54 protein-coding genes and 1 riboswitch (2 of these 55 cut by a window edge) are annotated in these 57671 nt (G+C 43.8%); of the genes, 8 read left to right on the forward strand and 46 right to left on the reverse strand.

Annotated features, from left to right (window positions below):
* The 5 genes from BLR82_RS08680 to BLR82_RS08700 all read right to left on the reverse strand — a co-directional run.
* A protein-coding gene (locus tag BLR82_RS08680) for a ComF family protein (RefSeq protein ID WP_074598613.1) crosses the window boundary here: on the reverse strand, positions 1-152 show its 5' end (the start). The gene continues 541 nt to the left of window position 1, outside the view; 152 of the gene's 693 nt are visible here — the first part of the coding sequence; the start codon lies at positions 150-152; its stop codon lies off the left edge, out of view.
* Positions 152-1432: an ATP-dependent helicase ComFA gene (locus tag BLR82_RS08685; protein WP_083334777.1), complete on the reverse strand. Its 1281-nt coding sequence runs from the start codon at positions 1430-1432 to the stop codon at positions 152-154. The genes BLR82_RS08680 and BLR82_RS08685 overlap by 1 nt, the downstream gene beginning before the upstream one ends.
* Positions 1433-1725: 293 nt before the next feature.
* Positions 1726-2568: a DegV family protein gene (locus tag BLR82_RS08690; RefSeq protein ID WP_074598615.1), complete on the reverse strand. Its 843-nt coding sequence runs from the start codon at positions 2566-2568 to the stop codon at positions 1726-1728.
* 187 nt (positions 2569-2755) lie between these two features.
* Positions 2756-3436, reverse strand: a complete 681-nt coding sequence (locus BLR82_RS08695; protein WP_053218567.1) for a response regulator — start codon at positions 3434-3436, stop codon at positions 2756-2758.
* A 295-nt stretch (positions 3437-3731) separates the two neighbouring features.
* A complete protein-coding gene (locus tag BLR82_RS08700; protein ID WP_074598616.1) occupies positions 3732-4877 on the reverse strand; it encodes a sensor histidine kinase in 1146 nt (381 codons plus the stop codon).
* 213 nt (positions 4878-5090) lie between these two features.
* On the opposite strand from BLR82_RS08700, the gene BLR82_RS08705 reads away from it, so the two are divergent.
* On the forward strand, positions 5091-5723 hold the full coding sequence (locus BLR82_RS08705; RefSeq protein WP_074598617.1) for a YigZ family protein: 633 nt from the start codon (positions 5091-5093) through the stop codon (positions 5721-5723).
* An 87-nt stretch (positions 5724-5810) separates the two neighbouring features.
* Here BLR82_RS08705 and nagB read toward each other — a convergent pair whose 3' ends face one another.
* On the reverse strand, positions 5811-6542 hold the full coding sequence (nagB, locus tag BLR82_RS08710) for a glucosamine-6-phosphate deaminase (protein ID WP_074598618.1): 732 nt from the start codon (positions 6540-6542) through the stop codon (positions 5811-5813).
* Entirely contained in the window at positions 6532-7725 is a 1194-nt protein-coding gene (gene nagA / locus BLR82_RS08715) for an N-acetylglucosamine-6-phosphate deacetylase (RefSeq protein WP_245693724.1), read from the reverse strand. The genes nagB and nagA overlap by 11 nt, the downstream gene beginning before the upstream one ends.
* A gap of 186 nt (positions 7726-7911) precedes the next feature.
* Between nagA and BLR82_RS08720 the strand changes: the two genes are divergently transcribed.
* Positions 7912-8634: a GntR family transcriptional regulator gene (locus tag BLR82_RS08720; protein ID WP_074598619.1), complete on the forward strand. Its 723-nt coding sequence runs from the start codon at positions 7912-7914 to the stop codon at positions 8632-8634.
* A 301-nt stretch (positions 8635-8935) separates the two neighbouring features.
* Here the strand turns inward: BLR82_RS08720 and nagE are convergent, their stop codons facing one another.
* The 6 genes from nagE to sinI all read right to left on the reverse strand — a co-directional run bounded on the left by nagE (position 8936) and on the right by sinI (position 13432).
* Positions 8936-10861, reverse strand: a complete 1926-nt coding sequence (gene nagE, locus BLR82_RS08725) for an N-acetylglucosamine-specific PTS transporter subunit IIBC (protein WP_074598620.1) — start codon at positions 10859-10861, stop codon at positions 8936-8938.
* A 167-nt stretch (positions 10862-11028) separates the two neighbouring features.
* Positions 11029-11619, reverse strand: coding sequence for an REP-associated tyrosine transposase (locus BLR82_RS08730; protein ID WP_074599066.1), 591 nt, complete (start codon positions 11617-11619; stop codon positions 11029-11031).
* A gap of 202 nt (positions 11620-11821) precedes the next feature.
* Positions 11822-11968 carry a hypothetical protein gene (locus BLR82_RS21025; RefSeq protein ID WP_175486781.1) on the reverse strand — a complete coding sequence of 49 codons (147 nt, stop codon included), beginning with the start codon at positions 11966-11968 and terminating at the stop codon, positions 11822-11824.
* 238 nt (positions 11969-12206) lie between these two features.
* Entirely contained in the window at positions 12207-12497 is a 291-nt protein-coding gene (locus BLR82_RS21300; protein WP_245693726.1) for a VanZ family protein, read from the reverse strand.
* A 388-nt stretch (positions 12498-12885) separates the two neighbouring features.
* A complete protein-coding gene (locus tag BLR82_RS08740) occupies positions 12886-13218 on the reverse strand; it encodes a helix-turn-helix domain-containing protein (RefSeq protein WP_026570991.1) in 333 nt (110 codons plus the stop codon).
* A gap of 79 nt (positions 13219-13297) precedes the next feature.
* Entirely contained in the window at positions 13298-13432 is a 135-nt protein-coding gene (sinI, locus tag BLR82_RS20580) for a DNA-binding anti-repressor SinI (RefSeq protein WP_083334779.1), read from the reverse strand.
* A 23-nt stretch (positions 13433-13455) separates the two neighbouring features.
* Positions 13456-13542, reverse strand: a riboswitch (cyclic di-GMP riboswitch).
* Between the two features lie 363 nt (positions 13543-13905).
* Between sinI and BLR82_RS08750 the strand changes: the two genes are divergently transcribed.
* The 3 genes from BLR82_RS08750 to BLR82_RS08760 all read left to right on the forward strand — a co-directional run bounded on the left by BLR82_RS08750 (position 13906) and on the right by BLR82_RS08760 (position 18034).
* Positions 13906-14517, forward strand: a complete 612-nt coding sequence (locus BLR82_RS08750) for a class D sortase (RefSeq protein ID WP_342721388.1) — start codon at positions 13906-13908, stop codon at positions 14515-14517.
* Between the two features lie 466 nt (positions 14518-14983).
* Positions 14984-15985 (forward strand): LCP family glycopolymer transferase, encoded by a 1002-nt coding sequence (locus BLR82_RS08755; protein ID WP_245693729.1) that lies wholly within the window; start codon positions 14984-14986, stop codon positions 15983-15985.
* A gap of 27 nt (positions 15986-16012) precedes the next feature.
* Entirely contained in the window at positions 16013-18034 is a 2022-nt protein-coding gene (locus BLR82_RS08760; protein ID WP_175486782.1) for a penicillin-binding transpeptidase domain-containing protein, read from the forward strand.
* A 411-nt stretch (positions 18035-18445) separates the two neighbouring features.
* On the opposite strand, the gene hxlB is transcribed toward BLR82_RS08760, so the two are convergent.
* The 7 genes from hxlB to BLR82_RS08795 all read right to left on the reverse strand — a co-directional run bounded on the left by hxlB (position 18446) and on the right by BLR82_RS08795 (position 24882).
* Positions 18446-19009: a 6-phospho-3-hexuloisomerase gene (gene hxlB, locus BLR82_RS08765; RefSeq protein ID WP_074598622.1), complete on the reverse strand. Its 564-nt coding sequence runs from the start codon at positions 19007-19009 to the stop codon at positions 18446-18448.
* A complete protein-coding gene (gene hxlA, locus BLR82_RS08770; RefSeq protein WP_074598623.1) occupies positions 19006-19626 on the reverse strand; it encodes a 3-hexulose-6-phosphate synthase in 621 nt (206 codons plus the stop codon). Before hxlA ends, hxlB begins: the two co-directional genes overlap by 4 nt.
* Before the next feature lie 21 nt (positions 19627-19647).
* Positions 19648-20601 carry a sugar kinase gene (locus BLR82_RS08775; protein ID WP_074598624.1) on the reverse strand — a complete coding sequence of 318 codons (954 nt, stop codon included), beginning with the start codon at positions 20599-20601 and terminating at the stop codon, positions 19648-19650.
* A gap of 79 nt (positions 20602-20680) precedes the next feature.
* The gene (locus tag BLR82_RS08780) at positions 20681-21961 is read right to left on the reverse strand and encodes a TRAP transporter large permease (protein WP_074598625.1); all 1281 of its coding nucleotides are present in this window, start codon (positions 21959-21961) and stop codon (positions 20681-20683) included.
* Entirely contained in the window at positions 21958-22452 is a 495-nt protein-coding gene (locus BLR82_RS08785) for a TRAP transporter small permease (RefSeq protein WP_074598626.1), read from the reverse strand. The genes BLR82_RS08780 and BLR82_RS08785 overlap by 4 nt, the downstream gene beginning before the upstream one ends.
* A 368-nt stretch (positions 22453-22820) precedes the next feature.
* Positions 22821-23831 carry a TRAP transporter substrate-binding protein gene (locus tag BLR82_RS08790; RefSeq protein WP_074598627.1) on the reverse strand — a complete coding sequence of 337 codons (1011 nt, stop codon included), beginning with the start codon at positions 23829-23831 and terminating at the stop codon, positions 22821-22823.
* Between the two features lies 1 nt (position 23832).
* Positions 23833-24882 carry a substrate-binding domain-containing protein gene (locus BLR82_RS08795; protein ID WP_281242176.1) on the reverse strand — a complete coding sequence of 350 codons (1050 nt, stop codon included), beginning with the start codon at positions 24880-24882 and terminating at the stop codon, positions 23833-23835.
* Between the two features lie 379 nt (positions 24883-25261).
* Here BLR82_RS08795 and BLR82_RS08800 point away from each other — a divergent pair, with 379 nt between their 5' ends.
* Positions 25262-25747, forward strand: a complete 486-nt coding sequence (locus tag BLR82_RS08800) for a hypothetical protein (RefSeq protein ID WP_074598628.1) — start codon at positions 25262-25264, stop codon at positions 25745-25747.
* A gap of 237 nt (positions 25748-25984) precedes the next feature.
* On the opposite strand, the gene BLR82_RS08805 is transcribed toward BLR82_RS08800, so the two are convergent.
* The 16 genes from BLR82_RS08805 to BLR82_RS08880 form a co-directional block, all read right to left on the reverse strand.
* Positions 25985-26959, reverse strand: coding sequence for an ABC transporter ATP-binding protein (locus tag BLR82_RS08805; protein WP_074598629.1), 975 nt, complete (start codon positions 26957-26959; stop codon positions 25985-25987).
* Positions 26952-27938 carry an ABC transporter ATP-binding protein gene (locus BLR82_RS08810; protein ID WP_245693734.1) on the reverse strand — a complete coding sequence of 329 codons (987 nt, stop codon included), beginning with the start codon at positions 27936-27938 and terminating at the stop codon, positions 26952-26954. Before BLR82_RS08810 ends, BLR82_RS08805 begins: the two co-directional genes overlap by 8 nt.
* On the reverse strand, positions 27935-29143 hold the full coding sequence (locus BLR82_RS08815; RefSeq protein WP_074598630.1) for an anhydro-N-acetylmuramic acid kinase: 1209 nt from the start codon (positions 29141-29143) through the stop codon (positions 27935-27937). Before BLR82_RS08815 ends, BLR82_RS08810 begins: the two co-directional genes overlap by 4 nt.
* Positions 29143-30060 carry an N-acetylmuramic acid 6-phosphate etherase gene (murQ, locus tag BLR82_RS08820; RefSeq protein ID WP_074598631.1) on the reverse strand — a complete coding sequence of 306 codons (918 nt, stop codon included), beginning with the start codon at positions 30058-30060 and terminating at the stop codon, positions 29143-29145. Before murQ ends, BLR82_RS08815 begins: the two co-directional genes overlap by 1 nt.
* A 19-nt stretch (positions 30061-30079) precedes the next feature.
* Positions 30080-30907: an ABC transporter permease gene (locus BLR82_RS08825; protein ID WP_074598632.1), complete on the reverse strand. Its 828-nt coding sequence runs from the start codon at positions 30905-30907 to the stop codon at positions 30080-30082.
* 33 nt (positions 30908-30940) lie between these two features.
* On the reverse strand, positions 30941-31885 hold the full coding sequence (locus BLR82_RS08830) for an ABC transporter permease (RefSeq protein WP_074598633.1): 945 nt from the start codon (positions 31883-31885) through the stop codon (positions 30941-30943).
* Positions 31886-31939: 54 nt separating this feature from the next.
* Positions 31940-33499 carry an ABC transporter substrate-binding protein gene (locus tag BLR82_RS08835; protein WP_245693736.1) on the reverse strand — a complete coding sequence of 520 codons (1560 nt, stop codon included), beginning with the start codon at positions 33497-33499 and terminating at the stop codon, positions 31940-31942.
* Positions 33500-34573, reverse strand: a complete 1074-nt coding sequence (locus BLR82_RS08840; RefSeq protein ID WP_074598634.1) for a serine hydrolase domain-containing protein — start codon at positions 34571-34573, stop codon at positions 33500-33502. It lies immediately after the preceding gene.
* A gap of 21 nt (positions 34574-34594) precedes the next feature.
* The gene (locus BLR82_RS08845) at positions 34595-35440 is read right to left on the reverse strand and encodes a MurR/RpiR family transcriptional regulator (RefSeq protein ID WP_074598635.1); all 846 of its coding nucleotides are present in this window, start codon (positions 35438-35440) and stop codon (positions 34595-34597) included.
* A gap of 183 nt (positions 35441-35623) precedes the next feature.
* A complete protein-coding gene (locus tag BLR82_RS08850; protein ID WP_074598636.1) occupies positions 35624-36616 on the reverse strand; it encodes a Gfo/Idh/MocA family protein in 993 nt (330 codons plus the stop codon).
* A 56-nt stretch (positions 36617-36672) separates the two neighbouring features.
* Entirely contained in the window at positions 36673-37443 is a 771-nt protein-coding gene (locus BLR82_RS08855; RefSeq protein WP_425440896.1) for a carbohydrate ABC transporter permease, read from the reverse strand.
* Positions 37444-37493: 50 nt separating this feature from the next.
* Positions 37494-38492 carry a carbohydrate ABC transporter permease gene (locus BLR82_RS08860; protein ID WP_074598638.1) on the reverse strand — a complete coding sequence of 333 codons (999 nt, stop codon included), beginning with the start codon at positions 38490-38492 and terminating at the stop codon, positions 37494-37496.
* A 168-nt stretch (positions 38493-38660) separates the two neighbouring features.
* A complete protein-coding gene (locus tag BLR82_RS08865) occupies positions 38661-39953 on the reverse strand; it encodes an ABC transporter substrate-binding protein (protein ID WP_074599078.1) in 1293 nt (430 codons plus the stop codon).
* A gap of 149 nt (positions 39954-40102) precedes the next feature.
* The gene (locus BLR82_RS08870) at positions 40103-41530 is read right to left on the reverse strand and encodes a response regulator (RefSeq protein ID WP_074598639.1); all 1428 of its coding nucleotides are present in this window, start codon (positions 41528-41530) and stop codon (positions 40103-40105) included.
* A complete protein-coding gene (locus BLR82_RS08875) occupies positions 41505-42986 on the reverse strand; it encodes a sensor histidine kinase (RefSeq protein ID WP_074598640.1) in 1482 nt (493 codons plus the stop codon). The genes BLR82_RS08870 and BLR82_RS08875 overlap by 26 nt, the downstream gene beginning before the upstream one ends.
* Positions 42983-43981: a sugar-binding protein gene (locus BLR82_RS08880; RefSeq protein ID WP_074598641.1), complete on the reverse strand. Its 999-nt coding sequence runs from the start codon at positions 43979-43981 to the stop codon at positions 42983-42985. The genes BLR82_RS08875 and BLR82_RS08880 overlap by 4 nt, the downstream gene beginning before the upstream one ends.
* Positions 43982-44560: 579 nt before the next feature.
* On the opposite strand from BLR82_RS08880, the gene BLR82_RS08885 reads away from it, so the two are divergent.
* Positions 44561-46186 (forward strand): SLC13 family permease, encoded by a 1626-nt coding sequence (locus BLR82_RS08885; protein ID WP_139186924.1) that lies wholly within the window; start codon positions 44561-44563, stop codon positions 46184-46186.
* A 399-nt stretch (positions 46187-46585) separates the two neighbouring features.
* Here BLR82_RS08885 and BLR82_RS08890 read toward each other — a convergent pair whose 3' ends face one another.
* From BLR82_RS08890 to nikB, 10 genes are all read right to left on the reverse strand, one after another.
* Entirely contained in the window at positions 46586-47467 is an 882-nt protein-coding gene (locus BLR82_RS08890; protein WP_074598642.1) for an aldo/keto reductase, read from the reverse strand.
* A gap of 103 nt (positions 47468-47570) precedes the next feature.
* The gene (locus BLR82_RS08895; protein ID WP_074598643.1) at positions 47571-48362 is read right to left on the reverse strand and encodes an SDR family oxidoreductase; all 792 of its coding nucleotides are present in this window, start codon (positions 48360-48362) and stop codon (positions 47571-47573) included.
* Between the two features lie 335 nt (positions 48363-48697).
* Positions 48698-49228, reverse strand: coding sequence for a chromate transporter (locus tag BLR82_RS08900; RefSeq protein WP_074598644.1), 531 nt, complete (start codon positions 49226-49228; stop codon positions 48698-48700).
* Entirely contained in the window at positions 49229-49816 is a 588-nt protein-coding gene (locus tag BLR82_RS08905) for a chromate transporter (RefSeq protein WP_074598645.1), read from the reverse strand.
* A 33-nt stretch (positions 49817-49849) separates the two neighbouring features.
* Complete coding sequence (locus BLR82_RS08910) at positions 49850-51463, reverse strand: gamma-glutamyltransferase family protein (RefSeq protein ID WP_074598646.1); 1614 nt, start codon at positions 51461-51463, stop codon at positions 49850-49852.
* Between the two features lie 114 nt (positions 51464-51577).
* Positions 51578-52549 carry an ABC transporter ATP-binding protein gene (locus BLR82_RS08915; RefSeq protein WP_175486783.1) on the reverse strand — a complete coding sequence of 324 codons (972 nt, stop codon included), beginning with the start codon at positions 52547-52549 and terminating at the stop codon, positions 51578-51580.
* On the reverse strand, positions 52524-53519 hold the full coding sequence (locus tag BLR82_RS08920; protein WP_074598648.1) for an ABC transporter ATP-binding protein: 996 nt from the start codon (positions 53517-53519) through the stop codon (positions 52524-52526). Before BLR82_RS08920 ends, BLR82_RS08915 begins: the two co-directional genes overlap by 26 nt.
* Positions 53520-53527: 8 nt before the next feature.
* Complete coding sequence (locus tag BLR82_RS08925; RefSeq protein WP_074598649.1) at positions 53528-55066, reverse strand: glutathione ABC transporter substrate-binding protein; 1539 nt, start codon at positions 55064-55066, stop codon at positions 53528-53530.
* Between the two features lie 21 nt (positions 55067-55087).
* Positions 55088-55984: an ABC transporter permease gene (locus BLR82_RS08930; RefSeq protein WP_074598650.1), complete on the reverse strand. Its 897-nt coding sequence runs from the start codon at positions 55982-55984 to the stop codon at positions 55088-55090.
* A gap of 17 nt (positions 55985-56001) precedes the next feature.
* Positions 56002-56943, reverse strand: coding sequence for a nickel ABC transporter permease (nikB, locus tag BLR82_RS08935; protein ID WP_074598651.1), 942 nt, complete (start codon positions 56941-56943; stop codon positions 56002-56004).
* Positions 56944-57249: 306 nt separating this feature from the next.
* Between nikB and BLR82_RS08940 the strand changes: the two genes are divergently transcribed.
* Positions 57250-57671, forward strand: partial view of an Lrp/AsnC family transcriptional regulator gene (locus BLR82_RS08940; RefSeq protein ID WP_074599081.1) — the 5' portion only. It continues 34 nt past the right edge of the window; only the first 422 of its 456 coding nucleotides appear in the window; its start codon is at positions 57250-57252; the stop codon falls past the right edge of the window.

The raw sequence follows: 57671 nt of genomic DNA on the forward strand, positions 1-57671 counted from the left end.
ACTTGGCGACCGCACTTATTACACAGATATCCGTCCAGCTTCTCCAACGCTGCTTCACACTCCCTGCATAAATAAGTCACTCTGTCAGGCAGCAGCAAGCTCCCCCAATGAACTTCCGTAACCATCTCTTTGTCACACCATAAGCAATGCATCAGATTTTCACCGCCCGGTTGTTCATCGCGTTAATCGAACGGACAGCAGCAACCATTGCCTTCGTTTTCCCAGCATGAAAAAACAGTACTTCTCCCTCTGGATCATCCGGGCTTCTCCCCGCCCGTCCGGCGATTTGCACCAGTGCTGCCTCATCAAACACAGCATGCCCGGCGTCCAGTACGACGACGTCGACCGATGGAAAGGTGACACCGCGTTCCAATATGGTCGTAGTGATCAGTACCTGCAGCTCTTGATTGCGGAATTGTTGCACTTTGGCTTCCCTTTCTTCATCGGCAGCATGAACGGAAGCAATTACCGTATCGCCGAGCTTATCTCTCAACAACGGACCGATTGCTTTCTCCATGTTGCCTGCAAGTTCGACATATGGCACAAATAGTAACAGCTGCCGTTCCGGATGGTGACGCCGCTTCAGCCAGTTAAAGAAAGCAACTGGCGGCATATTGTTTTGCAAGGATTTTTTCATGTGACTGGAAAGGATCAGGCGGGGGACCGGAAGTGGGCGACCATGGAAGCGAATTGGTACAAAAACAGAATCCAATTGACCATGTTCAAGGCGACGACGTTGTTTTTTTCTCGGAGTGGCGGTCAAATAGATACGGGCCGATGCTGATTTTGCTGCTCTGGATGCAGCGAACGGCAATGAAGGATCTTCATGATATGGAAACGCGTCGATTTCATCGATAACCATGACATCGAATGCGCGAGCAAACCGCAGCAATTGGTGGGTGGTGGCCAACACTAGCTGACCGTCAGCCGCTTTCTTTTCACTTCCGCCATACAAACCGGAAATCGATGTGTCCGGAAACGCATGACGAAACCGTGGCAAAAGCTCCCGGACTACATCGGCGCGCGGTGTTGCCAGACAAACACGCTTGCCCGCTTCCAATGATCTGCCAATTCCGGCAAAAAGCATTTCTGTTTTACCTGCTCCACATACCGCCCAAGTCAAAAGTTCGCCAACACCCGCTTCCATCACTTCCCTTATACGATTGGAAGCTTGCTGTTGGGCAGCTGTCAGCTCTCCGTCCCACCCGCAGGCTTTTCCCCGAACCGGCCATGTTGGATGCGGACCTGTCCAAACGTATAACGGCTGGCATTCCAGTACCCTTCCCATTTCCACACAGTTACGGCAATAGACATGGGTTTGATTACAACGGGCACAAGGAATATCAGCAAACTTCCGGCGAAGCTTGTTGCCGCAACGGCGACAGCGCCAGCCCCACCAATAGGACTCAATCGCTTCGACAGCTCGAAACATGCCTATCTCGTTTAATTCGTTCCAAACAGCATCCTTGATTTGAATTTCTTCACGAAGCAGTAATTTTCCCGAAAAATGATTGGCAAGGGAAGGTAACTCTTTTGCGTATAATTTCTTTGCAGGTGTTTCAGAGGAAATACTAGTAGAGGGAATCCAGTCAAAAGAAGGATAAAAATACGACCGGATCGAGGAAAGTGTAGAAATGAAAACCAGCTCCTTTTCATAATAAATCCATGTCCCGCCGCTAAAGACGGGACATAGCTATATAATAGTTAAAAATGATAGCAAGAAGCTTATTTAAAATACCAGCAAAGTCCGATGGCGCCTTCACCAAGATGGGTACCGATGACGGGACCAAAATAACTAACGACCACTTCGGCGTTCGGATATTTAGCTTCGAAATCCTGTTTCATCTGCTGCGCCTCTTCCTCACGCAGTGAATGAATCACGGCCGCCCGGATCGGCTTTCCCGATTCGGCATCAGCGGCGAATAAATCTTCAATACGCTTCAGAGCACGCTTGCGAGTGCGGATCTTTTCAAACGGAACGATTTTTTTATCTTCAAAATAAAGCAGCGGCTTTACCTGAAGCATACTGCCCAGTAAAGCCTGTGCGCCATTCAAGCGTCCGCCTCTGTGCAGGTTGCTCAAGTCGTCGACCATAAAATAGGCAATCATCGACTGTTTCATCTCATCGAGCCTGCCAAGAATTTCTTCGACGGTTGCATCGTTTGCGGCCATTTCTGCTGCCTCCAGCGCATAAAAACCTTGTACCATACAGCTCATTTCGGAATCGTATGGATAGACTTCGATGTCATCAACCATTTTCCCGGCAGAACCGACTGCCTCGAACGTACCGCTAATTCCGCTTGATAAGTGCACAGAAATGACAGCATCATAATCCTTCGCCAATTCCTCCAGCTTTTCGGTAATCAACCCGATTGACGGCTGGGAAGTTTTCGGAAGCTCTGTAGCAGCCTTCACCTTCGGATAAAACTCCTCTGCCGTGATATCGACTTCCTCCTGATAAGACTCTTTCTCAAAAATGACATTGAGCGGCACCATATGTATATGTTTTTCGCGCCGGACCTCTTCCGGTAAGTAAGCCGTACTATCTGTCATTACAGCAATTTTCATAAAATCTACCTTTCATGGACAAAATTTCATTCATGCTTGCCTTCCATTTTACTAGCAGGTGCTCTCATAATCTAGCACAAAAATAGGCCGTGCGCTATTTTTAATAGAATCACTTCCATTTCGAAAAAAGGCAGATCTCGTAATCTACAAAAGCCGGGGATAGCCCCGGCTTTTCTTCGCTGTTTGTTTATAAGACTTCTACCCAGCCATTCCGAATGGCCGAAACGACTGCCTGTGTACGATCGTTTACATTCATTTTTTGCAAGATGTTGCTGACATGGTTTTTGACTGTTTTTTCACTGATATACAATGCTTCCGCAACACCGCGGTTGCTCTTGCCGTCAGCCAACAACTGGAGTACTTCACACTCTCTTCTTGTCAGCAAATGCAATGGTTTGCGATAATCGATCTGCTTTTCCACCGGCTTGTTGGCACTTTCCTCTGCCAGTCTGCGATACTCCTGGACAAGGTTGTGGGTTACTTTCGGATGGAGATATGAACCGCCCTCACTGACGACCTTGATCGCTTCGATTAACGCATCAGAATCCATTTCCTTCAGCAAATACCCTTGTGCGCCGGTTTTCAAGGCATGTGTGACATAGTTCTCGTCATCATGAATCGATAAAATAATGACGCTGATATCCGGGTGTTTCTCGATCAAATCCGACGTTGCCTGGACACCGTTGAGGTTTGGCATATTGATGTCCATCAATACGACATCTGGATTGTACTCTTCCACCAGCTTCACAGCAGTGGAACCGTCATCTCCTTCAGCGACAACATTGAATGAAGGCTCAAAATCCAGAATTCTCTTCACACCTTCACGGAATAACTTGTGGTCATCGACTAGTAATATATTGGTTGTCATACTCTGCTCCTCCTAATTGCATGAAGTGAAACTTCCTTCAGCGGGGAATGCATGCCCGCCAATGGCCAGAATAAATCAACATGTAACAGAGACAGTAGCACCCCCGCCGCCATGCGCGTTGATTTTTCTTCTTGTTGTATTAGTTGCTATGATTTCTACCACCAGTTACTAAACCTTTCTGCTGTCGCAGTATATCTCTTTCTCTTATTATACATGATATAGCTGGATTTGTATTAATTTGAGCCAGTTTATCTAAGATTTTATGGTCAACAAATTACGACAATTGTCGATCCAGCTATTCCTCCGGCTGATTCAACGGCACGTTGATGATAACGGAAGTGCCTTCGTTGATTTTGGAATAAATATCTATTTCCCCGTCTAACATTTCAACACGTTCCTTCATGCCGATGATACCGAATGACTTTTCCCTTCTGTTCCCCATTTCAAACCCTTTTCCATTATCCTTAATGACTAAACCGACTTTGTCTTTCATGATTTCCATTTTCACTTGAATTAAGTTCGCCTCGGAATGCTTGACGGCATTTTGCACAGATTCCTGCATTAACCGGAACAATGCCACCTCATATTTGGTATCCAGTCGTCGCTGCTCGCCGAGCGGAGTGAATTGGATTTTTATCCGATTATATTCTTCGGTATTCGTCAAATACTTTTTAATGGTTGGAACAAGTCCTAGATCATCAAGTGCCATCGGCCGCAAATCATAAATAATCCGCCGTACCTCCGACAAAGACGTATGGACCATTTTCCGCATGCTTTTCATTTCCTGGACAGCCTCTTCGACACTCCGCTCCCGGAACGTTCGGTCCACCAATTCAGAGCGTAAAAGGATGTTTGCCAGCATCTGGGCAGGACCATCATGCATTTCCCGGGACAAACGTCTGCGTTCCTCTTCTTGCGCTTCGATGATTTTCAACCCGAATTCCTGTTTTTGGTGGGCATCCTGGAGGACTTCGGAAACTTGCTTAAAATCATCATTTAAGTAATTAAGCACAACCGAGATTTTCCCGACCAGGCCTTCCGCCCGCTTGATTGTCTGTTCCAGGGAACGGAGACGGCGCTCGATTTCATCCCGTTTTTCACGGAGGTTTTTCTCTTTTTCCCGTTTCATTGTCAGCTTGGATTGTAACGTATGGGTTTGATCATAAACTTCTCTAATTTCTTTTTCTGTAAAATTATCAAAATGTTTACTAACTTCAGATAGTCTAATTCTGGAGAAACGAACTTTTTGCTCAAGATCGTCGCCTTCTTCGATAACATGGATGACTTTACGCTTCGTTTCAGCTAATTCGTTTTGCAGTTGCTCATATTCTTTACGTGACTCTTCGCCTATGTAAAAAACTTCATCCTTACTGTTTTCCACGGTATCAATCATCTCAGTTATAATGTGATCCAATGCTTTCTCATCTGCTTTCTTTGTCATCTTTCTCCACCTATCTCCTCATAGTACATTCGAAGGATAAATCAGGCTTATGGGGGTAATTTTCCCTGTACTGCTAAAATTTTTTATAAAAAGTTCCTTCAAATATTTCCAAACTGCCCAAAAAAGCCCAGCACACGCGATCTGTGGTTTCTCAATTATTTGCGGTGCTTGTTCTTACTTTATATAATGAAGATTTAGGAGGTTAAATGCAAGATGCTAAATAGCTATTTTACCGTGAAATCCGAGGGGTCCGATGAAGTCGTCATTCAAAAATCGCGCTTTATCGGCCATGTAAAACGAGTCGAGACCGAAGAAAAAGCACAAGCCTTCGTCAGTGAAATCAAAAAAAGACACCATGATGCTACCCATAACTGTTCTGCCTACATGATTGGAGAACAAAATCTTATTCAGAAAGCAAATGATGACGGGGAACCGAGCGGTACTGCCGGTGTTCCGATTCTCGAGGTTTTGAAAAAGAAAGACCTGAAAGATACCGCAGTTGTGGTCACCCGTTATTTCGGAGGAATCAAGCTCGGTGCAGGCGGATTGATCCGCGCATATTCAAGTACCACCTCTCAGGCATTGGAAACAACCGGCATCGTGAAACGCCAACTGATGCAAAATTTCCTCGTCACAGCTGACTATGCTTTGCTGGGCAAACTAGAAAACCAGCTGCGCAATTCGCAATATTTGTTGAAAGACATTGCTTACCAGGAAAACGTAGAATTCTCGGTCTATGTCGAAAGTGGACAAGAAGAAGGTTTTACCGAGTGGATGGTGGACTTGACCAGTGACCAGGCTGAAATTAAAACCGGGGGGAGCTCCTACTTGGAAATCGATGTTTGATCCATTTTTTCGACAAAATTTATTTCCCGGGAAATTTTTCAGTGGAAAGAGGAAAGGCAATCCCTCTGTGAAAATTCACCGGATTGCCTACACACTTACTTTGGATAATGCCGCTTTGTCGGCGATGACTTGGACATTGGGATGAGTTTGCAAAATCGATGCCGGAAAGTCTTCTGATACTTCCCCATGGAGAAGTTGGTCCAATGCCCGGGCCTTTTTCTCCCCTGATACAAGCAATACAATTTGTTTGCTCTTCATAATGGTTGCAATACCCATCGTGATTGCTTGCTCGGGTACATCTTGCTCACTTTCAAAAAAACGGGCGTTGGCTTTTCTGGTTGAAGGTGCCAGATCGACGATATGGGTTTTGGTCGAAAACGGGGTTCCCGGTTCATTAAACCCGATATGGCCGTTCGTCCCAATCCCTAATAATTGCAGGTCGATTTCGTGATGATCCATCAACAGCTGCTCATATTGCTCACATTCGCGCTGCAAGTCTTCCGCCTTTCCGTTGGGCACGAAAGTCTTTTGCTTATCGATGTCAATATGGTCGAAAAACTTTTTGTCCATGAAATACCGATAGCTGTTCGGATCGCTCCCCAACATTCCTACATATTCATCAAGATTGAAGGATGTCGTATGGCGAAAGGAGACCTTTTCGCTTTGATGTGCCTCGATCAAGCGTTTATAAACGCCCTCGGGTGTCGAACCTGTAGCCAGGCCGAGCACCGGCTTTTCCAAGCTGTTCACTGTTTCCATGATTAATTGGGCACCAGCCTCGCTCATCGCCTGGTAATCCTCTACTTGTTTAATTTCCACTGTTGTTTGCCTCCTTGTATGCCAATACTCCACGACAAAACGAATATTTCACCGACACGTCGTCTTCCACGAGCAAAACATCCGCATCTTTTCCTGGAGCCAAGCTGCCTTTCCGCTCATACATATTGATTTGTTTTGCCGGATTGATTGCCGTCATCGTGATAATATCCTGCAATGTCGCATCGGTAGTTTCCAGCATGTTTTTTGCACCCTGATTCATTTTTAATATCGATCCGGCAAGGGTCCCGTCACTTAACGTCGCCCTATCCTCTGTTACTGTCGCCTCCTGTCCACCGAGGTCGTAGGTTCCTGGTTTCAAACACTTTGCCCGGAGTGCGTCGGTAATCAACAGGAGTCGTTCACTGCCTATGTTTTGATAGATGAAATCGATCATTTCCGGTGAAACATGGATTTTATCGGCAATCAGCTCGCTTTTCAATTCTTCGAGGGTAAGAGCCGCTCCAACCACCCCGATATCCCGATGATGAATCGGCGACATCGCGTTGCATAAATGGGTGACCTGCTTGACACCGTGCTCGACTGCTTTGCGCATATCGGCAATCGTTGCTGCGGTATGCCCAGCTGACACGTTAATACCTTGACCGGCTAGATACCTGGTTAAAGCTCCGTCCTCGTCCTTTTCTGGAGCCATCGTGATTGTCTTGATCATGTTACCGGATATACGCTGCCATTTTTCAAATTGTTCAACCTCCGGAGTGAGAATATGCTCCTTCGGCTGGGCACCGGCTTTGCTTTCCTCGATAAACGGTCCTTCTAAATGGATACCGATGATTTCAGCTTGTGCCGGCTTATTTTGATAGGATGCCACGTTTGTCAGGGCACGGTGGATGTTATTCGTCGATTGGGTAATCGTCGTAGCCAGAAAGCTGGTGGTTCCTTCTTTCGGAAGGGCAGAAGCCATCGTCTCCAGTGCCTCCGGGGTTGCATCCATGACGTCTGCACCATTGGCACCATGAATATGGCCGTCGATAAATCCCGGAATGGCGTTGAGACCGTTTCCGTCTATGCTGGTTGCTACAGGAGTTTTTTTGTCCTCCAGTTGGTTCATATGTCCGATTTCCTTTATTTTTCCATACTCAGCCACTAAATATCCGTTATCTATGACTTCTTTTTCCGCGAAAACCTTGACATTTTTTATGAGTAACGTGTCTTCGTTCGCCACTGTCGCTCGCCTCTTTCCTGTTAATTGCAAAAAAAGCATCATAATGAAGTTACTTTTAAGGTATCATAATGAGATATAGTTGTCTATACATTAAGATAAGTATATACTTAGCCGGAATATTTTGATAAAATTTTTTTAGTTACGTAAGTTTTTTCTAATCAAGCCAGCTGATGAAAGGAGATGGATATGGTCGATAAAAATTCGCCGTTACCTATATATTATCAATTGGAAGAAGAAATTAAACAGCTTATTAAAACCGAACAGCTTAAGCCGGGGGAACTACTCCCTTCTGAGCGGGAATATGCTGAGAAACACCATATCAGCCGCATGACTGTCAGGCAGGCCATCAACAATCTGGCCGCAGAAGGATTGTTGTTTCGACAAAAAGGCAAAGGCACCTTCGTTGCCGAGCAAAAATTTGAGCAAAATTTACAAGGGCTGACCAGCTTTAGTGAAGACATGCGTGCTCGCGGGCTTAAACCCTCCAGTAAACTGGTCAGTTTTGAGAGGATCGAAGCGGATGAAAAACTGGCTGCCAATCTGGCGGTGCAAGTAGGAGCACCGATTTTTAAAATCGAGCGGATTCGGATGGCCGACCAAGCACCACTAGCTGTCGAAACCATTTACACCTCCGAGAAAATCGTTGGAAACATGACAAGAGAAGACTTCGCTCCGTCTTTCTATGACTATATCGAAAACACCTTAGGATTCACCATCAAGCATGCCAACCAGGAAATCGAATCGGCGCTTGCCAATGAAAAGGAAATCAAACACTTACAGCTTGACCCGGGCGATCCCGTCTTATTGATCGAACGGCTCACCTACCTAAGCAATGACGAACCATTTGAATACGTAAAATCCGCCTACCGTGCAGACAAATACAAATTCAAACTCCACATGCCCCGCTGATATCAAGCGGTGGAAAGCCGCGGGCACCAACAGGGGTCAGGCCCCGATTGCTCACTTTAAAACTTAAATGACTGATAGAAACCGTGGTGGGGTCAGTCCCCACCACGGTCTTTTCTTATATACTACAATTAAAAAAACTTGTAACCATGGGTTTCATACAAAACGGGGGACTGACCCCGAATGCTGTTGAATCGCTTAATTTAGGATTTTACGCTGTTTTGGGGTCAGTCCCCGGAACCCTGTGGCCTCACGAAAAGCCCCGGCTGTTTGAACAACAGCCGGGGCTTTTACGGTTTCACCTTTATTTTATTTCAACAATATTGGCTTGGTTGGCTTTAATGCTTCCGCTTTGCACCAATTTCACTTGATTATTTTCTCCAAGATTTGTGAAGATGATAGGTGAAATGGCAGAAGATGCGTTTTCTTTAATATAGGCAAGATCAACCTGCAGGAGTTTGTCTCCCTTTTTCACTTGCTGACCTTCCTCTACAAAGACTTCAAACCCATTTCCTCCAAGCTGCACGGTATCCAGCCCTACATGGACTAGGACCTCGTGTCCGCTCTCAGCTTTAATTCCGACAGCATGCTTGGTCGGAAAAACATTAATAATTTTACCGTCGACTGGAGCAACAAACAACCCTTCGTCCGGCTCGATTGCAAATCCATCCCCCATCATTTTTTGAGAAAACACTTCATCGGGCACTTGCGTAAGATCGATCACTTTTCCAGTAGCCGGAGCAACAAAATCAGCCCCGCCAAGTTCTTCTAAAGCTCCCTGATTATCCTCGGCCTGATCATTTACTGGCTCTTCTCCCGGAGCTTCCATGTTATTGGTATCCATCCGCTTCCGCATCGCTTCAGCCAGGAAATCAACAGTAGTGCCGACCACGACATGTAAATTACGTTTGTTCAATTTCATGACACCATTGGCACCTTGACGTTTCAATGCCTTCTCGTCGACTTCCTCCATGTTGTTCATTTCCAAACGGAGCCTGGTCGCACAATAGTCCAGGTTTTTAATATTTTCCGGACCACCCAGTGCTTGTAAGTAATGATAAGCTTTAGCATCATAATTCTTACCGCCTTTTGAAACGATGCCGCTCTCGTCGGCGTGTTCTTCGTCCTCGTCCTCACGGCCAGGTGTTTTCAAATCTAGTTTGATAATTAACACGTAAAACACCACAAAATAAATCGCTGCGAAGACCAACCCTTGGATAAACAGAACGATCGGATTTTGTGCTATACCGAAATTCAGAACATAATCGATGAAACCTGCCGAAAAGCCAAAGCCATGTCGGACATCCAGCCATAAGGCAACCATCATTGATATACCCGTCAATACGGCATGTACTACATACAATAATGGAGACAAGAACATGAACGAAAATTCAATCGGTTCCGTGACCCCTGTCAGGAATGCAGTGAATCCGATACTAAATAACATCCCGCCAACTGCTGCACGGCGTGTCTTTTTAGCCGCCGCATACATTGCAAGACATGCAGCTGGCAGACCGAACATCATGATTGGGAAGAATCCGGCAAGGAAAGTACCTGCTGATGGATCCCCTTTCAGGAATCGGTTGATTTCTCCTCGAACCGGTTCAGAAGCTCCGTCCGGTACGAACGAACCAAAGTCAAACCATACGAGGGTATTGATCACATGGTGCAAGCCGACTGGAATCAAGAGTCGGTTGAAAAAGCCATATGATCCGACGCCAAGTGCTCCTGCACCAAGCATCCATTCACCCAAACCGTTGATCACTGCTTGGATTGGCGGCCAGATAATTCCGAAGATACCGGATAAAATCACCATGACAATTGCTGTAATTATCGGAACAAACCTTTTTCCGCCAAAAAACGCCAGCCAGTCTGGCAGCTGGATATTCGAATATCGGTTGTATAACAGACCTGCTACAATTCCGGCAATAATACCACCAAATACACCCATATCCAAATCCTCGCCAAATGCTCCAACACCGCCTGTTAGTACCAGGAAGGCGACAGCGCCCGACAAAGCGGCCGCGCCGCTTCCATCCCGAGCAAACCCCATTGCGACACCAATCGCGAAAATCAGTGCAAGGTTATCTAATATCCCGCTTCCTGCCTGGCTGATAAACTGGATATCCAACATATCGTCGGCACCCAGTCTAACCAGCAAAGCAGCTGCTGGAAGCATAGCGATTGGGAACATTAATGATTTTCCAATCCGCTGTAAAAACGCTAACATTTGTTTCACTCCTCTTGCTGTTTTTGAAAACGCTGTAGAAAGTATAACATCCTTAATATATAGATGTCTATACCAATTTTCTCTAAGGGGGCACAGGCCCCTTCCATAGCAATTTTCGACTAAACTTATTATAAAGGGACTGTCCCCAAATAAAAAACAAAAAGTTATCACTCCTCTGGGATGGGGCCTGGAAGTACCGGAGCCAAGGCGGTTACTTCCGTTTTTCGATCGTTGACATACTCATGGTAATGTAACCTTCTTGGTTCAAAGAAATAAGACAACAGCTTATTCGGTTCTATTATTCTTTTGTGCATTTCCGGAAACATATATTCATGATAACTGCTCCATTGGTATTCTTCCGGAATGATACAAATATTGGCAGCGCAAGGATTCAGGTGAATGTATCGGGAAACATGCAGGAAATATTGTATAGAGGTAATGTAGTGGGCGTGAAATCTTCCTTGAAAAACGTGTCCAATCAAATCATATTTTTTGTTGAAATAAATGGCGTATTTCATATGGAGGATCTTCATAAAGTTGCTTGGGGGTTGATCGATGACTTCCACGAGAAGATGAATATGGTTTGGCATAAGACAGTAGGCATGCAAAATGAATGGATGTTTCCGTTTTACGGATTTAAGCGTCTCCAAATAGCGCTGAAAATCTTCCTCCTCTTTAAACAGCGCTTGCTTTCTGTTCCCTCGGGCTGTGATGTGGTAAATACCGCCCGGAATCCAGGCCCTCAATAATCTGGACATACGCATTGCCCCTTTCATTTTATTTAACAAAAATACCATTCGACAAAGTTTCCCAAAATCCTTTTTTGAAATTGGAAGTCTATTACCGGAATTTTTTGGGGTCTTTTTGGGGTCAGTCCCTCATCTTGGTAGAGTGGTAGCGTAATAAAGTTAAGGGCAAAGAAAAAAGCGTTGAAAAGAATTCAACGCTTCCATTTTAACATTAGGCATTTTCTGATTTCACGACTTGATTGTGGTTCAATTCCCTGATTAAATGCTCGATGAATTCATGGGAATCATTTATTTGAGCGTTCTCTGTTTTATCAATTAATTTAGACAATACATTCTTATATAATTCTTGTTCTTTCATTTCTTCACCTCATTTTTCTATCAAACTTTCATTTGTATCGAAATCACAGAATCATCTGACAACTTTTCTTTTTTATCATAATGGTTTAACTATACCATTTTTACAGACAAAAAGGCGATATTTTTTCAAAATTTGACATCTTTTTCAGACATTTTTTTACCTAGGCGGATTAAATAGATAAGCAAGATTGCTAGGAGTGCCCCACTTGTGTCCAACACGACGTCGCCGCGTACGGCGTTTAGATTTGAGTGAACTCCTGATGCAATTCATCCATTCCAGCATATGCAACTGTAAGAAAAAGGGAGATAATTACTCGTTTAATCAATTGCAAATCAGACGTTTTCTTTAAGGCGGTATAAAAACATAGTAGCAACACAAAGAACACCACCATGTGTGCTCCCTTTCTTATGAAGAATTCTATAAACCCATATACCCCCAAAGCTTGAATGCTAATCTCGGAATGGTGATAGCTAAACACTACCCCATCTAGAACGGGGAGCAAAAAATCCAAATCCACGTAATTAGACAATAATGGCTTTATATCCTGAGCTTGATATGGCTGGGAAGAGAAAAAAAATAATTCCCATCCAGCAAATCGGTAACAACCAGTAATTCCATTTTTTCATATGCCTTATGCTCTCCCCTTAGGAAACCCATCCATTAATATAATATTCCTTTACTGCTCTATCAGGATGGGGGTCAGTCCCTACAAATTCTATTAAAACTTTTATAGGAAGTTTCCTTAAGGTCCTTCAAACTAAGTGTCACAGCCTTGCGTCCGTCGTTAACCAGCTCTTTAGTGATTTAGTGCTATAATAGATTGGGGGACTGACCCCTTTAATTGATTCTTTAATGTGAAAATGCAAAAAACACCCGGAGGGGTGCATCCCTCCGGGTGTCCGTTTTTCGCTTCCTATTTATTTTTCCTGGTTGATTCTCCACCGGTTAAATTCGAGAAATTCTCTGAATTGTTCTTTAGAAACTCCTGAATCCATGGCATCTTGAACGAGTTCCAACCAATCTTCGTCCAACTGCTTCTTCATTTCTTCGCTGTCTTCTTTCATCAGCAACTCGTTGATGGACACACCCAGCACAGCACCTACTTTTTCCATGAACTGTATGGAGGGATTGGTTTGCAAGTTTCTTTCAATGGAGCTCAAATACGACTTTGCCACACCAGCTTGCTCTGCCAATTCAGATAAAGACATTTTTTTCTCTTGGCGTAATTGTTTGATTTTATCCCCGATCAAGGCCATTCACCTTCTTTCAAACAGATTATATCACAAGAAAGGCAAATGGTTCTATATAAAGCACAAAAAACAACCACAGTTATTTGCTGTTCATGGAGGAGTGTTGTGTTAAAAAGAGCTTGACGTCTTCTACTTCCAGTCCGATTTGCTTTGCTTCTTCCATAAGATTTATCCAATCTTTATCCAGAACTTTTTCGTTCAACGTTTTCAACATACAATTTACCCTCCAATATTCTGTCAGGCAGCACAGCCATCCTTGCACCGAGGCGCTTTAGATCTGTTGCTTTGCGTCCTTATTTTTCAATAAGTTTGCCTTTTACTGAAGAAGCAATGTTATATTGAAAATATACTATACTTTCCATGGCTTTCCTACGGGGTATTTTTGTCTAATTCCTACTAGTTTTGTAAAGGAGCATAAACGGCAAATAATAAATTACTCCCATTAAAACGACAAACTTCCACTCTATTCAAAGTTATTTCTTTTTCCTGCCGTTTTTCTGAAAATATAATCCGGGTAAAAGGCCCTAAATAGATATGCACCTTTTGAAAAGAATAGCGAATTGCAATGGTTATTGTCTGTTGTTTTGTCTAAGGAAAACTGTTAAATTTAAGCTGCAAGTGTGCAAATTTTCAAATTTTAAAGTTCAACTGAATTCAAAGGAATTTAATAGAGTATGGGAAAGAGGGATGAACCAGGTGAAAAAAATAGCGTTTCTGGCAATGATTGCTGGAGTAGTTTTATTAAGCTATGGACTTGTACAGGTAATTTACACAGAACAAGCCCAGCAAAGCAGCCTTGCTGAGGCCCATTCTTTATTGAACGGGGGGAAAACAGCCAATCCAAAGGAGAACGGTCGAACACAGAAGCAAGGAACAGACGATGTTGAAAACTACCTTCCAGAACAGGGCGAAACGGTCGGGATTCTAACGATTCCTAAAATTGACGCTGAGCTGCCGATTGTGGAGGGAACCGATCCGGATGATTTAGAAAAAGGGGTAGGTCATTACAAAGGAACAGCATATCCTACCGAAAATGACCAAATCGTCCTTTCCGGACACAGAGATACTGTCTTCCGCAGGATGGGCGAAGTTGAAATCGGCGACATATTTATCGTCAAACTTCCTTACGGGGAGTTCCGCTATCAAATGAAAAGTGCCAGGGTGGTCGATGCTGATGACCGAACAGTAATCAAGCCCACTGCGCCCCAAGAAGTGTTAACACTGACAACCTGTTATCCCTTTTCCTATTTAGGTAATGCCCCACAGCGCTATATCATCACCGCGATTCCCGTCAAATAACCACTTACCAGCCAGAAAAGTGTCCGTAACTAGCAGCCCCGTTCAGGACCAGGTCTGCTAGTTACGGGGTCAGTCCCCCGCAGCATGGCAACTCAAAGATATAGACGTATTTTCCCTGTCAAGGGGCCTGACCCCCCTATCGAGGTTTTCCCCCTTACATTTCACTCTAATTCCCGTCACAGCGGCAATTATTGTGTAAGAGGGACTGTCCCCCTTCTAGTTATTCTTTCCGTTTCAAGCACTTGACGACCACCCAGGGCCTGACCCCCTGCCCCCGCAAAGCTCTCTTAAAGCGACATTCCTTTCTCCTGTACCTGCTATGGGGCCTGACCCCCTATCGCACTTCCCGGCGGCTCTTCCCTTCTTCTCTGTTTTTTTGGTTTCTGTTTTAGACGTTAGCTGGGGTAATGGGGTATAATGGTTTTTGGAATCTTTTAACTAAACAATGAAAAAGTGGGGTTTTTTCGTGGCACGGCAGGCGCACAAGAAAAAGCGCGGGAAACGATGGCGCTGGCTGGTCTGGTTAGGCGGGGTACTACTGGTTGTAATGATTGCGGCGGCAGGATATGGGATTTATTTATACGATAAGCTGCAGGACACAGTAAAAGAAATTCATGAACCATTGAATGACGAACAGCAATCGGAGGAAACCGAGTCAAATGGACAGACAGCGAACGATCAAAATGCCGAAAGACAGTCAAGTTATTCCGACGGTACTGACATCGATGACAAACAGAAGACATTGAATTTCCTGTTATTAGGTGTTGATGAACGTTCCAATGACCAAGGCCGTTCCGATACGATGATTCTGGTATCCGCCAATCCGAATACAAATTCGATGCTTATGATGAGCATTCCCCGGGATATGTACACTGACATCCCCGGTAAGGGAATGGATAAAATCAATCATGCATATGCTTTTGGCGGTACTAGTCTAGCTGTCAAAACGGTCAAACAAACTTTCGATGTCCCCATTGATTTTTATATTAAGGTAAACATGGAAGGATTCCGGGACGGTATCGATGCGCTCAACGGCGTCACCGTTGAAAACAGCTTTGCCTTCACGCAGGATGGCAAGACTTTTCCCGAAGGAGAAATCAATCTGAATGGAGAAGAAGCCTTGGCCTATACAAGAATGCGAAAAAAGGATCCACAGGGAGATCTGGGAAGGAATGAAAGACAGCGTCAGGTTATTCAAGCTGCCTTGGATCAAGCCGCTAACTTTTCCAATTTCACAAAAATCGGCCGTATTCTCGATATTGTCGGAGGAAATGTGCGAACTAATATGAAATTGGAAAATATGCGCAATGTGTATTCCCATTACCGACAGACCCGAAAAACGATTCATTCGTTGCAAATCGACGGCTCCGGAAAAATACTGGAGGATGGAATTTGGTATTACATGGTCACAAAGGAAGAATTGGCGCGGCTACACACAGAATTGGAGGCACACATGGAAGCCCGCTAACGATATAAGGAAGGAAGGGTTCACTACGTGAGAAAAATTTATAGTTTGCTAGCTATGGTAACATTGTTTTCGATACTGTCAGCCTGTTCTAACGATGAAGTTACACCCGAAGAACGAATGGATGAATTCGTCGGACACTGGAATGAACAGGATTTTGATGCTATGTATGATATGGCTTCTTCCGAATCAAAAGAGGCTTATCCAACCGAGGAATTTGTTGATCGCTACGAAAAAATCTATAACGATTTAAATGTGGAAAACTTAAATGTCAGCTATGATAAGCCCGAAGATGGTGAAGAAAACAACGAAGAGGATGGAACAGCTTCTTTTCCACTTTCAGTAGAGATGGATACCGTCGGTGGACCGATTTCTTTTGATTATCAAGCAACATGGAAAAAGATTGAAGATGAAGACGGAGAGACTGATTGGGTTGTTAATTGGGACCCGGGCTACATTTTTCCGCAGTTGAAAGACGGCGGGGAAATCTCCTTCCAAACTGAAGCTCCCGAACGAGGGGAGATTTTTGACCGGAATCAGAACGGGCTTGCTGTAAATGAAGAAATCTACGAGATCGGCGTTGTTCCCGGAGAGTTCGGTGAAAATGCAGAAGGAACTAAAGAAGAAATCGCCGAGCTTTTAGCAATGGATGTCGATTCTATCAATGCAGCATTGGACGCCGAATGGGTACAAGACGATTCATTTGTTCCATTAAAAAAGGTTCCAAAAACGAACGAAGAGCAATTGGATGCTTTGTTTGAACTAGGGCCGGTGTTAAGCCAAACGACCACCGGCAGGGTTTATCCATACGGGGAGGCTGCTTCCCACCTCGTCGGATATATCGGTTCGGTAACTGCAGAGGAAATCGAAGAAGCCGAGCCTGGTGCGTATTCCAATGGGGATATTATCGGAAAACGCGGGCTGGAATTGTTGTTTGAAGACCGACTTAAAGGAGAACCTGGAGTGACAATTGCCATTACCAAAGAAGGAGAAGAAGATCAGGTTCTGACACAAACCGACGTGAAGGATGGAGAGGATATCACAGTCACCATTGATGCAGATATCCAGCAATCGATTTACGATTCCTATAAAGGGCAAACAGGAACAGCCGCTGCTGTACAGCCAAAAACCGGTGAAACGCTTGCTCTTGTGAGTGCTCCCGGATTTGATCCAAACGAACTCGCCTATGGAATCAGCCAATCCAGACTAGAAGCATTGCAGGAGGATGAGCAAAAACCGCTGCAAAACCGATTCAGCGCTACCTATGCCCCTGGTTCTTCGATCAAACCGATTACAGCAGCAATCGGACTGGAGACCGGCGCGATTGATCCAAATGAAGCAATCGAAATCAATGGCCTTACCTGGCAAAAAGATGAATCATGGGGTGACTACCGTGTAACACGGGTCTCGGAAGGCAGTCCTGTCGATTTAACGGATGCACTCGTTCGATCGGATAATATTTACTTCGCCCAGCAAGCACTGGAAATCGGCTCCGAAAAATTGATTGACGGCCTTAACCAATTTGGCGTGGGCGAGGACTTCCCTTACACCTATCCAATCGAAGCTTCGACCGTATCCAAAAATGGCGAAATCGATAGTGAGGCAATGTTAGCCGACACAAGTTATGGTCAAGGCCAGTTGGAAATGAGTGCCCTGCATCTGGCGGTGGCCTACACTACCCTGCTAAACGACGGAAATATGATTCAGCCAACCTTAGAGGAAAGTGAAGAAGACGGCCAGTTTTTGAAAGAAGGGATTGTAAGCGGAGAGAACATTGAGACTATCCGCGATGCCTTGCGCAAAGTCGTATCTGCTTCCAATGGTACAGCACACAGTGCAGCCTCGTTAGACATTAACTTGTCCGGTAAAACAGGGACAGCAGAATTGAAAAAAAGCCTGGACGATGAAAATGCTGAAGAAAACGGTTGGTTCGTCACCTATCCTGAAGATGAAGACCTTTTAATCTCCATGATGATGGAAAACGTGAAGGATCAGGGTGGCAGCCATATCGTTGTCGACCGGGCAGTTGAAGCAATACAGGAAATAAAATAACACCCAGCAATGCTTCTATAAGGCGAGCTGTTGGGTATTTGGAGAAAAAAAGAGGGATGCCAAATCGCGAGCAAAGCAGGCATCCCTCTTTTTTTTGTCTAAACAAGGCTGATACATATCACTTTAATCCGGACAAGCACTTGCTTCTTGAAGGAATTGTTATTTGTCCATTGACCTTTTTATTTTTTCCATCAATGATCTTTGCTTCGGGGAAAACACTACGTAATCCATACAAGTTGCTGTTGTATATGCTGTCCTCTCCTGCACAGGCTATCTACTTCTAAAAGGCAGGATACCAACTATACCATGAAGAAAGCTCTCTCTGACCATGCTATCAGTTCCCCGGCATAGCCAGAGGTTCTAACCCATTAACAAAAGGGACCATCTGGGCGATAGTCCCTTTTCACTTCCCTATTCCAAATTTGTATGCTGCTGTTTTAATTCCTCGTGACTAGTGCTCTTAAAGGCTTCCATAGCATAAATAATCGAAGCGTCCAGCACTAAATGCAAGGTTTGGTCAAATTGATTGCCGAGCGGCTGGATTGTATCAGGCTCGTGTGCCAACCGTTTTTTGGTTGCTGTCGGCAGGTAAACAGCATGGTCTGCCAGCTGGCCCAAAGGAGATTCCGGGTTAGCAGTAACGGCCGCAACCCTGGCACCGACTTCTCGTGCTTTATCAGCTTTTGTGTACGTGCCACCGGTCGAACCGGAACCAGAAAGCGCCACATATAGATCTCCTGCCGCTATGCTTGGCGTGATGGTTTCTCCGACCACATATACAGGAAAGCCGGCATGCATCAACCGCATGGCAAAAGCTTTTCCCATCAAACCGGTGCGGCCTTCACCGTCGACGAAAATCCGTTTGGCGTTGTTTAACTCTTCGGCAAGACCTTGGACGGTTCCGCTATCTACTTGGTTAAGTACACCAGTAATTTCTTTCCCGACTGTATCAATAATTTCAGACATATTTTTCATTTGATCATTCCTTTAATCGTTTTGGCAGCCTCTTTCCGGTTCTTTGCTTTGGTGATTGCACTTCCGACAATAATCACGTCCGGCCGGTGCTCCAGGAATGCCGGCAGGCTGTCTTGATTTATACCGCCTGCTACAGCTGTTTGGACATCGTTTAATCCTTCGACCAGGCGGAAATGCTCCGCATCAAGCCCGCCGCTTTTCTGTTCGTCTTTGCCGATGTGAAGGGATAGCAAATCCGCTCCGCTTTCAACTAGTTCTTCTATTTTTTCCCGATTCCGAATTCCAAGCAAATCTACCATGATCTGTTTGTCGGCCTGGTTGGCAACTTCGATACAATCCTTTATTGTTTGCAAGGGAGCAAAACCCATTACCGTGGTAATATCAGCTCCTGCGTCCAGTGCCAGTGCGGTTTCATGCTTGCCCGCATCACAAATCTTCATATCTGCCACCAATGTTTTTTCCGGGTAGGCTTGTTTCATCTCTTTAATGATTCCAACCCCGAATTCCTTAATGACTCCTGTGCCGATTTCAATAAAATCAACGGAATCCTTCACAGATTCAATCACCGTAAAACAATCATCCCATGGCAGTCGATCCAAGGCTACTTGTAACTTCATGCTCCATTCCTCCTTCGACCTCTATCGTTCAATTCGTTGTTTCTCCCCAATCATTTCCAGTACTTCATCTAAATCGGGCAGCCCCTCATTGTCGCCTGCTACAGAGACAACCAGTGCCCCCACTGCATTAGCAAACGTCAATATCCGTTCGGGAGTCCAATTTTGCTTCCAAGCATAAATAAATCCAGCATCAAATCCGTCTCCAGCTCCGACTGTGTCGACGACTTTTCCAACTGGAAACCCAGGGACTTGCAAGCGTTGGCCGTGTATATATCCGACACTGCCCTCTGCTCCCTTTTTGATAACGATTGCTTCTATATCATACGGCTGCATCTGAGCGACCAAGGACTCCTCCTGTTCTTCCATTTCAAATAGAAAACTTAGCTCCTCGATCCCGGCCAGCAGGATATCGACGTCTGGGAGAAAAGATTTGAGAACTTCCCTGGCTTTTGCTTCACTCCAAAGCTTCAACCTGATATTCGGGTCAAAAGATACCTTCAATCCATGCTTCTTTGCAAGCAAAACCGCTCTTCTGACCAATTCAACATTGCGTTCAGATATTGCGGGAAAAACCCCGGTGATATGAAGAACTTTTGCCCGTTTAATGTAATCCTCATCAATGTCTTCCAATGTCATTGTTTCGGTCGGTGATTTTTCCCGATAATAAAAGGTTTTTCCGTCCCCTGATTCGCGGATTTCTTTAAAATTGACGGAGGTCGGATATCCATCTACGAGACGGGCTTCCGTGACATCGACGCCTTCCCCGCGCATAAAGTTAAGCACGAATTTTCCAAACTCGTCTTTTCCTACACGGCTGATCCAGCCACTGCGCAATCCAAGCCGGGCACAGCCGACAGCAAAATTCAGTTCCGCTCCTCCCACTTTGCGTTCAAACTCGTTCACGAACCGCATTGGACCGGTATTTTTGGGATTGAAAGTGATCATTCCATCTCCGATTGTTATTACGTCCAGCATTTGAAACACTTCCTTCTTGTAAAATAGAAAAGCAGCCGAACATGACGCCCGGTGCGTTTGGCTGCTTTTCGGTCTCTATTTAGATGTCAAACATTGTCGGCAGCCACATGAAGACGCCCGGTACAAATGCGACAAGCAAAATTACTACTAATATGATGCCGATATACGGCAGCACAGCACGGAATGATTTGCCGATTTGCAGTTTGGCAATCTGACTTGCCAGCAAAAGACAAAGACCGTACGGCGGTGTTACTAGTCCGATCGCCAGGCACATCATGATTACGACACCGATGTGAATTGGATCTACTCCAAGGTTCAAAGCAGTCGGTAAAACGATCGGTACAAACAAGATAATAGCCGGAACCGTATCGAGAATCATTCCGATCAACAAGAACAGCAAGATTACGGCAATGATGAACATCCACTTATACGGCATGTATTGGGTGAAGAAATTGCCGATGACTACCGGCAGATTGTAGTAGCTGATCAAACGTCCTAATGCACTGGCAGCCGCCAAAGCAAACAACGTAAGCGAGCTTAGTTTCAATGTGTCATACAAAATAGGCATCAAATCTTTTATTTTGATGGTGCGATAAAAGAAGAAGGAAAGAATAAACGCATAGATACAAGCGATTACTGCTGCTTCGGTCGGTGTAACGATACCTCCGACGATTCCGCCTAAAATAATGATCGGTGTTAGAAGCGGTGGCAGGCTTTTCAAGCCTTCTTTGAGAATCTCAGCAACCTTCATCCGTTGGTGACTTGGATATCCGTGTTTTTTCGCGACAAAATTCACATAGATCATCTGCGCAATACCAATGGCAAGCCCCGGGATGATCCCGGCCATAAACATTTTCCCTACCGACACATTGGCGATGCTTCCGTAGATTACCATTGGAATACTAGGCGGGATAATCATCCCCATGGTCGAGGAAGCAGCCGTTACTGCGACGGATGTTTCTTTACTGTATTTTTCCCGAAGCATGTTCGGTATCAAAATTTTTCCGACACCAGCCGTATCGGCTGTCGATGCTCCGGAAATACCTCCGAAAAACATGGAAACAACGATGTTCGCCTGGGCCAATCCGCCTTTAATATGTCCGACAAGGGAAACGGCGAATTTGATCAACATATCGGAGATTTTTCCTTGGTTCATGATGTTGGCAGCAAGAATGAATAATGGTACGGCCAGCAAGATAAAGGAATCAAGTCCGGAGAACATCCGTTGCACAACCGTTGTCATCGGAATCGTATCAAGCATGGCAATGCCTGCGTAAGCAGTTACTGCAATGACAAATGCGATCGGCAAACCGATAATCAACAAAACAGCGAACAACAGAACGAGTAATAGACCTGTCATGCTTGATACCCTCCTTTATCCTTACGGAATTTGATGATTTCCTCGACAAGGCTTTCCAAAGCGTAAACCATGAAAGTTATTCCGGTAATTGGCAGAACCAACCACATGTAACCTTGTTTTAGCTGCGGCATGCTGTTAACCGTCCAACCCCAAAACTGCTGACTGATTTCATAGCCATCGGTAACCATGATATAGCCGAACCAGACCAGGATGAGTTGAATCACGATTTGCAGAACCAGCAATGGCAATCCTGTCAGCTTATCCAGCAAAATCGTCAGCTTGAAGTGTTCCTTTTCACGTAAGGTGACAGCCGCTCCAAAGAACACCATCCAAATGAAGGAGTACGTCGCAATCGTCGATGCCCAGAATACGGTGATTCCCGGAATATAACGGGATGCAACCTGCAGAATGACACACACGATAAAAACTATAAAAAAGATAGCCGCAAGTACTAATTGAGCCTTCGCTAAACCATTAATTAATTTCTTCACCCATAACACCCCTCAATCTAAAAACCAACCCGCCATGCACCACCAGGATACCCCGGGGTCAGACCCCCTAGCCGAAGTACGCCCCCGTCCACCTTGTTATGGGGTCAGTCCCCACAAGAGTGAAAGTCCCGTCATAATAGCATACTGCTAAAATTCAAGGTATAAATTCAGTGGAATGGGGTCAGTCCCCAGAATTTTTTTGAGGGGCAAATCCCTGTCGAATTCTGGTTCTGGGGCCTGGCCCCTCCTCCCTGCAGGAAGGGTGTCCCCCAAAAAACCTTCCTTTGGAGCGGCGGGTGTTTGGTTTTTTATTTATGCTGTTTTACGTTTATCCCCTTTGTTTGTTGATCACTGCGTCAGTTGGTGCCTTACTTCAATTCTTGAACTTTTTGATACAAGTCTTCCATTCCCAGTTTTTTGACTGCATCTTGTCTGATCTGTTCTGTAGCGTCAATGAACGGTTGCTTATCTACCTCATTGACTTTTACTCCTTGTTCTTCCATTGCTTTCAAGGACTCTTCAGCTAATTTATCATCAGCTTCAAGTGCTGCTTTTGTCGCCTCTTCTGCTGCTTTGTCAAAAGCGGCTTTTTGTTCATCATTTAATTGGTCGTAAACTCTGTCAGCTGTAAAGAAAAGGCGGGTAGTGAAATCATGCTCTGTTTCCGAAATATAATTAGCCAGTTCATAATGGCTTGCCTGATAGATATTCGTAAAATCATTTTCCGCTGCGTCGATTACTTTGTTTTGCAATGCCTGATACATTTCATTCCAAGCTACGTTAGCCGGTTGGGCACCAAATGCTTTCCATGTATCTTGAACAACCGGAGAGTTTTGAACACGCACTTTTACGCCTTTTAAATCCTCAGGCTTTTCGACCGGTTTGAAACCATAGTAATTGCGGACTCCTGCGGACCAGTAACCAAGCATCTTGAAAGAAGTGTTTTCTTCGATTCTATTGAAAATAGTTTCCCCTACTTCGCCGTTGACAACTTTTTTCCAATGGTCACGACTCTCAAACAAATAAGGAAGGGCGAAAAAATCGACATCCTGTACTGCTTGTGTCATGAACCCTGGTGAAGCAACAACCAAATCAACGGAACCGGATTCCAAGTTTTGCACCAATTCATCTTCGTTACCACCCAAGTCGCCGTCAGTGTGAACTTCCACTGTTACATCGCCATCTGTTTCTGACTCGATTACTTCCTTGAATTTTTCAAAGCCAGCGGCAAAGGCGCTATCTGAATTCAATTGCGTAGCAGCAATCAAGTTAACGCTTCCATTTTCAGCGGCATTGCTATCTTCCGTTTCGGCTCCTCCACAGGCTGTCATTACGGATAAGATTAGTGCAGAAAATATAATTCCTAATCGCTTTTTCATCTTATAAAACCCCTTTGTTTAGTAGTTTTGTTTCACTAGATTCTCTTATATTGATGGTCGCCTCGAACTCATATTTTTTATCTTCCACTGGTTTGTGGTCAATCATATCCATTAGCAGACTAGCTGCTTTTTGGCCCATTTCATAGAATGGTTGATTAATCGTGGTAATTGGTGGTTCATGCAATTCCGCCAGGTGCACTTCATCAAATACCATCAACGCTAATTCATCCGGCACCTGGATGTGCTCTTGCTTGATAAATTTCACCAACTCTACCAGAACAAGGTCACTAGCTGCCAAAATAGCTGTTGGCGGTTGTTCCAGTTCCAACATCTGCCGACAAACATCCTGGACATCCTTCATTTTTACGTGATGGAGGTAGGTATCCTCTATAGGCAGTTCCGCCTTCCTCAACGCTTGCTTATACCCTTCCACCCTTTCGATCCGCGTGCTCACTTTTAACGGTGCGGTGATTAGTGAAATTCGTCTGTGGCCTGCTTCAATCCAATGGTTGATCGCCTGTTCGGTAATCTTTTGGTTGTCTACTACGACGGTCGGTATTTCTAACCCTTCGATGTAGCGATCGAGAAAAACCACCGGAATATTACGATCTTTCAAGCTCTGATAAAGCTCCCGATTATGATTGGTCGGCACGACAATCAAACCGTCTATCTGTTTGGCAAGCAGCATCTCCACATATTTTTGTTCTTTCTCAGGATTATCATCGGCGTTGCAAATAATCGTATGGTATTCATAGTTGTAACAATAATCTTCTATTGATCTACTGACCACGGTGGAATATCGATGCAAAATATTTGAAATAATCACCCCGATGGTAAGCGTTTTCTTTTGCTTCAAACTTCTGGCCACTGTGTTCGGATGGAAACCGAGTTCTTCAATGGCTTCGGCCACTTTCTTCTTTGTTTTTTCCCCCATATAGTGATATCGCTTGTTAACATACTGGGAAACCGTGCTTGGAGACACGCCAGCTTTCCGTGCGACATCCTTAATCGTAACTGTTTTTATAGTCTTGTCCCCCTCTCCTTCACTCAACCTTTAGGAAAAAGGTAGAGTAAAAGATTAGCAACCGTTTAGTAAAACGGTTTAGTAAATCGATTTAGTTAGAGTATAATGTAAACGCATTCAGAATGCAACCCATAAATTTAACGGATCGCTAAATTTGTCGAAAATTATCGCAGGCTAATAAACGGTTCGCCAACCTTTCGTTCAACAGCCACTTAACTTTTTATATTTTTCTTTTCGCAATATTATTTCCACGAAAAAATTTTTTCCCTGGCATAGGATACAAGGAATATCAGATTAAACGGCAATCGAAAATGTAATTTTATGTTAAAATGAATGGGAGCCTTGTTGCAGGAACGCCGGCACACGCATGTTAAGGTAACTTTTATGGATGCAGGGAGGAAAAGAAGTGAGAATAACAATTGAGACCCTACGGTTTATTTTCATCGTTTATCTACTCTCGATGGTTTGTGGTGTAATTGCCAATCTTACTTTTTCACGTATCGGTTTGTATCCGGAAAATTATAGTTGGACTGTTGTGGTTGGTGTATTGATCCTACTATTTTTGCTTTATAAAAAAATGGGATGGGGAAAAGATTTTAATAAAACCATTCTCTGGACTTCTGTCGCTTTTGTTGTTCTGTTAGCATTGTTAATACCAGATAATTCTCCTACCTATCTACACACAACTAACTATTCCTATTCGTATGGTTTTCCATTCCCGTTTTTAACTTTACACGTAGAAAATGGGTCCGCTTTCTTTATTCCTAATCTTATTTCTGGAGGCGTTATTGGTTGGACTGCTGGAATAGGCTTGTTTGGGAACTTTTTGCTGTACTATTTTTTGTATATTTCCTTATTAAAGTTTTCAAAAATCAATCTTAAGCGTTTGTAAAGGAGATAGGTTGAAAATTCCAGATAAAGAAAAAGGCATTATCATAAGCATGTGCCGGAAAGGCAATTGCTTTGATAATGCGAGCGTTTAGTCCTGCATTCCTTCACTAAAGAGCAATGTCATTTGCTTAGAAAAGTACGATTCATAATCCGGTTGCATACCGAAGAGTATTTGAGTTTCTTCTTCCTCTAACCCTTAGATGTTTTCTCTACGCTAAAATCACCTTGGATACAATGCTTATTCATAAAGATGACAAGCAACCCAATGGTTTTGTTCTTTTTCAATAAATGCCGGCTTTTCCATTGCGCATTTCTCGTATGCCTTTGGGCATCTCAAATGGAACGGGCAACCAGAAGGAGGGTTAGCAGGGTCTGGAACATCGCCCTTTAAGATGATTCTTTCCTTTTTAACTGATGGATCGTGGGACGGTATAGCAGAAAGAAGAGACTGCGTGTAGGGGTGCAGCGGGTTGCTATACAAATCTTCAGTATTTGAGAGTTCCATCATTTGCCCTAGATACATAACACCTACCCGGTCACTTATATGTTTTACCACATTTAAATCATGTGAGATAAATATATAGGTTAGTTTCAAGTCTTTTTGCAATTCGATTAAAAGATTTAAAATTTGAGCCTGGATGGAAACATCAAGCGCCGACACAGCTTCATCTAGAATAACTAGCTGTGGATTAAGTATCAGAGCACGGGCAATACTGATCCGTTGGCGTTGACCCCCGCTAAATTCATGTGGATGCCTGTTTATTTGTTCTTTCGATAGTCCAACTCTTTCAGCAATTTCTACTACTTTTTGTTCTGCTTCCTTCTTATTTGTGGTCCCATGTGTCAGTAACGGTTCCAACAGCAGTTTTTTCACAGTCATTCTAGGGTTCAGTGAACTGTAAGGATCCTGAAAAATAAGCTGTAAATCCTTCCTCATTTTTCTGAATTCTCTTTTTGAGTAATCTAACAGATTTACCCCTTTAAAGAAAACTTCCCCCTCACTCGGTTCTATGATTCTTAAAATAGAACGACCTGTAGTAGATTTCCCGCAACCACTTTCTCCTACTAAAGCAAAAGTTTCTTGTTCCTGGACTTCAAAACTTATATCATTCACAGCTTTCACATGGTTTTTCGTCCTTTTTAAGATTCCTTCTTTTACGGGAAAATACTTTTTAAGATTTTTCACTTCTAGAACTGCTTGTTGATCAGCCATTGACCACTTCCTCCTCTCCATAAAGCCAGCACTTACTTTTATGATCTGCATCAATCGAAAACAAAGGTGGCGCTTGACTACGACAAATCTCCATAGCATGAGGACATCTTGAAGCAAAACGGCATCCTCCTGTCAATTGCTTGGGAGTCGGGACATTGCCTGGTATGGAATATAATTTATTCGACTTATCCCCTAGTGACTTTACCGATTCAAGTAATCCAACAGTATAGGGATGAGTGGGATTTTTAAATAGGGTTGTTACAGCAGCTTCCTCCACTACTTCCCCTGAATACATCACTGCAACTCGCTCGCATGTTTCAGCTATGACTCCCAAATCGTGGGTGATCATTAATATCGAGGTATCATAGTTATCGGTAAGTTCGTTCATCAAATCAAGAATTTGCGCTTGAATGGTTACATCGAGAGCAGTTGTTGGTTCGTCCGCAATAAGAAGCCTGGGATTACAAATTAAAGCGATGGCAATCATAATTCTTTGCCTCATTCCGCCCGACAATTGATGTGGATATTCTTTTATCAATTGCTGCGGCCTAGGAATCCCTACTTTTTCCAACATCTCTACAGCCAACTGCCTCATTTGTTTTTTGCTATAACTTCCGTGAAATTTTAGCACTTCCATTATTTGATGTTCTATGGGATAAAGAGGATCCAAAGCGGTCATCGGTTCCTGGAATATCATAGAAATTTCATTTCCTCTGATTTTCAAGAACTCTTTTTTGGAGAGGTTTGTTAAGTCTGTGTCTCCATTAAATAGTATTTCCCCCCCACTAATTGCTAGAGCATCCGGAAGTAGATTCATAATGGAAAGGGAAGTTAAACTCTTGCCGCTGCCTGATTCACCAACGATTCCATATTTTTGCTTTTTTTCAATAGTAAGATTGATGTTATTTATGACATTGAATTTTTCACTGTCTGCATACAAATCTATAGAAAGGTCTTTTATTTCTAACAACGGACTCAATGCAGATTCCCCCTTAAAGCGCTCAACTGTTGAAATGCTTGCGGCTGAGTATGCGAGATTTTACCCATTATAACTGGATTTTCGGCTCCGGTTGCAGACGGAATCTGGTTCGACTTGCCAATAAGACAGTGATAACCAAGGATTGCAAAAGCTATTGCTTCCTTCAAGTTACTGGAAAGTTGAAAATCTTCATGCTTGTAAACTGTTTTATTCGGAAGATATCGTCGTAACTGTTCCATTAAAAATGGATTATAGCTTCCTCCCCCTCCAATCACTACATCATCGATAGAATTGCTCGGGGATTCAATAAAACGCGAATAGCTGTCAGCTATGGTTTTTGCGGTCCAGGCGGTAACAGTGGCTACAATATCCTCAGAAGGCAACCCCGAGGAATTACTCATGACAGAATCCACGAAAGAATTCCCAAACAGCTCACGACCAGTAGTTTTAGGAGGTCTCAACTTAAGATATGGATGCTCCATAAGCTTATTCAATAATTTTTGATTCACATTTCCCTTGGAAGCTATTTCTCCATCTTTATCATATACTTGCTTACTTTCCGTTATTCTATAAACTATTTCATCGATCACCATATTTCCCGGCCCTGTGTCAAAAGACATTACCTGATCTTTCTGTGCGTTTCTCGGTATGTAAGTGACATTGCCTATCCCTCCAATATTTTGAATTGCCCTGGAACGATAAGGATTGTTAAAAAGAATATAATCAACAAAAGATACCAACGGTGCTCCCTGTCCACCTGCAGACATATCAGCTGTCCGGAAGTCTCCGACAGCCGTTATTCCCGTTATCTCTGATAACATTGATAAATCTCCTATTTGCAATGTTCCTGGTACATCCATCCGTTTTTCTCCGCCCAATGGCTTGTGAAAAATGGTCTGACCATGTGAACTGACAAAGAGGACCTCTTCTTTGCCTATACTTGCTTTATCCAATAGTTTGTTGACCAACATCCCCAATTCTCTTCCCAAGAACATATTCATAGAACAGATTTTTTCCAGTGAAGCTGTCTCAGGAAAACACAATTCTTTTAATGCATGCCTTACGTCTGATTCGTATTCATGGGTTAATGAATCTATTACCTTCACTTTGGTGTTAACCGAACTACCTTCTATTTCAATCAATACAGCGTCTATTCCGTCAAGGGAAGTACCTGACATTAAGCCAATCCCTAACTGTTTATCCACTACTCTACCTCCTGTCTGGCTGAATGGATCGCTTTTGCTACAAACCCGTCGTTTTCATCCAGATACTTTCGGGAATCAGTTCTACTTACATTTGCTTTTAGCATAACCAGGGCTTCTTTAATACTCCATTCCGATTCAAGCAGGGTAGCATGTGCGACCGACTCACTTACTGATGACAATTCACTCAAAATACGGCATGCCCTTCTTCTAAGTTTTTCATTTGATGCTTGAAGATCCACCATGTAGTTTCGATAGACCTTTCCAAGTTTCACCATTGTCGTTGTGCTTAACATATTCAGCACCATTTTTTGTGCTGTTCCTGCTTTCATTCTAGTAGATCCTGTCACTACCTCTGGTCCAGTGACTGTTTCAATTGCAACAGCTGCGTAACTGGAAATAACGGAATCAGGGTTACATGAAATACTGACAGTACTTGCATCCATTAGTCCTGCATACTTTAAAGCTCCAATTACATAAGGTGTTGTGCCGCTTGCCGCGATTCCGACCACAACGTCTTCAGAGCATAGTTCCTCATCCGACAAATCTTCAGCAGCTTGATTTTCATTATCCTCAACTCCTTCAAGGGAATGAACAAGCGCATAATATCCTCCTGCAATCAATCCCTTCACTAAGTTAGGCGGAGTATTATAGGTTGGAGGACATTCAGAAGCATCCAATACTCCTAATCTTCCGCTTGTCCCTGCCCCGACATAAAATAAGCGTCCACCGTTTTTAATACTTGCGACTATTAATTCCACTGCTTTATGGATATTAGGTATTTGTTGTTTTACAGCCGAAGCAACGGAGCTATCCTCTTCATTAATGAGCGTTAATATTTCCTCTGTATTCATTTCATCTATATTTTGGCTAGAATAATTTGTCTCCTCGGTAACAAGGTGTCTTTTTTTTACGTCCATACGCAACGCTCCTCATGTACTATTTCATTTTGGGATCAAGAATATCTCTTAAACTATCTCCAAAAAGATTAAAGCAAAAGATTGTGAATACAATAGCGCCAGCCGGGAATAGGATAGTCCAAGGGGCAAATTCCATATATGTCCTGCTCGCATCCAGCATTACTCCCCATGAAGGATTCGGGGGCTGAATACCCAAACCTAAAAAACTCAAGGCTGCTTCTGTGAGAATTGCTCCAGACAAGGCAAGGGTAATTTGCACAATAAAAGGAGCAAGTATATTTGGGGTTATGTGTTTAAATATTATATTTAGAGGAGAGACTCCGATTGCCACTGCACTGGTGATATACTCATTCTCTTTAACAGCGATAACTGCCGCCCTGACTGTCCGGGTAAATACTGGCGTGAAAACAATACCTATAGCTATCATGGTGTTCGTTAAGCTGGGACCTAAAACGGCAACTATTGCCAATGCAAGCAGAATATCCGGGAAAGCAAAAAAGACATCCATAACTCTCATGATTACCTGGTCAACCTTTCCTTGAAAGTACCCACTAATCAAACCGAATATCAAGCCGCATCCCGCCCCGATTCCTACCGCTATAATTCCCACCTTTAAAGATACTTGTGTTCCATAAATAATCCGTGAAAAAATATCACGTCCAAATTCATCGGTTCCAAATATAAACTGTTTACTCGGTCCTTCCATTGTATGGTCTGTAAACATCTGTTCCGGACTATAGGGTGCGATAACAGGTGATAGCAGACCGATTAATATGACAATGAAGATGCCGAGAAAACCTATTAAACCAACCTTATCTTTTCTCAATCTTCCAAAAAAACTTTTCATCTCATCACTCTTTCCCCTGAGTCTTCCAATTAATTATTTGTACGTTATTCTCGGATCCAGATAAGAATAAAGGAGATCAACTAACAAATTGATCAATACAAAAACAAATGCGATAAATAGAACTGCTCCCTGAACTACTGTGAAATCTCTTTGGGTAATAGCGGTAAGAACAAGCTGCCCCAACCCGGGAAGGGAAAAGATTTGTTCGATAATAACTGTCCCACCCAATAGCGTACCGATTTGCATACCGATAATAGTAAGAATAGGAATCATCGCATTTCGCAAAGCGTGTTGGAAGATGACTACTCTTTCCCTTGCCCCTTTTGCTCTGATAGTCCGGATAAAATCCTGGCGGAGAATTTCCAGGATGGAAGAACGGGTCATGCGCATTACAGCTCCCGCCATTGCAGTCCCCAATACAATCGAAGGGAGAATCATGATCTGCAAATTAGTGGCAGGATCTTCAAAAAACCCGACATAGCCTACTGGCGGACTATAGGAAAAGAACAAAGCCAGGATCAGAATTAAAACAGTGGCTAATGCAAAGTTAGGAACAGACACACCCAACAAGGATATTAACCTGACCCCAAAATCTGTTTTGGTGTTTCTCTTTATAGCAGCGATTATTCCTAAAGGGATAGCGATTATCCAGGAAAGGACTGCCGAGATAAGGGTTAACTCAAATGTTAATTTGAAACGAGTAAGGATATCAGGCAGAACTTCTTTACCCGTTCTCATCGATTCACCAAAATCTCCTGTTAGAACGCCTGCCATCCATTCAAAATACTGCTGATAAATAGGCAGATTTAATCCGAAATCTTCTCGCAATTGTTTAAGTGATTCCGGAGTAGCATCAGTACCGAGAATAGTCATGGCCACGTCTCCTGGGACAATTCTCATAATCACAAAGATAAATATGGAAACACCAAACAATACTGGAACAAGCATTAATAAACGTCTCACTATATATGCATACATCTACTCACCCTCAATGCCAAGAGAATAGGAAGGGCTGCCAAGCAGCCCTAAAAATCATTTTTTATATACCTCTACAATTTCTTCCCCATTATGTGGATAAGGGGTAAATCCCTCTACACTGTCTCTGACTGCTACATAATTCATCGGAGAAACCAGAAACAGGTTAGGTGATAGATTAATTATCTGTTCCTGAGCCTGTGCATAAATTTCCTTGCGTTCTGTTTTATCCAAAGTCTTCCTACCTTTTTCCACCAAATCATCGTAATCCTCATTGGAAAAATTCCAAACATTGGCAGAACCTTCGGTATTAAAAAAGTAGTTTAACGAACGATCCGGATCCGTCCCAGATCCATTCCGACCAACCAGAACATCTGCAGAAGTGTTTGACCATGTATCAATATACTCTCCCCATTCAATTTGGTTGATCTCTGCTTGGACACCTATTTCTTTCCATTGTTGTTGTAAAAGTTGAGCCGTATCGACCATGTCTGGATAAGTTGATGCAGTGGTAATGACTGTTTTGAATCCATCTGGATACCCCGCTTCAGCTAAAAGGTCTTTAGCCTTTTCCAGATCCCTTTGGTAAAGTTCTTCCTTCGTAACATCTATTGCCCAATCTCCCATAGAAGGAGCTACAGGACCAGAAACCACCGCATCGCCATCCCAAACGATATCTGCAATGCTTTCACGATCAGTTGCCAGACTTAATGCTTGACGGACTTTTTCATTATTAAATGGTTCTTTATCGACATTAAAACCGACATAACTGTATTCAAGGGACTGATAGTCCTTAATATCCAAACCATCTTGATCCTTCAGCAAGGAAGCAGATTTGGCAGATAATGTTGTTAAATCTACCTCCCCTGTACGAATAGCTGATAGTCTCGAAGATTCTTCTTTCATCGTGTTATAAACGACCTCGTCCAGTTTCGGTTGATCAACTATATAATAATCTTCATTTTTGACTAAGGTTACGTGGTTGTCGGGAACCCATTCTTCCAATTTGAATGGCCCAGTTCCTACTGCCGTTTGCTGCAAATCTTCATTCTCTTCCACTACCTCTTTAGGTACCACGACGGCACTGGCATTTGTTAAGTAAGAAAGAAAGGTAGCATCCGGCTCGCTTAGAGTAAATTTGACTGTATAATCATCTTCTGCCTCTACTTTTTCTATATTGGAAAAATACGACGCGATATGCGAAGCAGTTTCTTCATCCAGGATTCGTTCAAAACTATATACAACATCATCTGCATGCATTTCACGGCCATTGTGGAATTTGACACCTTCTACCAGGTGAAATACATAAGAAGTATCATCGGGTTGTTCCCAATCTGTTGCCAATTGCCCTTTCACTTCCATATTTTCATCAAAAGTAAGTAACCCCTCGTAGATTTGGGAATAAATCCTTATAGATGAATGTGCTGGCGTCTTGTGTGGATCCAACCCTGCCGGCTCCTGGTCATTCGCGATGTTTAGGACTTGTTCTTCGGCATTCTCACCTTTTGCCTCTCCGGCGTTCTCTCCTCCCCCGGTTTCATCTGAAGAACACCCTGCAACAATAAGTGAAATAAAAAGGAACAAACATAGCAGCCACTTTTTTCTCTTTACCATCATTTATAAATCCCCCTTTAATTTTTCATAATTACTAAGTACTGTTTCAACTATATCTTTTCTAAAAGGATTGATATTCTTTGGTTTTTCAACATGAAGACGGTTTGTAAGAATCCCTACGGTCAGCTTTTTTTCAGGTACAACCCAAATTGACGTCCCTGTAAATCCCGTATGACCAGCACCTTCGGGAAATATACCATTCACTTCCCAACCAAGCCCGCGATTGGGGACTTGCTGGTTAAGGCTCTGGTCAATCAGTTCCTTACTTATCAACTGCTTGCCTTTGTATGCCCCTCCTTTCACATATAAATCGCCTAGTTTCATTAAATCTTCTATATTGGAAAACAAACCAGCATGGCCTGACTTACCAGAAAAGAAATAATAAGCATTTCCATCATTCACTTCCCCTGATATTGGATAGTGAAGTGACCGCCAACCTTCAAACCGTAAATTCCTTTCTTCACACATTTTCATCTCGGTTCTATTTCCAAATTCTGTAACAGCAATAGTAAAGCGGTTTGAAGGCTGATAAGTCAGGGAGGATAACTCTAATGGTTTTCCTATATGTTGGCTTATTATTGTTTCCAGATCTTCGTGAAGCTGCTCTTTTATTACCTCACCCAATAACATGAAGTTTAAATCACTATAGATCACTTCTTCACTGTTTTTCTCTATCAAGTCTATTTCTTCAAGCACTTCAAAAAAATTATCGTTGGGTAAATTGGTGTAAAAAGGATGCCAAGCTTTCAATCCAGAAGTATGTGTCAGTAATTGACTAATTGTAATGTTCGCTAATGTGGTATTTCGTGATGTAATAGGAAGGCAATTTTTTAACGGTGTTGAAAGAGAAATCTTCTTTCTAGTGATTAATTGCAGGATAATCGTGGTAGTGAATATTTTGGTAATACTGGCTAAATCAAAAAGGGTATTTGGTTCCGTATCGGAATTTTTTACAAGATCAGCTTTCCCGTAAGCTTTAAGAAAAACTATTTGTCCATCAATGGATATGGAACAAACTCCTCCAGAAAAGAATTTCCTTTGCAGAAACCGTTCAAATATCCGATCGATTTCGTCCATAGGATAGTTCCTCCTTAAAAATCAAAATCTGTTCTGAATAACATTTCTTGTCTTATCCAAGAAGCCGATTGATTCTTGATAATTTTTTGAAGCCAATCCGGTAAACAATATATCGACGATATTAAGTTGGGCGATTCTAGAAGCAGTTGCCCCACTTCTAATACTTTGCTCTAAATTGGAAGCGAACAAATTAACATTTGATAAACCTTGCACCTCGTTATTTCCATAACTTGTGATGGAAATAACAGCAGCTTTGTTTTCCCGGGCTATTTTTATCGTATCGATTATTTCTTTGGTTTCCCCTGAATAAGAAACTGCAAGAACTACATCCTCTTTGGTAAGGTGAACAGCAGAAGTAAGTTGAGCATGACTGTCTGTCAGCGCTTCACACCATTTGTTGATCCTTTTGCATTTCTGTTCAAAGTCCTGCGCCACAATCGCCGAAGCCCCCACTCCAACTACTAAGATTTTTCGTGCGTTTTCCAACATCGTAACCGCCGCTTCCATGGAACTTTCGTTTAGGACAGATAGGGTGTCTTCTATTGATCGGAGGTTATTACTTGAAACTACTTCAATGATTTCCTTGATACTTGCAGAAGAAGATATGTCTTGATATCTCTCTGGATGGACCTCTCCTTTGTTAACAGACGCTGAAATACTTAACTTTAATTCTCGAAATCCATTAAACTGGAGGGATCTGCACATACGGATAATAGTAGCTTCACTAGCTTCGCAGCCCCTAGCCAATTGAGCGATGGGCATTGCTAGTATTTTGTCAGGATCTTTTAATATATATTGGGCGACCTTCCTTTCTGAGGGCTTCAAAGTTGTTAATCCTTGTCTGATTCTTTCTAATCCATCATTCATCCGTCATCCCCCATTAACACTTGACCATTTGTGAAGTTTTGTTACATTATTTTAAATTTTTCATGTAGTTAAACTACATTTTAATGGAAAAACCAACAGAGGTCAACGTATTGTTACAATTTTCTTAAAATTTAAGCCATTAAAATTACAAAAAAACCATCCTCGAAAGGATGGTTTTCAAAATCACAACCGCACTGCTTCCCCAGTCGTGATCGACTTGTAGCAGGCATCTATTGTTCGAATATTGTTCAGCATTTTTTCTTCTGTATACAACAAAGGCTTATCTTGCAAAACAGCCTCGGAAAAATGCTCGACTTGCAGTTTGTACTGATCACCTTCGATTCGCATTTCGACCGTTTCTCCGTCCGAATTGGTTATCCGCAACAAACCAGCACCATCCGGATTTTTGTCGGGACGGTAGGCGTTCTGCACCTCGATTTTCCCGGTAGATCCCACTACTTCATACCTGTTGACTGGGAGCTGATCGAAGCTGCAGTCAAAAACCGCTTCCACTCCGCTCGCAAAGGAAAGGGTACCGGCGACAGTGGTATCAACATGCGCAGCGTTATGCTTGGCATGTGCGTACACTTGAATCGGCTCTTCCTGCAAAATCTCCCGAATGGAGTGCAGACAATAACAGCCGACATCGTAGATTGAACCTCCGCCCAGCTCATTACTTAGCCTGATATTTTCCGGGTCATCTTGCAGGAGGAAGGAAAAGCTTGCCCTAAGCATTGAAACTTCACCAATCTCTCCTTGCCTAATCAAGTCCCTGACCTTTTCATGCTGGGGATGAAATTGATACATGAATGCTTCCATAAACTTGACTCCATGTTCATGACAAGCTGCCAACATCTCCTGCAATTCCGCCTCATTCAACGAAGCAGGTTTTTCGCACAGAACGTGCTTGCCATGCTTGGCTGCTTCGACCACCCACTGTTTATGAAGACTGTTCGGGAGTGGAATATAAACGGCATCAATATCCGGATCTTCCAACAGCTGCTCATAACTTGTATAAGCTTTTTTGATACCAAGCTCTGCTGCCGCCTGTCTGGCCTTATCACCTCTGCTGGCAATGGCGGCAGCTTCAGCATTGAACGAGCGCTCAATCGCCGGAATCAGCTGCTTCTTTCCAATACTCGCTGTACTGAGTATTCCCCAATTCACTTTCTTCACGTTTATCCGCCCTCTCTTTCATTACTTCCGGTTCCATCTAGCTGTCTACTACTAGTTTAGCCTTTGACAGATCCGGCTAGCAAGCCGCGAACAAAGTATTTTCCGAGTAAAATATAAACGAGCAACGTCGGCAGCGCCGCCAACAATGCACCTGCCATCTGTACGTTCCATTGAACGATTTGGCTTCCGGACAAATTCTGCAGAGCCACCATGACTGGCTGGCTATCCGAGTTGGTAATAGTTACAGCGAACAAAAATTCATTCCAAATATTGGTGAACTGCCATATCGCCACAACAACAAAACCGGTAATCGATAATGGAATGATAATATGCCGGAATATCCCCAGGAAATTGGCACCGTCGATTTTAGCCGCTTCCAGCATAGTATCAGGAATGTTGGCATAAAAGTTGCGGAACATCAGGGTCGTGATCGGCAGCCCGTAAACCACGTGGGTCAGGACTAACCCAGCAATCGAATTGTACAACTCGATATTGCGTAAAAACTGAATCAGTGGAATGAGGATACTTTGATAAGGAATGAACATTCCGAACAAAATGACCGTAAAAATCAATTCCGATCCTTTGAATTTCCACTTAGACAACACATAGCCATTCATCGCACCAAGTAATGCAGACAATAATGTCGCCGGGATTACCAGGTACACACTGTTCATGAAATTCGGTGCTAGTTCCGAGAATGCATGGGAATAACTGCTAAAGTCAATCGCGGAAGGCAATGCCCACATATTCGCTAACGATACCTCATCCAACGGCTTCAAGCTGGTGACGAGGATAACATAAACCGGAGTCAGGAAAAGGACGGCCATCACAATTAAGATGAGATATTTGATTGTTTTCCAAACGTTGAATGTAGCCATTATCCATCACTCCTTCTGTTGGCCAGTAAGTAAGGCACGATAAACACCGCTACCAGAAGCAGCATGATAATTGCGATTGCCGCCCCATTGGCATAGTAATTGCCCCGGAAGGTCGTTTCAAACATATAGACACCTGGTACGTCGGTGACGAAGTTTGCACCGGAACCAGTCATCGCGTAAATCAGGTCGAATATTTTCAACGAGATATGCGCCATGATGATGATGACACTGACCGTGATCGGCATGAGCATCGGTAAGATTACCTTTTTGTAAATCTGAAATTCAGAAGCCCCGTCCATTCGAGCAGCTTCTCGCAATTCGTCCGGTATACCGCGCAAACCTGCCAGGTACATCGCCAGTGAAAAACCGGTCATTTGCCATACAGCGGCTATCACGACTGCTATAATGGCGACTGGAAGTCCGAACTCGATACTGCCCCATTCAAAGCCGGCGAGAATGTTCGTGTCGGTGTACCATTTTGGCTGGATGCCGAACAGTGCCAAAAACTGATTGTAGCCAGTAGACGGATTGAGCAGCCATTGCCATACAACCCCGGTAACAACAAAGGATAAGGCCATCGGAAACAAAAAGATGTTCCGGAAAAGGGACTCTCCCCTCAGTTTCTGATCGATCAGGATGGATAAACCAAGTCCCATCACAATGACCAACCCGATAAAAAGAATCGTAAAAAATACGGTGTTTCGCAAATCCGCCTGGAAGCGGTAATCATTGAACAAATAAATGTAGTTTTTCAATCCCGCAAACGAAAAATCAGGAACAAGTGTATTCCAATTACTCACGGAAACCCAGCCGGTCCAGCCAATGAACCCGTACACGAAGATAAGCACCAAGATGAAAGAAGGTGCCAAAAATCCGACAGCCACCCACTGGTCACCGGAGATTTTTTTCTTCGGTTTTTTTTCTTTTTGTGCTGCCGGCTGCTGTGGACGGCTTTCCGGATATTCCTGTTCCTGTCTGTCAACTGCTTGTTCTGCCATGTCATCAACCTCCTGTCAGAGGGTAGAGTCTCAATCAGGAAAGAGGCTGACTCCTCACGACGGAGCCGTACTCTTCATCGCCAGGCCTGCTGGCAAGGGAGAGAAGCTTGAACCATTGTTTCGGAGTCAGCCGCTTTTTGATTAATGTTGCATTACCCTGTTTAGTTCTTACAATTCAGATGCTGCATTTTTCAGCGTATTGATCAAGTTATCGACGTCAAGCTGTGTAACGAAGATGTTCACTGCCTGGTTCGCTTTGGTTACGAAGCCTTCTGCAGCTGCGGAACCATGCGCCAGACTTGGTGTCAAGTTGGACTCATTAAAGTCTGCCATAGCATCTTTGCCGTATTCATCGTACTTCGATTCGTCTGCATCGACGCGTGCCGGAATCGAACCTTTCAGCGGATTGAATGCATCTTGGCCTTCCTTAGATCCAAGAACGCTCAAGAATTCTTTTACTTCGTCTGGATTTTCAACGCCCTTAGGTAAGCCGAAGGTGTCCGTGATTACCATGAAGTCACCGTCGGTTTCCGGAAATGCGAAGTAACCGAAGTCTTTGTTGGTTTCCAGATCAAGGTCATTCGAGAAATATCCTTTTGCCCAGTCGCCCATGTTGATCATTGCCGCTTCGCCGTCACCGACCAATTGTGCAGCATCCTGCCAGTTACGGGATGCGTGGTCTTCATTTACATAGCCGAGAATCGTCTTGAATTTCTCAGCTGCTGCCACGACACGGTCGTCATCAAATGGAATATCGCCTGCCCACAGGCTCTTATAGTCATCAGGACCAAGCTCGCCAAGTAGAATATTTTCAAAAATCTGTGTAGCTGTCCAAGCCTCTTTGTCACCGAGAGCAAGCGGAGTCACACCCGCATCTTGCAATTGATCAGCTACTTCGATAAATTCGTCGTAACTAGTAGGTACTTCCAAGCCATTATCTTCAAATACTTGTTTGTTATAGAAAACAACATTTCCACGATGGATGTTTACAGGGACAGAGTAAATGTTACCGTCCTTGCTCACCATGTCGATCAAGTCCTGAGGAAACTTATCCATCCATCCTTGTTCCTCATAGAAATCATTCAATGGTTCCATTTTGTCGGCTGCCACCCAGCCTTCATTCAACTCTGCTCCACCGTGAACCTGGAATGTGGATGGTGGATCGTCCCCTTGCATCCGAGTAGCCAGAACCGCTTTTGCGTTTGTTCCCGCTCCACCGGCAACAGCTGCATTGTCCACAGTAATATCGGGATGCTCCTGTTCAAACAAATCGATCAAGGCCAACAGTCCGTCTTCTTCACCGGCTCCTGTCCACCAGCTGAAGATTTCCACTGTTCCTTCTCCGCCTCCGCCGGATTCTGCTGATTCACCGGAATCGCCGCCATCTGAAGCGTCGGCGTCCTCTCCCCCATCAGAAGATGAATCAGAACTACAAGCTGCAATTACGAGTGCCATAACCATTAATAAAAGAATTCCAAACAGCTTTTTCACTTCTAAATCCCCCTTTTGTTTAACTAATAAAGCGTTTTCAGTTAACGCTTACATTATCATTATAAAGAGGACTCCCATAAAAAGGGGAGTCAATTTTCTGTAATTTCTTATGATTTTCTTCACTTTTTTAAGATTTCTTTCTGATACTGCTTCGGAGACAGCGAAAAATACTTTTTAAACACCCTGCTGAAATAATTGGGATCCTTGTATCCAACCATAAAGCATATCTCCTTTAACGTATACCGATGGGACTGCAGGAATTCTTTCGCCTTTTGCAATCGGACATGGGTCAAATAATCGATAAATGTTTCTCCAGTCGATGCTTTGAATAAATTCGAAAAATAATTCGGACTTAAATCCGCATGCTCTGCGACATCCTCCAGACTGATTGGCTCTTGAAAATGATCGTGGATATATTTTTTCGCACGTTCCATTTTATCCTGCGATTGATAGTGATGCTGGACATTCAAGCTGGCAAGTTTTAAGTAGTCTGTCCATCCTTGGTAATCCTCTTCGGCAGGAAGCCCTGTATCCGGTGGCTGAATCCCCCGCTGCTGCAGCTCCTGCTTTAAGCGAAAGTACAATTCATGAAGCATTTCGACGCTGTCTTCTTTATCCTTCCACCAGTCGGAAAAGAAATGGATGGCGTTCGTATGATTTCCACTGCCCACTTCTAACAAAATATCCTCCAGTGAATTGTTGCTCTGTCGCTGTTCCGCCGCAGGAAAACCAAAATTGCTGTTGCCGATTTGCTCAAGATGTTTGACTGCCTGCATTGCCTGATGATAAGCGTTCGGCAAATCCTCCAGTTTATCAGTCGGGTAGCCAGCTCCTATATATGCCTGGGGACCGAGCTGCATTTGCAGCTTCCGTGCTAACTTTAACACAGCTGCTTTATCCTTTTTCGTCCTTGAAAGCACAACGATGATCAGCTGGTCATCTTCCATCCGGTAAATATAATCATCTACGCCAAAATATTCCGTCCAACCTTCCGCCTCAATTTCCTCTAATGCCGGATATTTTACAGCAAGGAAATAGGCTGACTGCAAACCAGGAAATAAGGTCCTCTGCAACTCGAACGTGTCCGCGCCTACTTCATATTTCATCAGTCTAGTTAAAAACAATTCTCTGGCAATCAAACTGGAATGGCGGTGCTCCTCCACTCTTGCCGCTTCTTCCATTACCTCTTTTTTCACTCGAAGAACCGCTCTTATCGTTTCCTCTTTTTTGCTCGGCTTCAGAATATATTCTTTCACCCCCATTTTCATCGCCTGTTTTGCATAGTCAAAAGAATCGTAGGCAGATACCAAAATAAACTTGATTTGAGGGTCCCTTTGATGGATGGCTTTTATTGCTTCCAGTCCATTGATGCCCGGCATTTTTATATCCATCAGGATAATTTGAGGTAATAATTCCTCTGCCATCTCAATCGCCTTTCTGCCGTTTGCAGCCTCTCCCACTACCGTCACATCAGAAAAATTGTCTTCAAGAAATTTGCGCATCGCTTTCCGTTCCAGCAGTTCATCTTCCGCTATTAGTACTCTCATCGTTTCCTCCCTCCTGATCACCGGTTCCTGGCAGGGTGAATTGCTTCGTCAATAACAGTTTGATTTGTGTCCCTTCCTCTGGCTGTGATTCAATTTCAATAACCTCCTCTGTCCGATAAAATAACTGCAGCCTGCGAATCACGTTGCTTACTCCCAACCCAGTGGAGTGTCCGATATGGTCTTCCGCTTTATCCTTGGTAACATTGAGAATGCTGGCAACTTTATCCTCGGTCATTCCTTTGCCGTTGTCACTGATTACTACGACGACGGCTGTTTTTTCTTCATAAACAAACAGCTTGATTTCGCCGCCTTCCTCCTGCTCCTCCACCCCGTGGATAAAGGCATTTTCTACAAGCGGCTGCAATGTCAGCCGTGGAATGGGAAAATCGAGACAAGTTTCATCAACTTCCACGACAAATGTGATTCTTTCTGTAAATCGTGTTTTTTGAATCGTCAAATACTCCCTTACTGCACGGACTTCTTCCCGGAGTGGTACAAATTTCTCGATATCCCCAAGACTGTAACGCAGCAGTGCAGCTGTCGAATCGATCAAATTGGAAGTCGATTTGGCTTCCTCCAAATAAGCCATTTTGGAAATCGTATTCAAGGTGTTGAACAAGAAATGAGGATTGACTTGGTTTTGTAAATGTTTCAATTCCAGTTCCTTCATCAAACGTTCCTGTTCAGATTGATCTTTAATTTCCTTGATCAGTTCCCGGATGTTGGCCCTCATCTGATTGAAGGAGCTACCAAGCAGTTTCAATTCATCATTTGAACGCACATCGACCGGTTCGCCATCAAAATCGCCGTGCGATACCTCCCGGGCTGCCTTAGTCAACGTTTGAATCGGCTTGTTGATCCCATTAGAAAACCAAATGGCAAAAAAGACAGCAAGCATGACCGTTGTCGTAAATACAAAGAAAGTAAACCAGCGAAATGCTTCATTCCGTTCCTGTAAATCTTGATAGAGTGTTTGATACTCGGTCAATTCCAAATCGATCAAATGGAGTGTCGTTTCCTGAATATAAGAAGCACTACTTTCCGTTTCCTTCAGATGGGCTGTGTACCTTTCAATGTCATCACGAAGGACAAATCCGGTGGTAATTTCACTTTCGTAGATGATATTATCGATCAGATTGATATAATTTTTCGTCTGGATTTGTTCCTCGCTGCTCAACATATCCTGAAGCCGTTTTTCTTCCTGCTTCATCGTCCGCCGGGACTGGTAATAGGCGGCCTGGTTTTCTTCCGATTGTTCCATCACATATGCCTTGGTATTTTCATATAATTTATTGGCGGATTGAGAGATAGAATTCAACAACAAAAAACGCTCAAAACTGGAATGGTACGAGTTAGTCAGCGTGTTGGAACTGACATAAATAGAAATCGATACAATATTGAAAAGAATGACAAAAACAAAAAAGTAAAAGATCAATTTCGTTCGGATCGATTTCATGAGCCCTCGCCCTTCCGGATAATTTCCCCGTTGTTGATATCTTTTGCCCGGATGATTTCGGTTCCGGTGTATTGCAAGGGCTCTACCTTTCTGCCATGCTGCAGGTCAACCATCCGACTGACTGCCTGCTTTCCCATTTCCGTCGGATATTGCGTGACCGTGGCTGCGATTTTCCCTTGATCAATCATTTCCAATGTTTGTGGTAAAATGTCGAAGCTCAGCACATAAGGCGTTTGACCAAGATGGATCTCTTCGATACCTTGAACGATTCCCAATCCGTCCAGCGCACTCATCCCGATTAAAGCGTTAATTTGCGGATGCTGTTTCAACAAAGAGTAAGTAGCTTCGGCCGCCCCGATTTCGGTGATATTGGACTCCAATACATCCACCAGTTCGATTCGATCTGTTTCCGCAATAGCTTCCTTGAATCCCTGCAGCCGTTCTTGCTGATTCAATGCGTCATACATTCCCACAACTGCACCAACCTTGATTTCCCCTTCCGTATCTTTGATGACAGCCTGCCCAGCCGAGAATCCAGCTTTATAATTGTCGGTTCCCACATACAACTGCCGCTCACTTTGCGGGACATCGGTATCTACCGTGATAACTTCAATTCCCCGTTCAACCGCTTTATGTACGAGCGCCTTGAATCGTTCTCCCGGCATCCCCTGGGTGATGATTCCATCCACTTTTGAGGAAATCATCCGGTCAAAGGTTTGCAGTTTCTCTTCATTATCACTTTTTCGAGGACCGATGTATTCTAAATAAACATTATGCTTGGCCGCCTCTTCTTTAGCTCCATTCTCGATCTGCCGCCAATAATCATTGCCGACTTCCTCGGTGATGAGAGCAAAATGATAATCATAGAGTTGCTGGGAGGAGATTTGCTTTTCTACATAGAAGGTTTCCTTACCATAGTAAAGCATGAGCAAAAAACTGGTTAAGAATATCGCAAGCACGATTGTGAACAATATACTTTTCGGCAATTTTTTCATTGTCTTCCCCCCTGCGCCAGTCCGTGTAAGCGGTTAACTGAATGATCATAATCCAATATCTCTGTTTCTAGATTATCTCATTCGGCAAAAATTTTTGCCAGTCTATTCTATTTATCTACTAGTCTGATTGTACGAGTTGGCTGCTTTTATGCTAAAGAGCAGAACACTTCGCTTTCCATGGGCACGGCCTCAGCCTCCGCAGAAGCAAAGAACACTTCTTTACGGGGTCTGCGTCTTCCAGTTAAGCTCCGCGGCGGGTTTCCTCGACCCAAGGGAGCAAAGGGGAAAATTCAAGTAGAACCCTGGCTGAGGTGCTGCCCCCTGGGAAGGGGAGGTTTTCCGCAGCGCTGGAACTAACACTCATCTTCTTCTAACCAAGTGAGAGTTAATTCGCAATTTATACCAAATACGCCAATTAACAAGCAATAAAGTATGTGAAGGGACTTTATGCTAAGAAAAGAATGTTTGCCTGCTTTGGCTGGCAGGGAAGTAAATTGGTAACTGGACACGGCAGCCGTTCTACTCCCTGCATCCAAGAATGACTGGAAGGCTGATAAAATCTGTAAGGAAAAAGAAAGGATGATAAAAATGAAAGCGCTGTTAAATAGGAGTTGGCAGGGACTCTGGTTACATCATCGACAGCTGCGCAGCCTACTGCAATTTTTCGCTGATGGGAACGGAAACCGTTCTTCCAACGGCAAACCTCCTAAATCCAAAAGGTTCAATAATCGGCAAAGAATCGGCATGTGTATCGGACCACTGCTTTTCCTTGCTATCTTATTATTTTTTCATCCATCAGGGCTAGACCCATCTGGTGTCTCTGTTTTGGCAAGTACTGTATGGATTGCCGTCTGGTGGATCACCGAGGCCATCCCGATTCCGGCCACTTCTCTTCTTCCCATAGTTTTATTTCCGCTGACAGGCGGGCTGGATATCGATACAACCACTTCTTCTTACGGATCCGATACCATTTTTTTATTTATGGGTGGTTTTATCATAGCTCTGGCTATGGAAAAATGGAATCTGCACAAACGGATCGCTTTATCCATCATACTAGCTATCGGCACTAGCACAGAAAAAATCATACTTGGTTTCATGATTGCAACAGGATTCTTATCAATGTGGATTTCCAACACCGCCACAGCGATGATGATGGTTCCAATTGGACTTGCAATCATTTACCAGGTTGCCGATTCCTTAAATGCAGAGAAACCGGGCACCGTCAATCCGGATAATTTTATGTTTGGAAAAGCACTCATGCTCGGCATAGCTTATTCTGCGTCAATTGGCGGATTAGGAACAATTATCGGAACACCTCCGAACACCATTATGGTCGGCTTTATCAAGGAAACGTATGGTATCGATATTTCCTTCGCCCTATGGATGGCCTTCGGAGTTCCTTTGGTCATTGTTCTGATGACATTGGCCTGGTATTATTTAATCAAAATTGCTTACCCGCCTGTCATCAAGCAGCTACCCGGAGGAAAAGAAGTAATTCAAAAAGAAAAACAATCCCTTGGTACAATGCAGCAAGAAGAACGGATTGTTTCTATCGTGTTCGCCTTGGCAGCAGTTGCCTGGATTACTCGGTCGTTCCTGCTCAATGATCTTATTCCTGGAATAAACGACGCGGTAATCGCCATTTCTGCAGCCATCATTCTGTTCACGATTCCGGCGAATAAAAAGCACGGCGGCTATATCATGGATTGGGAAACAGCCAAACGACTGCCTTGGGGCATCCTGCTGTTATTCGGTGGGGGACTTGCTATTGCAGCTGGATTTACCGAATCCGGCCTCGCCCGTTGGATGGGCGAACAATTAACCGTGTTAGGAAATGTTCATTTGTTTGTTATCGTCCTGCTGACGGTCGCGATGGTTATTTTCTTGACCGAAATCACTTCCAATACAGCAACAGGGACGATGATGATGCCGATCATGGCTTCCCTGGCGATGGCTATCGATGTCCATCCATACACACTGATGGCCGCTGCTGCGATTGCCGCATCCTGTGCGTTCATGCTGCCGGTCGCCACACCGCCTAACGCAGTCGTATTCGGATCCGGTTATCTAAAAATACCCGACATGGCTAAAGCCGGAATTTTCCTTAATATAGCTGCTATCGCCGTCATTACGCTTGCTGTCTTTTATTTACTTCGCGTCGTCTGGGGAATCGACATCCAATCGTTTCCTCCTGCAATGAAATGAGAAACCAAAACAAGAGACGAAACTCAGTAAAAATGGTCAAAGCAAAACCGAACGATGGTTCGAAATCGTTCGGTTTATCCGTTTTGATTTCCACGATCGCCGCACATTAACTTGGAAAATAACACCTTCTGATTTTCTTTATAGATGGTGCAGAGACTTCACCCCGGCAAGAAAAGATTAGTGCTTTCTGAGGAAGATGAAGACGTTCGTGGAAAGCCAGTAGCTTTGCATAGCTACTAGGGGATACTTACTAAATGACAGACTAAAAAGAAAACCTGTTTAAATCTTCACAGTTTCTTCTTTTGCATTATCCGCCAATACATCAAGTACTTTTCCTTCTTATTCTGCTAACGCTCGTTTTAAAATTTGTTGTTTTGTTTGGTCTCTGGCATGAATTGCTTAGGATTTATAGACTGCTGTCACACGTTGGAGAAGCCATTCATCCACTTCTTCCTCCAATGCCCTCATGTATTGTTGGAATTCAGCCAGTCCAGTAGCATTCAAAAGGACGGTGTTAACCGCTTTGTTTTGGAAGAGAAAGTGCAAGGCGAGACGATGCAGCTGTTCCTGATCCCCTCCCACCATATCCAACAGCTCTTGAAACTTAACATCCTTAGCAGGACTGCTATGACCGGCATCAAGCTGTCCATTTGCCAGACCATTCCGAATGAATACACCGATTCCTTTTTCATTGGCCAGTTTGATACTGTTTTCATTGGCCTGGTTGATTAGGTTGTACTCTAGCTGGATGGCATCAAACGTGTTTGTTAGAATAAATTCCTCACTAGGAAGGTTATCGAGACAAGCACCCAAAAACGATACTTTTCCTTCATCCTGAACAGCTTTCATCGCCTGCAGGACCTCTCCCTTTTTGGTTAGATGGCTGGGAACAGCTGCATAATCAAAGAACAAGATATCAATTGTGTCAGCAGGAAATTGACCAAGAAGTGTATCGATGGAACGTTTAACCGCCTGAAAGGAAACAATGTCCTCTTCTCTTAATGATAGCGAAGATAAATTACAGGTTAAACAAACGATAAGTTCCTCCCTGCGATCAGGCAAAAGTGAACGAAATCGTTCGATGGAATCAACGCTTGTAGCTTCAATGACGTTCATTCCTTTATCAAGCATGGATTCCAGTATGCTGTATTCCTTCTGCCTTGCGAACTCGCCTGCTTTTGGTTCCACTCCTTGTTTAGCCTGCGGGATAAACCGGACACCAAAAAAAGTGGGACTTGCATCCATTTTAGTTATAAACCGTCGTTGCAATGCTTTTTCCATCAGGTACAGAACCTTCCTTCCGAGCAAAAACCTATTATACGCTTCATTTATGTCCTATTTTCCCCAACCTATTACTTCCCTACACTTTGATAATTGCCAACATTCACAGTGCCTTTACCAATCCACCATCAACGAGCAGGGATTGGCCGGTAATATACGTATTGGCCCCGGACGCCAAAAACACCACTGCTTTTGCAAATTCATCCGGTTCTCCCAAGCGGCTCAAATGTATTTCCTTGTCCGCCTCTTCTTTCACTTGTTCCAGAGAAACACCCTTGCTTTCTGCTGTTTTTTTATTCAATTCCACGATCCTGCCTGTCTCGATCCTCCCCGGACCAACAGTATTAATCAAAATATTGTCGGGCGCAAGCTCTTGGGACAGGCTTTTGGCGAGTCCAACTATTCCAGGACGCATCGTGTTGGAAAGAATCAGATTGTCCAAGCTTGCCTTGATCGAGGAAGAAGCAATATTGACAATCCTTCCGCTTTGTTGTTTTTTCATGAAGGGGACCACTTCCCGGATAGTTCGGATAAAACTTAAAAGATTAAGTTCAAACGCTTGCTGCCAGTCTTCATCAGAAAAATCGAGAAATTTTCCAGATGGAGGACCTCCGGCATTGTTCACGAGAATATCGATGGTGCCTGTCTGTGCTGCAGCCTGCTCGACCATGTTCTGGATGTCTGTGGGATTGGTCATGTCACAGATAACATATGCAACCTTGTCATTGTTTGTTTGTTCTTTGATTTCCTCAACGGTTGCTTGCAATTCCTTCTCATTCCGACTGGAAATCAGGACATTTGCCCCTTCATAGGCAAATTGAAGTGCTGTCGCTTTACCAAGCCCTTTACTGGATGCCGTTACCACAGCTGTTTTACCTGTTAACTGAAGATCCACGCTATCCTCTCCTCTACACTGGTTTGTTTGTTAGCTTATACCTTTCCCTTTCATTCAGCAATCAAAGTGTTTACTCACGTAAGAGATTGGGACAAACATCGTGGTAAAAATAAAAACCGAACGAATCGTCCGGTTTTTGGTTTGGTGCCATGCTTTTGTCGCAGCCTACTTCATTAACTGTGACATAGCTTAAATATGTGTTCCTAACCTCCCACATCAATTGAGTTGAAGCGCTAGGCTGCAGAAATACCATCCGCCATTAGCGAACGATTGGATATAATGTAAGGAAACCAACGCATGTGTTATGTCGCCTGTCTCAATCTTTACTAAACAACTTATCCTAAGAAAACGGCTCCATATGCCAAAGCCCCCATGATGACAAAGGCAGGGTGTACTTTCCATTTTTCCAGCAATAAAAAACTTGCCGCTATAAGAAATATCGTTTGCCAGATACCGGCATCCTGATAGGACGTATGAAAAAAGCTGAAAGCCATGATACCGAGCAGGACTGCTATTGTTGGACGAATCAATGCGGTCATTTTTTTGACACGGGGCGAATCTTTAAATTTATTCAAAATGCTAAGCAACACAATCATTAAAAGGAGAGAAGGCGCAACCGTGGCAAAGACCCCGACCATAGAGCCGAGTATGCCGCCCTGCTGGTAACCGATATAGCCAGCCATTTTGGTCGCAATCGGGCCGGGAAGGGCATTTGCCATCGCAAGCATCTCACTAAAGTCGCTGACAGACATCCAATGATAGCGGTCGACCACCTCGTTCTCTACCAGTGGAATCGAAGCTGGACCACCTCCATAGCCGACGATTCCCGGTATAAAAAATGCCAAGAATATTTTCCAGTAAATCATTTACGACTGTCCTTTCTCGTATATAGCCAAGTCGGGATTTTGCTCCTTTTGTTCTTGCTTTATTGGACCGAACAAGGCATAAAGCAACAAACCTGCAATCAACAATCCCGGATGCAGTCCTGCCCATTCCATTAAAAGCAAGGAGGAAACCGCAAGTGCCACCGTCATGATCCATCCTAGTCCGCCTTTTGCTTTTTTCAAAAAGTCATAAGTGAGTACTGCGAGCATCACACCGACCACTGGGACTACGGCAGAAGTCATTCCCTGCACCCAGGGACGATTGCTCATCGATGCCAAGAAAGTGAGTAAAACAATCATAAAGACAATTGTCGGGAGAATGGTTGCCAATACAGCATTGATCATGCCAATCAGCCCGGAAACCCGATAACCGATGTAACCGGCCATTTTGGTTGCAATCGGACCTGGAAGAGAATTTCCTAGCGCAAGTACGCTGGCAAACTCTTCTTGATCCATCCATTTGTATTTATCGACTACTTCCTTTTGCACGAGTGGAATCGATGCAGGACCTCCGCCATATCCAAATATCCCTACCCGGAAAAAAGCTAAAAATAGATGCCATTGTGTCATTTGCTGTCCCTCCGAATTCTGCCATCCTGTTGATTAAAATGCTGCGATGGAACCATCCGTCCGTGATTCGGTTCCACCATATAGCGTGCCCGTCTCAGGGTCCCGCCAAATCGCCTGTCCACGGCCGAATGCTCCTTTTTCCAACTCCACTTGGATTTGGTGGCCCTTCCTGACCAATCCCTCGGCAATATGAGTTGGGAAATGCGGTTCGACAATGATCTTCTTCCCTTCGATCCATTGCCAGCGAGGTGCATCCAAAGCAGCCTGAGGGTTCAAGTGGAAGTCGACCGTGTTCATGATCACCTGCAGATGTCCTTGCGGCTGCATATAACCGCCCATGACTCCAAAAGGTCCGACTGCCCGACCATCTTTGGTTAAAAAACCAGGAATGATGGTATGATAGGTTCTTTTTCCTCCTGCAAGAGCATTTTCGTGAGCTGGGTCCAGCGAGAAATCATGCCCCCTGTTTTGGAGTGCAATCCCCGTTCCCGGAACTACCAATCCCGAACCAAAGCCCATGTAATTGCTTTGAATGAAGGAAACCATATTTCCTTCCTGGTCCGCCGTCGCCAAATAAACTGTGCCGCCTTTGGGCGGATTTCCCGGTTCAGGTGTCAATGCTGCCTCGCCAATCAATGCTCGCCGTTGTTCCGCATATGCTTCCGATAGTAGGTCTTCCACCTGATGAGTCATGTGCTCTTTTTCTGTGATAAATTGTTTACCGTCTGTAAAAGCAAGTTTCATCGCTTCCAGTTGTTTATGATATGTATCGACCGTTTCCTTTTCATCAAAAGTATAGCCTGTTAACGTGTTCAAAGCCATCAATGCGATCAATCCCTGTCCGTTAGGGGGTATTTCCCAAACGTCATAGCCACGATATGGAACGGAAATGGGGTGGACCCATTCCGGCTTGTATCCTTCCAGATCTGATTTTGCAAGAAAGCCTTGTCCGGATTGAGAAAAAGCCGCGATTTTATCTGCCAGCTCCCCCCGATAAAACGATTCTGCATTGGTCTTCGCAATAGACCTTAGCGTGTCCGCATGTCCCGGCGATTTCCATACTTCTCCAATCTCTGGCGGTCTTCCAGAAGGGGCGAATGTTTCAAACCAATGCTTGAATTCTTCATCTGTAAGTACTTGTTTGAACTTATTGTATGCAGACCTCCAAAACTTCCCTAAAACCGGGGAAATAGGATAACCGTCTGCCGCGTAATCAATTGCAGGTTGAAGCACCTCTGTCAATGGCAGCCTACCAAACCGCTCTGAAAGTGCCGCCCAAGCCGCCGGAACCCCTGGTACTGTCACAGGAAGCCAGCCAAATTTCGGCATGCTGTCATATCCTCTTTCTTTCACCTTATCAATTGAAATTTTTTCGGGTGCAGGTCCGCTGCTGTTCAATCCATGCAGTTTACCTTTTGTCCAGACTAGGGCAAATGCGTCACCTCCGATGCCGTTTGAAGTAGGCTCAACCACTGTCAATGCTGCTGCGGTGGCAATTGCGGCATCGATGGCATTTCCTCCTTTTTTCAGCATTTCCAAACCTGCTTGCGACGCAAGTGGCTGGGATGTGGCAACCATTCCCCGATTTGCTACAGCTGTCATCCGTTGAGACGGATAAGGATAATTCAAATAGTCAAATGCTTGCATCGGAAAACTCCTTCCTCATACATAGAAAATTGGCATACCGCCTGGCGGTTCAGGCAGCAGCCAGTTATTAGATATTCCTTAAATATAATTATAATCGAGTCTAGCTCGACCCAGTTACACTTCATGACAAGCGACAAAATGCCCCTGCTCTATCTCACGCCATTCCGGTCGTTCCTTAGCACATTGTTCAGTTGCCAAAGGACATCGTGTATGGAACGGGCAGCCTTGCGGATAGTCCGCTGGATTGGGCAGGTCACCTTGCAGCCTAATCCGTTCCCTTTTCTTTCCGGGTATAGGCCGCGGAATCGCGGATAATAAAGCCCGTGTATAGGGATGGAGCGGATTGCTGTATAGTTGATCAGAACTAGCCAATTCTGCTGTTGCACCAAGATACATGACCAACACCCGATCACAAACATGTCGAACAACACCTAAATCGTGGGATATAAATAAGTAGGTCAGCTGATGCGATTGCTGCAATCTTTTCAACAATTTAATTATTTGTGCTTGAACCGAAACATCCAAAGCCGATACGGCTTCGTCGCAAACAATAAGGGATGGATTGAGCGCTATCGCTCTGGCAATTCCAATCCGTTGTCGTTGTCCACCACTAAATTCATGCGGATATCGCTCATAATATTCTTCTTTCAAGCCCACCTCCACAAGTAATTCCCTAACACGCTGCTGACGTTCCTGTTTAGGCAAGTCCGTATGGATGATAAAGGCTTCTTCCAGGGTATCTCCTACACGCTGCCTCGGGTTTAGAGAGGCATAAGGATCCTGAAAGATCATTTGCATTTCTTTTTTAAACTTTTTCAACTGACGGTAAGGAAAGCCGCCTACTTCTTGGCCTCGAAATGTTATTGTCCCTGCCGTCAGTGGTTCAAGTCCTAAAACCGTTCGACCAAATGTGGATTTTCCACAACCAGATTCACCTACAACTCCGAGTGTTTCCCCCTCATAGACATCAATGCTTACATTTTCGACGGCCTGCACATTTCCTGTTGTTCGTTTTAATATTCCACTTTTAATGGGAAAGTACTTTTTTAGATTTTTCACTTCAAGAAGAGGTTGCTGCTTTGTCATGAACATTCACCTCCTGAAGCCAGCACTTGGACTGATGTGTTTCCATCACATCAAAAATAGGCGGGTCCTCTCTTTTACAACGATCCGTTGCCAATGGACAACGGGGATGAAAACGACAGCCCTCGATTGTTTCATTCAAGTTGGGCAACGAACCAGGAATAGATTCCAGTGTGTGATGTTCATCATCTACATTAGGAACAGAAGCAAGTAACCCCTTCGTATAAGGATGTTGTGGGTTGTTAAAGATCTCTTTCACTTCTCCTATTTCCACTACTTCTCCAGCATACATTACCATTACACGGTCAGCGATTTCTGCTACAACCCCCATATCATGGGTGACAAAAACGACACCCATATCCATCTTTCTTTTGAGATCAGCTATCAAATCAAGAATTTGTGCTTGAATCGTTACATCCAATGCAGTGGTCGGTTCATCGGCAATTAACAGGGAAGGATTACAGGCAAGGGCAATAGCAATCATCACTCGTTGTCGCATTCCCCCGCTCAGTTCATGAGGGAATTGCTTCAGTCTCTTTTTCGGGTCTGGAATGCCGACTTGTTCCAACAAATCTACTGCTTTGTCTGTCGCCTGCCTTTTGGTCATATGCTGATGAAGTACAAGCGGTTCCCGCAGCTGATAGCCAACCGTAAACACAGGATTTAATGCGGTCATTGGTTCCTGAAAAATCATCGACATCTTATTTCCGCGGAGCTGTCTTAACTCTTCCTCCTTTTTTTTCGTTAGCACTTCACCCTCAAAAGTGATTGAACCCTCAGCAATTTCTCCATTAGAAGGAAGCAGGCCCATAATCGATAAAGAAGTGATACTCTTTCCACACCCTGATTCTCCGACAATACACAGAGTCTCCCCTTTTTCGACGGAAAAGGATATCCCACGGACTGCCGAAAGTTTTCCTTCAGCAGTCCTGAACTGGGTAACCAGATTATCGACTTGCAATAATTTGTCCATCTTCCACCCTACTCTCTTGTAACGTTATAAAGCTTCCATTCACCCGTCGGATCTAATTCCAAACCTTTAACACTTTTGTCATACGCTGCTGACACCACATCATGATTCATGGGAATCCATACGGCATCTTCCATCGCGATTTTATTCGCTTCCTGCAGTTTTTTCTGCCGGGCTTCCTGGTCCACAAGTGTCCTGGATTCATCTACCAATGCATCAAATTCCTCATTGCTGTATCTCATGCGATTGGAGGATCCAATATTATCGGAATGAAGATTAGGATATAGCAATTCACTTCCATCTGCTGTGCTATTTGTCCAACCCATAAAGGTCATTTCAAAATTTCCTTCCGAGGTAGTATCAAGGAAAGTTCCCCATTCCATTGACTCGATCTCTGCATCGATGCCTACTTCTGTCAATTGAGATTGAACAATTTCAGCCATTTTCATGTAGCTTCCCGAATTTGAAGCAAGCAGAGTGACTTTTTGTCCGGTAAAGCCATTTTCTTCTATTATTTGTTTTGCTTTTTCAACATCATATGGATAACCAGCATCCTTGGCACTTTCATCATAACCGAATACTTTTGGACCAATGATGCTATCATTTTTTACTCCCAAACCATTTAACTGATCTACATATGCCTGCCGGTCGACTGCGTATGCCACCGCTTTACGGAATTCCGGATCATTGAATGGTTCTTTCTCCATGTTGAAACCTAGATAATACACAGGCGTACCCGGCTTGGTCTGTACTTCGACATCACTCATGGATTCTATGCGGGATAAATGCTCTGCCGGGATTTTATCGAGGAATTGAACCTCTCCTGTTTCGAGCATTGACACGGCGGTAGAATATTCTGGTACTACTTTTAATGTGACGGTCTCCAGGCTAGGTTCACCCTGCCAGTAATCCTCATTTTTCATCAGGGTAATATGGTCACCTTCAGCCCATTCTTCGAAGACAAAAGGGCCGGTACCGACTGGTTCACTGTTAATATCACCTTCTTTATCTGCTGTCGGGCTTACGATCGAAGCATTCGTATGGGACAAGGCAGCCAATAATGGCCCGTATGGTTCCGTCGTTTTTATTACAACCGTGTATTCGTCCTTTACTTCAACAGATTCTACTGGAGCCAGTAGGGAAGCGCGGGGTGCCGCCCGCTCCTCATCCATAAATTGGTCAAAAGTGTATTTGACAGCCTCTGCATTGAAATCCGTACCATCCTGGAACTTTATGCCTTCTTTTAGTTTTATTTCCCAGGTGTTTTCATCTGGAGTTTCATAGGATTCGGCAAGAAGCGGTTCTATTTCCATCGTTTCCGGATTACGAGTGAATAGCGTTTCGTAAACCTGTGCAATGACATTTGAAGAAACCGAATCATTTGTATCAATTGGTGATAAACCAACAGCATCCGATGTGGTCGCGTAAGTCAATTCCTGAGGTACATTGCTGGCACCTGCGCTCTCACTGTCACTGCCCGAAGAACTGCTGCATCCTGCCACGAATGCCAAGAGCAATACAAGTAAATAAAACGTTATTTTTTTCTTCATAAAATCATTCCTCCTTGTGTTTTAGTTGTTAAAATCCATATTAGGATCCAACGCATCTCGTAAACCATCGCCAACAACATTAAAAGCAAATACGACTAACATAATTGCAATCCCAGGAACGATCGTCATATGCGGGGAAGACCACATAAAGTCCTGCCCAGCTGCAATCATCGCTCCCCATTCAGGCGTAGGCGGCTGAGCACCGAGCCCCAAAAAACTTAATGCTGAAGTAGATAAGATAGAAGTGGCCATTCGCATTGTAGCGAAAACAATAATAGGAGCCGTACAATTTGGTAGAATATGCTTGAGAATGATCCGTATGTCACTTGCACCCATAGATCTCATCGCTAGTACATATTCTTGTTTTTTTACCGATAAAACACTTCCGCGGACAATTCTGGCACACCCCGGTATCGACCAAATACTGATTGCAATCACTACATTGATCAAACTAGTTCCCAGCATCGCAATGATCAGCATCGCCAGTAGAATGCCAGGAAAAGCAAAGAGTAAATCAACAATTCGCATGATAAGACCATCCAGTTTTTTGTAATATCCTGCCAAGAGGCCAAGTGTTATGCCCCCAGCAAGACCAATAACCACAGAAGTAACTCCAACCAACAATGAAACCCGTGCACCATAGACTAGCCGGGACCACATATCCCTTCCATAGTTGTCGGTACCTAGCCAGTGACCTTCCGAACCAATCCCTAACTCAGCGTCGGACAGGCTTTGCTCGATTGGTGTATAACTGACAATCCACGGTGCAGTCACAGCCATAATCATTTGTAGTAAAATGACTATTAAACCAAACACGGCCAGTTTGTTTTTTAGCAGTTTACGAGTGGTCTGTAAGAGTTGGCTTTCCCGTTTTTTTGGTTTTTTTCCGACATTTGGCTGCAGAGCTTCAGAAGCCATATTATTTCACCTTCCTTCTAGTCATAACTGATTCTCGGATCGATCAATGCATAAATAATATCGACAATTAAATTGACAAGGACAAACAAAGCTGCTACCAGAAGAACCGTAGCTTGTACAACAGGAAAGTCTCTTGCAGCTATCGCATCAATCATTAAGCGTCCCACACCGTTAATGGCGAAAACTTGCTCTGTTATGATCGTACCGCCGAGCAATGCGCCAAAATTAACTCCTATGACAGTAATGACGGGTATCATGGCATTCCGCAATGCATGAATCCATATCACACCTCGTTGTCGAACTCCTTTTGCCTTGGCAGTGCGGATATAATCAGCCCGGATTACTTCAAGCATAGTAGATCTGCTCATTCGGGCTATCATTGCTGCAGAACCCGTACCAAGAGTAATAGCCGGCAAAATCAATTGTTTTATCCCTTCCACTGTATAAAAGGGGGCGTTCAATCCTCCGACCGGCAGCCATTGCAAGGTCACAGAGAATAATAAAATCAGCATTGTCCCCAACCAGAAGTTCGGTATGGAAATTCCGGCAAGAGCGATTGTTGTACTGGAAACATCAAACCAGGAATTCTGTTTGACTGCTGAGATAATACCAGCAGTGACACCGATGATGATGGCAACGATCATACTAGCGATCGCAAGGTTCAATGTATTCGGAAACCTGGTCATAATGGCATCGGCGACAGATTGATTCGTCTGAAAGGAATATCCTAAATCCCCCTGTAAAATTCCAGACAAGTAATCAACATATTGGACCAGCACAGGTTTATTCAGACCTAGACTTTCACGTATCGCCTCCAAATCAGATGCACTGGCTGTCGGTCCACCAATGATGGAAGCCGGGTCTCCAGGAGCGATGTGCATACTCATAAATACTAAAAAGGAGATACCGATGAGCAATAGAATTAATTGAAAAAAGCGACGGACAATCAGGCTGACCATTCAACCTCCTCCTCCCCAATAAAAATTTATTTCAGGTAAGCATTTTCACGTATTACTAAACCTAAATTAACGTAACCTTCGTTTTTCCTGCCGTTTGTTAATCTTATTCAATAATTTAGTTAACAAACGATTTATTTATAGTTTTTGATTATATATGAATATTCCGAAAAAATAAATAACTTTATTCAAAAAACTTTATGAAAATTCAAACATTTTATATTTTCAGATATCAGATTGAGTTTTAGAATAATCTTTAGTACAATTCCCTCTATATAGGACGAAAGTATAAGAGATAGGGTGATGACGATGAATAAACATTTGGATAAAATAGATAAGCAGATTCTTGAACTTTTGATCGAGGATGGCAGAATTTCCTATACTGATATTGGTAAGCAGCTGAATTTATCGAGGGTTTCTGTTCGTTCGAGGGTTAATCAATTAATTGAAGAAGGAATAATCGAAAAGTTTTCATGCGTTGTAAATAGTGAAAAAGTAGGAAAGAACGTCTCTGCTTTTTTTGATGTGGATTGTGATCCAAATAACCTGGTGGAAGTGGCAGAAAATCTTGCGAACAACCCATGCGTAGCTAGTTGTTATCAAATGACAGGACCAAGCACTTTACACATGCACGTATTAGTCGATGATTTTACTCAACTCGAGTCATTTATTAATAATGAACTATATGCTTTAAAAGGAATTTCCCGAGTTGACAGTCAAATTTTATTGCG

The organism is Sediminibacillus halophilus (assembly GCF_900103695.1).
GTDB classification, from domain to species: domain Bacteria; phylum Bacillota; class Bacilli; order Bacillales; family Amphibacillaceae; genus Sediminibacillus; species Sediminibacillus halophilus.

Bases quoted from the DNA above. Each gene is read 5' to 3' on its own strand.
- BLR82_RS08685 (WP_083334777.1), bottom strand. From the start codon at position 1,432: ATGTTTCGAGCTGTCGAAGCGATTGAGTCCTATTGGTGGGGCTGGCGC.
- BLR82_RS08690 (WP_074598615.1), bottom strand. From the start codon at position 2,568: ATGAAAATTGCTGTAATGACAGATAGTACGGCTTACTTACCGGAAGAG.
- BLR82_RS08695 (WP_053218567.1), bottom strand. From the start codon at position 3,436: ATGACAACCAATATATTACTAGTCGATGACCACAAGTTATTCCGTGAA.
- BLR82_RS08700 (WP_074598616.1), bottom strand. From the start codon at position 4,877: ATGACAAAGAAAGCAGATGAGAAAGCATTGGATCACATTATAACTGAG.
- BLR82_RS08705 (WP_074598617.1), top strand. From the start codon at position 5,091: ATGCTAAATAGCTATTTTACCGTGAAATCCGAGGGGTCCGATGAAGTC.
- BLR82_RS08720 (WP_074598619.1), top strand. From the start codon at position 7,912: ATGGTCGATAAAAATTCGCCGTTACCTATATATTATCAATTGGAAGAA.
- nagE (WP_074598620.1), bottom strand. From the start codon at position 10,861: ATGTTAGCGTTTTTACAGCGGATTGGAAAATCATTAATGTTCCCAATC.
- BLR82_RS08730 (WP_074599066.1), bottom strand. From the start codon at position 11,619: ATGTCCAGATTATTGAGGGCCTGGATTCCGGGCGGTATTTACCACATC.
- BLR82_RS21025 (WP_175486781.1), bottom strand. From the start codon at position 11,968: ATGAAAGAACAAGAATTATATAAGAATGTATTGTCTAAATTAATTGAT.
- sinI (WP_083334779.1), bottom strand. From the start codon at position 13,432: ATGTTGAAAACGTTGAACGAAAAAGTTCTGGATAAAGATTGGATAAAT.
- BLR82_RS08750 (WP_342721388.1), top strand. From the start codon at position 13,906: ATGAACCAGGTGAAAAAAATAGCGTTTCTGGCAATGATTGCTGGAGTA.
- hxlB (WP_074598622.1), bottom strand. From the start codon at position 19,009: ATGAAAAATATGTCTGAAATTATTGATACAGTCGGGAAAGAAATTACT.
- hxlA (WP_074598623.1), bottom strand. From the start codon at position 19,626: ATGAAGTTACAAGTAGCCTTGGATCGACTGCCATGGGATGATTGTTTT.
- BLR82_RS08775 (WP_074598624.1), bottom strand. From the start codon at position 20,601: ATGCTGGACGTAATAACAATCGGAGATGGAATGATCACTTTCAATCCC.
- BLR82_RS08780 (WP_074598625.1), bottom strand. From the start codon at position 21,961: ATGACAGGTCTATTACTCGTTCTGTTGTTCGCTGTTTTGTTGATTATC.
- BLR82_RS08790 (WP_074598627.1), bottom strand. From the start codon at position 23,831: ATGAAAAAGCGATTAGGAATTATATTTTCTGCACTAATCTTATCCGTA.
- BLR82_RS08805 (WP_074598629.1), bottom strand. From the start codon at position 26,959: ATGGCTGATCAACAAGCAGTTCTAGAAGTGAAAAATCTTAAAAAGTAT.
- murQ (WP_074598631.1), bottom strand. From the start codon at position 30,060: ATGGACGTAAAAAAAAGACACCTTGTTACCGAGGAGACAAATTATTCT.
- BLR82_RS08825 (WP_074598632.1), bottom strand. From the start codon at position 30,907: ATGAAAAGTTTTTTTGGAAGATTGAGAAAAGATAAGGTTGGTTTAATA.
- BLR82_RS08830 (WP_074598633.1), bottom strand. From the start codon at position 31,885: ATGTATGCATATATAGTGAGACGTTTATTAATGCTTGTTCCAGTATTG.
- BLR82_RS08835 (WP_245693736.1), bottom strand. From the start codon at position 33,499: ATGATGGTAAAGAGAAAAAAGTGGCTGCTATGTTTGTTCCTTTTTATT.
- BLR82_RS08840 (WP_074598634.1), bottom strand. From the start codon at position 34,573: ATGGACGAAATCGATCGGATATTTGAACGGTTTCTGCAAAGGAAATTC.
- BLR82_RS08845 (WP_074598635.1), bottom strand. From the start codon at position 35,440: ATGAATGATGGATTAGAAAGAATCAGACAAGGATTAACAACTTTGAAG.
- BLR82_RS08855 (WP_425440896.1), bottom strand. From the start codon at position 37,443: ATGGCCGTCCTTTTCCTGACTCCGGTTTATGTTATCCTCGTCACCAGC.
- BLR82_RS08860 (WP_074598638.1), bottom strand. From the start codon at position 38,492: ATGGCAGAACAAGCAGTTGACAGACAGGAACAGGAATATCCGGAAAGC.
- BLR82_RS08865 (WP_074599078.1), bottom strand. From the start codon at position 39,953: ATGGTTATGGCACTCGTAATTGCAGCTTGTAGTTCTGATTCATCTTCT.
- BLR82_RS08870 (WP_074598639.1), bottom strand. From the start codon at position 41,530: ATGAGAGTACTAATAGCGGAAGATGAACTGCTGGAACGGAAAGCGATG.
- BLR82_RS08875 (WP_074598640.1), bottom strand. From the start codon at position 42,986: ATGAAATCGATCCGAACGAAATTGATCTTTTACTTTTTTGTTTTTGTC.
- BLR82_RS08880 (WP_074598641.1), bottom strand. From the start codon at position 43,981: ATGAAAAAATTGCCGAAAAGTATATTGTTCACAATCGTGCTTGCGATA.
- BLR82_RS08885 (WP_139186924.1), top strand. From the start codon at position 44,561: ATGATAAAAATGAAAGCGCTGTTAAATAGGAGTTGGCAGGGACTCTGG.
- BLR82_RS08890 (WP_074598642.1), bottom strand. From the start codon at position 47,467: ATGGAAAAAGCATTGCAACGACGGTTTATAACTAAAATGGATGCAAGT.
- BLR82_RS08900 (WP_074598644.1), bottom strand. From the start codon at position 49,228: ATGATTTACTGGAAAATATTCTTGGCATTTTTTATACCGGGAATCGTC.
- BLR82_RS08905 (WP_074598645.1), bottom strand. From the start codon at position 49,816: ATGACACAATGGCATCTATTTTTAGCTTTTTTCCGGGTAGGGATATTT.
- BLR82_RS08910 (WP_074598646.1), bottom strand. From the start codon at position 51,463: ATGCAAGCATTTGACTATTTGAATTATCCTTATCCGTCTCAACGGATG.
- BLR82_RS08915 (WP_175486783.1), bottom strand. From the start codon at position 52,549: ATGACAAAGCAGCAACCTCTTCTTGAAGTGAAAAATCTAAAAAAGTAC.
- BLR82_RS08920 (WP_074598648.1), bottom strand. From the start codon at position 53,519: ATGGACAAATTATTGCAAGTCGATAATCTGGTTACCCAGTTCAGGACT.
- BLR82_RS08925 (WP_074598649.1), bottom strand. From the start codon at position 55,066: ATGAAGAAAAAAATAACGTTTTATTTACTTGTATTGCTCTTGGCATTC.
- BLR82_RS08930 (WP_074598650.1), bottom strand. From the start codon at position 55,984: ATGGCTTCTGAAGCTCTGCAGCCAAATGTCGGAAAAAAACCAAAAAAA.
- nikB (WP_074598651.1), bottom strand. From the start codon at position 56,943: ATGGTCAGCCTGATTGTCCGTCGCTTTTTTCAATTAATTCTATTGCTC.